The sequence below is a fragment of the Stenotrophomonas sp. Steno-C17 genome (genome assembly GCF_056393165.1).
The window spans coordinates 55,866-111,874 of record NZ_JBWJPD010000015.1; the positions used below are offsets into that span (position 1 = coordinate 55,866).

At 68.1% G+C, this 56,009-nt stretch carries 49 protein-coding genes (1 of these 49 only partly in view); 26 read left to right on the forward strand and 23 right to left on the reverse strand.

Annotated elements, in window-relative coordinates; all coding sequences use genetic code 11:
• The 3 genes in view from AC06FA_RS14205 to AC06FA_RS14215 are tightly spaced (each overlapping or abutting the next) and all read left to right on the forward strand, a layout consistent with a single transcriptional unit that may run on beyond the window.
• A protein-coding gene (locus AC06FA_RS14205; protein ID WP_478068867.1) for a superoxide dismutase crosses the window boundary here: on the forward strand, positions 1–555 show its 3' portion. 75 nt of this gene lie to the left of the window's left edge; the window shows 555 of its 630 coding nt (coding positions 76–630); its start codon lies off the left edge, out of view; it ends in the stop codon at positions 553–555.
• A complete protein-coding gene (locus AC06FA_RS14210) occupies positions 552–1,130 on the forward strand; it encodes a flavin reductase family protein (protein WP_478068868.1) in 579 nt (192 codons plus the stop codon). Before AC06FA_RS14205 ends, AC06FA_RS14210 begins: the two co-directional genes overlap by 4 nt.
• Positions 1,127–1,465: a tetratricopeptide repeat protein gene (locus AC06FA_RS14215; RefSeq protein ID WP_478068869.1), complete on the forward strand. Its 339-nt coding sequence runs from the start codon at positions 1,127–1,129 to the stop codon at positions 1,463–1,465. The genes AC06FA_RS14210 and AC06FA_RS14215 overlap by 4 nt, the downstream gene beginning before the upstream one ends.
• 4 nt (positions 1,466–1,469) lie before the next feature.
• Here the strand turns inward: AC06FA_RS14215 and AC06FA_RS14220 are convergent, their stop codons facing one another.
• Both AC06FA_RS14220 and AC06FA_RS14225 read right to left on the reverse strand, forming a co-directional pair.
• Positions 1,470–2,624, reverse strand: a complete 1,155-nt coding sequence (locus AC06FA_RS14220) for a fatty acid desaturase family protein (protein ID WP_478068870.1) — start codon at positions 2,622–2,624, stop codon at positions 1,470–1,472.
• 12 nt (positions 2,625–2,636) lie between these two features.
• Positions 2,637–3,707 carry a ferredoxin reductase gene (locus AC06FA_RS14225; protein ID WP_478068871.1) on the reverse strand — a complete coding sequence of 357 codons (1,071 nt, stop codon included), beginning with the start codon at positions 3,705–3,707 and terminating at the stop codon, positions 2,637–2,639.
• A gap of 92 nt (positions 3,708–3,799) precedes the next feature.
• Between AC06FA_RS14225 and fabR the strand changes: the two genes are divergently transcribed.
• Entirely contained in the window at positions 3,800–4,459 is a 660-nt protein-coding gene (fabR, locus tag AC06FA_RS14230; RefSeq protein WP_478068872.1) for an HTH-type transcriptional repressor FabR, read from the forward strand.
• Positions 4,460–4,568: 109 nt separating this feature from the next.
• Here fabR and mntR read toward each other — a convergent pair whose 3' ends face one another.
• On the reverse strand, positions 4,569–5,063 hold the full coding sequence (gene mntR / locus AC06FA_RS14235) for a manganese-binding transcriptional regulator MntR (protein WP_478068873.1): 495 nt from the start codon (positions 5,061–5,063) through the stop codon (positions 4,569–4,571).
• A 92-nt stretch (positions 5,064–5,155) separates the two neighbouring features.
• Between mntR and AC06FA_RS14240 the strand changes: the two genes are divergently transcribed.
• Complete coding sequence (locus tag AC06FA_RS14240) at positions 5,156–6,487, forward strand: Nramp family divalent metal transporter (protein ID WP_478068874.1); 1,332 nt, start codon at positions 5,156–5,158, stop codon at positions 6,485–6,487.
• Between the two features lie 225 nt (positions 6,488–6,712).
• On the opposite strand, the gene AC06FA_RS14245 is transcribed toward AC06FA_RS14240, so the two are convergent.
• The 4 genes from AC06FA_RS14245 to AC06FA_RS14260 all read right to left on the reverse strand — a co-directional run bounded on the left by AC06FA_RS14245 (position 6,713) and on the right by AC06FA_RS14260 (position 11,016).
• Positions 6,713–7,039 carry a thioredoxin family protein gene (locus AC06FA_RS14245; protein WP_478068875.1) on the reverse strand — a complete coding sequence of 109 codons (327 nt, stop codon included), beginning with the start codon at positions 7,037–7,039 and terminating at the stop codon, positions 6,713–6,715.
• Entirely contained in the window at positions 7,011–7,490 is a 480-nt protein-coding gene (locus AC06FA_RS14250; protein WP_478068910.1) for a flavodoxin, read from the reverse strand. The genes AC06FA_RS14245 and AC06FA_RS14250 overlap by 29 nt, the downstream gene beginning before the upstream one ends.
• Positions 7,491–7,503: 13 nt before the next feature.
• Positions 7,504–8,544 carry a ribonucleotide-diphosphate reductase subunit beta gene (locus tag AC06FA_RS14255; RefSeq protein ID WP_312709022.1) on the reverse strand — a complete coding sequence of 347 codons (1,041 nt, stop codon included), beginning with the start codon at positions 8,542–8,544 and terminating at the stop codon, positions 7,504–7,506.
• A gap of 108 nt (positions 8,545–8,652) precedes the next feature.
• The gene (locus AC06FA_RS14260; protein ID WP_478068876.1) at positions 8,653–11,016 is read right to left on the reverse strand and encodes a ribonucleoside-diphosphate reductase subunit alpha; all 2,364 of its coding nucleotides are present in this window, start codon (positions 11,014–11,016) and stop codon (positions 8,653–8,655) included.
• 428 nt (positions 11,017–11,444) lie between these two features.
• On the opposite strand from AC06FA_RS14260, the gene AC06FA_RS14265 reads away from it, so the two are divergent.
• Both AC06FA_RS14265 and AC06FA_RS14270 read left to right on the forward strand, forming a co-directional pair.
• Positions 11,445–12,422 (forward strand): zinc-binding dehydrogenase, encoded by a 978-nt coding sequence (locus AC06FA_RS14265; protein ID WP_478068877.1) that lies wholly within the window; start codon positions 11,445–11,447, stop codon positions 12,420–12,422.
• An 84-nt stretch (positions 12,423–12,506) separates the two neighbouring features.
• On the forward strand, positions 12,507–12,797 hold the full coding sequence (locus AC06FA_RS14270; protein WP_478068878.1) for a hypothetical protein: 291 nt from the start codon (positions 12,507–12,509) through the stop codon (positions 12,795–12,797).
• A 181-nt stretch (positions 12,798–12,978) separates the two neighbouring features.
• Here the strand turns inward: AC06FA_RS14270 and betT are convergent, their stop codons facing one another.
• The gene (gene betT / locus AC06FA_RS14275; protein WP_478068879.1) at positions 12,979–14,958 is read right to left on the reverse strand and encodes a choline BCCT transporter BetT; all 1,980 of its coding nucleotides are present in this window, start codon (positions 14,956–14,958) and stop codon (positions 12,979–12,981) included.
• A 180-nt stretch (positions 14,959–15,138) separates the two neighbouring features.
• Positions 15,139–16,059 (reverse strand): M14 family metallopeptidase, encoded by a 921-nt coding sequence (locus AC06FA_RS14280; protein ID WP_478068880.1) that lies wholly within the window; start codon positions 16,057–16,059, stop codon positions 15,139–15,141.
• Between the two features lie 131 nt (positions 16,060–16,190).
• Between AC06FA_RS14280 and AC06FA_RS14285 the strand changes: the two genes are divergently transcribed.
• Complete coding sequence (locus AC06FA_RS14285) at positions 16,191–18,269, forward strand: TonB-dependent receptor family protein (protein WP_478068881.1); 2,079 nt, start codon at positions 16,191–16,193, stop codon at positions 18,267–18,269.
• A gap of 62 nt (positions 18,270–18,331) precedes the next feature.
• Positions 18,332–20,104: a chloride channel protein gene (locus AC06FA_RS14290; RefSeq protein WP_478068882.1), complete on the forward strand. Its 1,773-nt coding sequence runs from the start codon at positions 18,332–18,334 to the stop codon at positions 20,102–20,104.
• A 19-nt stretch (positions 20,105–20,123) separates the two neighbouring features.
• On the opposite strand, the gene AC06FA_RS14295 is transcribed toward AC06FA_RS14290, so the two are convergent.
• The 4 genes from AC06FA_RS14295 to AC06FA_RS14310 all read right to left on the reverse strand — a co-directional run bounded on the left by AC06FA_RS14295 (position 20,124) and on the right by AC06FA_RS14310 (position 27,170).
• Positions 20,124–20,414, reverse strand: a complete 291-nt coding sequence (locus tag AC06FA_RS14295) for a DUF6959 family protein (RefSeq protein WP_478068883.1) — start codon at positions 20,412–20,414, stop codon at positions 20,124–20,126.
• A gap of 120 nt (positions 20,415–20,534) precedes the next feature.
• On the reverse strand, positions 20,535–21,368 hold the full coding sequence (locus AC06FA_RS14300) for an OmpA family protein (RefSeq protein ID WP_478068884.1): 834 nt from the start codon (positions 21,366–21,368) through the stop codon (positions 20,535–20,537).
• A gap of 61 nt (positions 21,369–21,429) precedes the next feature.
• Positions 21,430–25,989 carry a YadA-like family protein gene (locus tag AC06FA_RS14305; RefSeq protein ID WP_478068885.1) on the reverse strand — a complete coding sequence of 1,520 codons (4,560 nt, stop codon included), beginning with the start codon at positions 25,987–25,989 and terminating at the stop codon, positions 21,430–21,432.
• Between the two features lie 200 nt (positions 25,990–26,189).
• Positions 26,190–27,170, reverse strand: coding sequence for an AraC family transcriptional regulator (locus AC06FA_RS14310; protein WP_478068886.1), 981 nt, complete (start codon positions 27,168–27,170; stop codon positions 26,190–26,192).
• A gap of 694 nt (positions 27,171–27,864) precedes the next feature.
• On the opposite strand from AC06FA_RS14310, the gene AC06FA_RS14315 reads away from it, so the two are divergent.
• The 13 genes from AC06FA_RS14315 (at position 27,865) to AC06FA_RS14375 (ending at position 40,418) form a co-directional block, all read left to right on the forward strand.
• Complete coding sequence (locus AC06FA_RS14315; RefSeq protein ID WP_478068887.1) at positions 27,865–28,077, forward strand: Flp family type IVb pilin; 213 nt, start codon at positions 27,865–27,867, stop codon at positions 28,075–28,077.
• 102 nt (positions 28,078–28,179) lie between these two features.
• Entirely contained in the window at positions 28,180–28,707 is a 528-nt protein-coding gene (locus tag AC06FA_RS14320; RefSeq protein WP_478068888.1) for an A24 family peptidase, read from the forward strand.
• A complete protein-coding gene (locus tag AC06FA_RS14325) occupies positions 28,704–29,177 on the forward strand; it encodes a TadE/TadG family type IV pilus assembly protein (protein ID WP_478068889.1) in 474 nt (157 codons plus the stop codon). The genes AC06FA_RS14320 and AC06FA_RS14325 overlap by 4 nt, the downstream gene beginning before the upstream one ends.
• 24 nt (positions 29,178–29,201) lie before the next feature.
• The gene (gene cpaB / locus AC06FA_RS14330; RefSeq protein WP_478068890.1) at positions 29,202–30,242 is read left to right on the forward strand and encodes a Flp pilus assembly protein CpaB; all 1,041 of its coding nucleotides are present in this window, start codon (positions 29,202–29,204) and stop codon (positions 30,240–30,242) included.
• A gap of 18 nt (positions 30,243–30,260) precedes the next feature.
• Positions 30,261–31,619, forward strand: a complete 1,359-nt coding sequence (locus AC06FA_RS14335) for a type II and III secretion system protein family protein (RefSeq protein ID WP_478068891.1) — start codon at positions 30,261–30,263, stop codon at positions 31,617–31,619.
• 23 nt (positions 31,620–31,642) lie between these two features.
• Complete coding sequence (locus tag AC06FA_RS14340) at positions 31,643–32,899, forward strand: CpaE/TadZ family protein (RefSeq protein WP_478068892.1); 1,257 nt, start codon at positions 31,643–31,645, stop codon at positions 32,897–32,899.
• A complete protein-coding gene (locus tag AC06FA_RS14345) occupies positions 32,884–34,233 on the forward strand; it encodes a CpaF family protein (RefSeq protein ID WP_478068893.1) in 1,350 nt (449 codons plus the stop codon). The genes AC06FA_RS14340 and AC06FA_RS14345 overlap by 16 nt, the downstream gene beginning before the upstream one ends.
• Before the next feature lie 2 nt (positions 34,234–34,235).
• On the forward strand, positions 34,236–35,177 hold the full coding sequence (locus tag AC06FA_RS14350; protein ID WP_478068894.1) for a type II secretion system F family protein: 942 nt from the start codon (positions 34,236–34,238) through the stop codon (positions 35,175–35,177).
• A 28-nt stretch (positions 35,178–35,205) separates the two neighbouring features.
• A complete protein-coding gene (locus AC06FA_RS14355) occupies positions 35,206–36,129 on the forward strand; it encodes a type II secretion system F family protein (protein ID WP_478068895.1) in 924 nt (307 codons plus the stop codon).
• 5 nt (positions 36,130–36,134) lie between these two features.
• Entirely contained in the window at positions 36,135–37,001 is an 867-nt protein-coding gene (locus tag AC06FA_RS14360; RefSeq protein WP_478068896.1) for a tetratricopeptide repeat protein, read from the forward strand.
• Positions 36,998–37,453, forward strand: a complete 456-nt coding sequence (locus AC06FA_RS14365; RefSeq protein ID WP_478068897.1) for a DUF3613 domain-containing protein — start codon at positions 36,998–37,000, stop codon at positions 37,451–37,453. Before AC06FA_RS14360 ends, AC06FA_RS14365 begins: the two co-directional genes overlap by 4 nt.
• Before the next feature lie 8 nt (positions 37,454–37,461).
• Positions 37,462–39,615: a TadG family pilus assembly protein gene (locus AC06FA_RS14370; RefSeq protein WP_478068898.1), complete on the forward strand. Its 2,154-nt coding sequence runs from the start codon at positions 37,462–37,464 to the stop codon at positions 39,613–39,615.
• A gap of 98 nt (positions 39,616–39,713) precedes the next feature.
• On the forward strand, positions 39,714–40,418 hold the full coding sequence (locus AC06FA_RS14375; RefSeq protein ID WP_478068899.1) for a DUF2968 domain-containing protein: 705 nt from the start codon (positions 39,714–39,716) through the stop codon (positions 40,416–40,418).
• 64 nt (positions 40,419–40,482) lie between these two features.
• On the opposite strand, the gene AC06FA_RS14380 is transcribed toward AC06FA_RS14375, so the two are convergent.
• Positions 40,483–40,851: a hypothetical protein gene (locus AC06FA_RS14380; protein WP_478068900.1), complete on the reverse strand. Its 369-nt coding sequence runs from the start codon at positions 40,849–40,851 to the stop codon at positions 40,483–40,485.
• Between the two features lie 165 nt (positions 40,852–41,016).
• On the opposite strand from AC06FA_RS14380, the gene AC06FA_RS14385 reads away from it, so the two are divergent.
• A complete protein-coding gene (locus tag AC06FA_RS14385) occupies positions 41,017–41,841 on the forward strand; it encodes an alpha/beta fold hydrolase (protein WP_108749844.1) in 825 nt (274 codons plus the stop codon).
• 70 nt (positions 41,842–41,911) lie between these two features.
• Here AC06FA_RS14385 and AC06FA_RS14390 read toward each other — a convergent pair whose 3' ends face one another.
• The 7 genes from AC06FA_RS14390 to AC06FA_RS14420 form a co-directional block, all read right to left on the reverse strand.
• Positions 41,912–43,561 (reverse strand): MFS transporter, encoded by a 1,650-nt coding sequence (locus AC06FA_RS14390; RefSeq protein ID WP_478068901.1) that lies wholly within the window; start codon positions 43,559–43,561, stop codon positions 41,912–41,914.
• Positions 43,555–44,838 carry an alginate export family protein gene (locus AC06FA_RS14395; protein ID WP_478068902.1) on the reverse strand — a complete coding sequence of 428 codons (1,284 nt, stop codon included), beginning with the start codon at positions 44,836–44,838 and terminating at the stop codon, positions 43,555–43,557. Before AC06FA_RS14395 ends, AC06FA_RS14390 begins: the two co-directional genes overlap by 7 nt.
• Positions 44,817–46,664, reverse strand: coding sequence for an amidohydrolase (locus AC06FA_RS14400; RefSeq protein ID WP_478068911.1), 1,848 nt, complete (start codon positions 46,662–46,664; stop codon positions 44,817–44,819). The genes AC06FA_RS14395 and AC06FA_RS14400 overlap by 22 nt, the downstream gene beginning before the upstream one ends.
• A gap of 119 nt (positions 46,665–46,783) precedes the next feature.
• Complete coding sequence (locus AC06FA_RS14405) at positions 46,784–47,209, reverse strand: DoxX family protein (RefSeq protein ID WP_478068903.1); 426 nt, start codon at positions 47,207–47,209, stop codon at positions 46,784–46,786.
• Between the two features lie 2 nt (positions 47,210–47,211).
• Positions 47,212–47,868: a hydrolase gene (locus tag AC06FA_RS14410; RefSeq protein WP_108771800.1), complete on the reverse strand. Its 657-nt coding sequence runs from the start codon at positions 47,866–47,868 to the stop codon at positions 47,212–47,214.
• A 2-nt stretch (positions 47,869–47,870) separates the two neighbouring features.
• Entirely contained in the window at positions 47,871–48,311 is a 441-nt protein-coding gene (locus AC06FA_RS14415; protein ID WP_312708984.1) for a helix-turn-helix transcriptional regulator, read from the reverse strand.
• A 78-nt stretch (positions 48,312–48,389) separates the two neighbouring features.
• Entirely contained in the window at positions 48,390–48,722 is a 333-nt protein-coding gene (locus tag AC06FA_RS14420; RefSeq protein ID WP_478068904.1) for a hypothetical protein, read from the reverse strand.
• A 105-nt stretch (positions 48,723–48,827) separates the two neighbouring features.
• Between AC06FA_RS14420 and AC06FA_RS14425 the strand changes: the two genes are divergently transcribed.
• Together AC06FA_RS14425 and AC06FA_RS14430 are read left to right on the forward strand one after the other, a co-directional pair.
• The gene (locus tag AC06FA_RS14425; protein WP_478068905.1) at positions 48,828–51,845 is read left to right on the forward strand and encodes a sensor histidine kinase; all 3,018 of its coding nucleotides are present in this window, start codon (positions 48,828–48,830) and stop codon (positions 51,843–51,845) included.
• Positions 51,838–52,488, forward strand: coding sequence for a response regulator (locus AC06FA_RS14430; protein ID WP_478068906.1), 651 nt, complete (start codon positions 51,838–51,840; stop codon positions 52,486–52,488). The genes AC06FA_RS14425 and AC06FA_RS14430 overlap by 8 nt, the downstream gene beginning before the upstream one ends.
• 195 nt (positions 52,489–52,683) lie before the next feature.
• On the opposite strand, the gene AC06FA_RS14435 is transcribed toward AC06FA_RS14430, so the two are convergent.
• Positions 52,684–54,132 (reverse strand): amidohydrolase family protein, encoded by a 1,449-nt coding sequence (locus AC06FA_RS14435; protein WP_478068907.1) that lies wholly within the window; start codon positions 54,130–54,132, stop codon positions 52,684–52,686.
• A 46-nt stretch (positions 54,133–54,178) separates the two neighbouring features.
• On the reverse strand, positions 54,179–54,877 hold the full coding sequence (locus AC06FA_RS14440; protein WP_478068908.1) for an ankyrin repeat domain-containing protein: 699 nt from the start codon (positions 54,875–54,877) through the stop codon (positions 54,179–54,181).
• Between the two features lie 105 nt (positions 54,878–54,982).
• Here AC06FA_RS14440 and AC06FA_RS14445 point away from each other — a divergent pair, with 105 nt between their 5' ends.
• The gene (locus AC06FA_RS14445; RefSeq protein ID WP_478068909.1) at positions 54,983–55,864 is read left to right on the forward strand and encodes a LysR substrate-binding domain-containing protein; all 882 of its coding nucleotides are present in this window, start codon (positions 54,983–54,985) and stop codon (positions 55,862–55,864) included.
• Positions 55,865–56,009 lie beyond the last annotated feature (145 nt).

The following is a 56,009-nucleotide window of genomic DNA, read 5'->3' on the forward strand; positions in this document are numbered from 1 at the left end:
ATCCACCATGGCAAGCACCACCAGACCTACATCAACAACCTCAATGCCGCCCTGGAACAGGCCGGGCTGCCGGCCACGCCGGTGGAAGACCTGATTGCCGACCTGGAGGCCCTGCCCGAAGCGCTGCGCACACCGGTACGCAACAACGGCGGCGGCCATGCCAACCACAGCCTGTTCTGGTCGGTGCTGAGCCCGGCCGGCGGTGCCCCCGGCGCCGCGTTGGCCGCAGCGATCGAACGCGACCTGGGCGGAATGGATGCGTTCAAGGACGCCTTCAGCAAGGCCGCGCAGACCCGCTTCGGCAGCGGCTGGGCGTGGCTGACCAGCGATGGCAGCGGGCGGTTGCAGATCGAAAGCAGCGCCAACCAGGACAACCCGCTGATGGGCGCGGCCGTGGGCCTGTCCGGCAGCACGCCGATCCTGGCACTGGATGTCTGGGAGCACGCCTATTACCTGCACTACCAGAACCGCCGTCCGGACTACATCGGCGCGTTCTTCCAGATCATCCACTGGGCCGAGGTGGAGCGTCGCTACGCACAGGCGATGCACGCATGAGCGCCGACGGCATGCCCTATGCCGGGCCGTGGGCGGGGGTCTACCCCGCCCCGGCCGTGCAGCCATCGGTCGCGCTGGCACCGCGGGCCCTGCGGCGACTATTGGGCCACTACCCCACCGGGGTGGCCATTGCCACCACCCGCGACGCGCGCGGCAAGCTGCACGGCCTGACCATCAACTCGTTCGTGCCGGTTTCGCTGCAGCCGCCGCTGGTGTCGTGGACCCTGGCACTGCACGCGCACAGCCTGAAGGCGTTCCAGCGTGCACCGCAGTTTGCGATCAGCGTGCTGAGCGCCCAGCAGGTTGCGCTGGCACGCCAGTTCGCCGACCCGCTGGTGCGCGATCGCTTCGAAGGCGTGCCATTGCTGGACGACGAGGACGGCCTGCCGCCGCGCATTGCCGGCGCAGTGGCGCACCTGGTGTGCAGCCGCCACGCGCACTGGCCGGTGGGCGACCACCTGCTGCTGGTGGGTCGCGTGCTGCAGGCCAGCGACGCTGACCAGGCCCCGCTGCTGTTCCACCGCGGGCGTTTTCAATCGGGAACGATGCAGCCTGTGTTCGAGGTCATTCCATGAACGTGCAGGCACTGGAAGCGCTGTTGGCCGCAGGCAAGGACAGCGCGCTGCTGCGCTTCGGCCTGGGCAAAGGCTGGCTGGATGCGGGCGACACCCTGCGGGCGGCCATGCACCTGGGCCGCTGCGTGGCGCTGGACCCGCAGTATTCAGCCGCGTGGAAGCTGCTGGGCAAGGCATGGCTGGCCGGTGGCCAGCCGGGCGCTGCGCGCGCCGCTTGGGAACGTGGGCTGTGCGCGGCCGGCAGCAAGGGCGACCAGCAGGCACAGCGGGAAATGCAGGTGTTCCTGCGCCGCCTGGACCGCGCCGACGGCGCCGCCCAGGTGCAGGCGGGCTGAGCGATCAGCCCGCGTTGGCCGGTGCCGGGCTGGGCGGCGACAGGATGTCGGCCAGCGGCAGGCGCCGCGGCTTGCTGGGGAACGCGTGGCGCAGGATGCGCCAGACCACCTGGCCGAACTGGCGCGGCAGCGAGCCGTTGTTGTAGTGCTGGCCGTAGCGGCGGCAGATGTCCTTCACTTCCTTGGCGATGGTCGCGTAGCGGTTGGCCGGCAGGTCGGGATAGAAATGGTGCTCGATCTGGTGGCTCAGGTTGCCCGACAGCACGTTGATGATGAAACCACCGCTGATGTTGGACGAACCGCGCAGCTGGCGCAGGTACCAGTGGCCGCGCGATTCATTGCGCAGGCATTCCTTGGGGAAGGTTTCCGATTCGGCGGTGAAATGGCCGCAGAAGATGATGACGTAGGTCCAGATGTTGCGCAGGCCGTTGGCCACCAGGTTGCCCAGCATCACCGGCAGGAAGAACGGACCGGCCAGCAGCGGGAAGAACACGTAATCCTTCAGCACCTGGCGCAGCATCTTGCGCGCCACCGGGCGGGTCTGCAGCCACATGGCACGGCTGCTGATGCGGCCCTTGAACCAGCGGCCGAGGCGCAGGTCCTGCGCGGCCACGCCCCACTGGAACAGCAGCGCGAAGATCGGCGCGATGATCGGCTGCAGCAGGTAGAACGGCTTCCAGCGCTGTTCCGGGAAGATGCGCAGCAGGCCGTAGCCGATGTCATCGTCCATGCCACGCACATTGGTGTAGGTGTGGTGGCGGAAATTGTGGGTCTTGCGCCAGTTGTCACCGGTGGCGACGATGTCCCACTCGTAGGTGTTGCCGTTGAGCTTGGGGTCGCCGGTCCAGTCGTACTGGCCGTGCATCACGTTGTGGCCCAGCTCCATGTTTTCCAGGATCTTGGCCAGCGCCAGCAGCAGCGTGCCGGCAATGCAGGCCGGCCACAGCAGCGGCGCCCAGAACAGCGGCGAGAACGCGCCCAGGAACAGCAGGCCACGGCCCAGCACGCCGGACCAGCGCACGGCGGCGGCCACGCGGCGGATGTAGCGGGTGTCGGACGCGCCCAGGCTGCCGATCACACGGTCGCGGATCGCGTCGAGTTCCACACCGAAGGCATCCATCTCGGCGGGACTCAGGGCACGGTCAGTAGCGCGGGTCATGGCAACGGTTCCTCAGAGATCCAAAGTCAGGTCGGTGGTCGGCGCGCTCACGCAGATCCGTACCGGCGCGGCCGGTCCAGACTGGGTGTCGCCGGTGCGCAGGTGGCGGGTACTGCCACTGACGCCTTCGCAGGTACAGGTATTGCAGATGCCCATGCGGCAGCCGTGCTTGGGCTTGATGCCCTGCGCTTCCAGGCTTTCCAGCAGCGAACGGTTACGCGGCACCCTCAACTGGCGGCCACTGCGGGCCAGGGTCAGGGCCACTTCGCCCTCGCTGTCGGCACCGGTGATGGGCGCCGGCGGGGTGAAGGCTTCGGCCTGGAAGCCGGCCACCTGGTGGGCCAGGCGCGCACGCGCGGCGGCGACGAACCCATCCGGGCCACAGGCCAGTACATGGCGCTGGGCCAGCGGGGTGTCATCGCCGGGCACCATCAAGGTATGGCGATCGATGCGCGCAGCCGGGGCATCGCCGTCGCGGGTGGTGAGCAGGTGCACGCGCAGGTTCGGGGTGGCTGCGGCCAGCGCCAGCAGTTCGTCACGGAACTGCTGGGCTGCAGCGGTACGTTCCCAGTAGAACAGGTCCACCGGGGCCGCCAGCGGGCGCTGGCAGGCCTCGCGCAGCAGGCTGCGCATGGGGGTGATGCCGCTGCCGGCGGCCAGCAGCAGGACCGGCGCCGCCGACGGCATGTGGAAGTCGCCGAACGCGGCATCCAGGCGGAACAGATCGCCCGGCCGCGCGTGCTGCAGCAGATGCTGGCTGACCACGCCGCCTTCCACGCCCTTGACCGTGATGGCCAGCTCGCGGCGCCCGATCATGGTCGGGCTGTAGCTGCGGCGCAGGATGCGGCCGCCCAGCTCCACGCCCAGAGTGACGTGCTGGCCGGCGCGCATGCCCTTCCAGTGCCGGTTGCAGCGCAGCACCAGAGTGCTGGCGCCCTCGCCGGCCGGTTCACGCCGGACCAGGCGGGCCAGCGGCTCGCGCAGGGTCCACAGCGGATTCAGCTGGCCGGCCCAGAAATCGAACAGCGACGGCGACAGCCAGCGGTACGGGGAGAACAGGGACGGACGGATGACAGCGCTCATGGGGCCACTATACGGGCGCACATACACCTGTGTATACATGTGTATATTGAACCGGATTGGGTATGATTCAGCCTTGTCCCCCCGGAAGTCCCATGGCCGCTGCCACCGCCCTGACGCCGCCCGAAGATGCCAACAGCCCGGCCCGCCGCACGGTGAGCCGCGAGGACCTGCTGGCCGCCGCGCTGAAACTGATCGGCCCGCACCGCAGCCTGTCCACGCTCAGCCTGCGCGAAGTGGCGCGCGAAGCCGGCATCGCGCCCAACAGCTTCTACCGCCAGTTCCGCGACATGGACGAACTGGCCGTGGCGCTGATCGATGTGGCCGGGCGCTCGCTGCGCACCATCATCGGTGAGGCCCGCCAGCGCGCCACCTCCACCGCCACCAGTGTGGTGCGGGTGTCGGTGGAAACGTTCATGGAGCAGCTGCGCGCCGACGACAAGCTGCTGCACGTGCTGCTGCGCGAAGGCGCGGTGGGGTCGGACGATTTCAAGCACGCGGTGGAACGCGAGCTGCACTACTTCGAAGAAGAGCTGCAGCACGACCTGGTGCGCCTGGCCGCGCTGGACGGCGCCAAGCTGTACAAGCCGGAACTGGTAGCCACCGCCATCACCCGGCTGGTGTTCGCCATGGGCGCCACTGCCATGGACCTGCCGCCGGAAAAAGACCCGGAACTGATCGAACAGATTTCCACGATGATCCGCATGATCATCGTCGGCGCCCGCAGCCCAGCCGCATTCCGTCGCGGCCGGTAAGTGCCGGGGTCGGATCCGTTTCCGCAGGAAACGGCTCTGACCCCTTGCGGTGCATACCGGGGTCAGAGCCCGTTGCGGGGCAACGGGATCCGACCCCGCTAGATCGCTGTCAGGCGGCCCCGCCTTCGGCCTTGCGCACGAAGGCTTCGAACAGCGCCAGGGTCTGTTCGCTCACATGGTGTTCGATGCCCTCGGCATCACGCCGCGCCGTATCCGGGTCGACACCCAGCGCCAGCAGGAAGCGCTCCACGGTCTGGTGCCGCTGGCGACTGGCATGGGCCAGCGCCTCGCCCTCCGGGGTCAGGAACACGCCACGGTAGGGCCGCTGTACCACCCAGCCATCACGGGCAAGCCGGCGCAGCATCTTGGCCACGGTGGGCTGGGCCACGCCCAGGCGTGTGGCAATGTCGACCTGGCGGGCTTCACCGCCGTCGGCCAGCAGGTCGGAGATCAGCTCGACATAGTCTTCCACCAGCTCCATCCGGTGCGCCTCGCGCACCTGGCGGAAGCTCTCGACCTGGCGCTCGGCCTCGATCAAGGGGGTGGCTTTTGCCGTTGTCGGATCGTCCTTCCTGCGCACGCGTCTGCCCACCCTTCCAGTCATGCCTGTATTCGAAGCTGAATTCTGGACCAGTGACACGGTAAAGACGATTGTTTCACATTGCTAATCGATATAGCAGTGGCTATATTGCACCCATGAGCACTGTCGCGCAAACCGACTCCCCGGCCGCCCCTGCGGCCAGCCTGGGCGCGCTCAACGCGTCAGTGGCCGTCCCCGACAAGGGCCATTGGTGGTTCCGCCTGCTGGCCTTCATCGGCCCCGGCTACATGGTGTCGGTCGGCTACATGGACCCAGGCAACTGGGCCACCGACCTGGCTGGCGGCTCGCGCTTCGGCTACCTGCTGCTGTCGGTCATCCTGATCTCGAACCTGATGGCGGTGATCCTGCAGGCGCTGTCGGCGCGGTTGGGCATCGCCACCGGCATGGACCTGGCCCAGGCCTGCCGCGCGCGCTATCCCAAGCCGGTGAACCTGGCGCTGTGGGCGCTGTGCGAGGCGGCGATCATCGCCTGCGACCTGGCCGAAGTGATCGGCACCGCCATCGCCCTGAAGCTGCTGTTCGATCTGCCGCTGCTGTGGGGTGCGGTGATCACCGCGCTGGACACGCTGCTGGTGCTGCTGCTGATGAACCGGGGCTTCCGTGCACTGGAAGCGTTCGTGATCGCCCTGCTGATGATCATCTTCGGCTGCTTCCTGGTGCAGATCGCACTGGCCGCGCCACCGGTGATGGAAGTGCTGGGCGGCTTCATTCCGCGCGCCCAGGTAGTGACCGATCCGCACGCGCTGTACATCGCCATCGGCATCATCGGCGCCACCGTGATGCCGCACAACCTGTACCTGCACTCGTCCATCGTGCAGACCCGTGCCTACCCGCGCACCGATGAAGGACGCCGCAGCGCGCTGCGCTGGGCGGTGACCGACAGCACCATCGCGCTGACCCTGGCGCTGTTCATCAACGCCAGCATCCTGATCCTGGCCGCAGCGGTGTTCCACGCCAATGGCCGCCTGGATGTGGAAGACATCGAACAGGCGCACCAGTTGCTGGCACCGATGCTGGGCGTGGGCCTGGCATCGACCCTGTTTGCCGTGGCCCTGCTCGCCTCGGGGCTGAATTCCACGGTGACCGCCACCTTGGCCGGGCAGATCGTGATGGAAGGCTTCCTGCGCCTGCGCCTGCCGCCCTGGCTGCGGCGGCTGATCACCCGACTGCTGGCGATCATTCCGGTGGTGGTGGTGATCGTGCTGTTTGGCGACCAGGGCGCGGTGAAACTGCTGGTGCTGAGCCAGGTGGTGCTGTCGATGCAGCTGCCGTTCGCCATCATCCCGCTGGTGCGGCTGGTGACCGACAAGGCCACGATGGGCGCGCTGGTGGCGCCGCGCTGGCTGGGCAGCACCGCGTGGGTGATTGCGCTGCTGATCGTGGGTTTGAACGTGAAGCTGCTGCTGGACACCTTCGCCGGCGGGTGATGCACCTGTAGAGTCGAGCCATGCTCGACTCATCGGGCATCGCGCGAAAGGCAGTCGAGCATGGCTCGACTCTACAGAAAGCGGGTGCGCCCGTTGCGACCCCGGTAGATCCACGCCATGCGTGGATGCCCCTGTAGAGTCGAGCCATGCTCGACTCATCGGCCATCGCGCGAAAGGCAGTCGAGCATGGCTCGACTCTACAAAAGCGGGGCGCCCATTTCGGGGTTACAGATGCTGTGCGATCGCCGCTTCAATCTGCTGCGGTGACTGGAAACCGGGCAGCCGCACGCGCTCGTCACCATCACGGAACAACGAAAGCGTGGGCGTCTGCCGCAGCCCCAACTGCCGGAAGAACGCCTCACCCACCGCTTCCAGCTGCACCCGCAACAGGGTGGTGCCCTGCCCGGCCGCGCTGGTGGCCACCCGATGCAGCGACATGTCCAGCATGCGGCAGCCAGGGCAGTCGTCCTTGTGGAAATCCACCAGCACGCGCGGATGCTCGGCCAGCAACTGCTGGAACTGCTCAGGCGTGGTGGCGTTGATGATCTGCATCGTTCGTACTCCAGTAATGCGCCAGGACCGCAGCGGTCCATTCGGCGATGGCAGCGGCATGGCGTTGGCCATGCGGCATCTGTTCAATCCGCAGTGGCGGATAGGTGCTGTGGAAGTAGCGGATCAAGCGCTGCACGGCGCCGCAGTAGTACTCCTGCCCCCACTGCGTCTCACCGGTGCCGAACACCGCCACCTGCGGCGGCCGTTGCCCGCGCTCAGCGGTAGCGGCGATCCACGCCTTCATCTCCGAGGGCGTACGCCCGGCGTTGTCGGTCCAGCTGCCCAGCAGCACCAGATCGGCCTGGTCTGCAGCCAGTGCTTCCGACGGGTCCGCGGCATCGGCCTCCTGCCAATACACCACGTGCCCAGCGGCGCGGCAGTGGCCGGCAATCATCCGCCCCAGTTCACGCGTGTTGCCGCTGAGCGAGGCCACCACGATCAGGATGCGCAGCGTGCCGCGCGGCTCACAGATCGTCGAAGCCGTTGTCGACGTTGGTCTTCTTGTAACTTGCATTGCGCATCTCGAAGAAGTCGGTCTTGGTTTCGGTGAAGTTGTCCGCGTAGGCCTTGATCCAGGGCATCACGTTGTCGGTGGTATCGCTGTACAGCCGTTCGATGCCCAGCATGCCGGCCATCTTGTTGGCCCGGTACTTCACGTAGCGCACCATTTCGTCCACGTCGATGCCGTCGATGCCATCAAGCACCTCGCTGGACCATTGGGTTTCCAGCTCGATGGCGTGCTGGAACGCCCCGTGCACGTAGTCGCTCAGCTGCTGGGTCTGCAGTTCCGGGTTCTCGCCGATGATGGCGCGGATCAGTTCGCTGATGAATTTGGTGTGGGCCAGTTCGTCGCGGTTGATGAAACTGATGATCTTACCGGTGCCGTTCATCCGGTTCTGCCGCACCATGTTGTAGAAGTACGCGAACCCGGAATAGAAGTTGATGCCCTCCAGGATCGACGACTGGATGAGGGATTTCAGCAGGGTCTCGGCGGTCTTCTCGCGCATGAAATCGTCATACGCGCCCATGATCGGTGCGTTGCGCTTGATGATGGTCGGGTGGGTACGGGCGATCTCGAAGATGCGGTTCTGGTTGGGCAGGTCGGTGATCGAGGCCAGCACATAGCTGTAGCTCTCGTTGTGGATCACTTCCTGCTGGCCGATGATGGCCGCATTGGCATGCGCGGCCGGGTCGGTGATGTACTCGGCCACGTTGTAGATGAAGCGCGTCTGCGGGGAATCCAGCGTGGCCAGCAGGCCGATGATCGAGTCGTAGGCGTTCTTCTCGCGCCCGGACAGTTCGCCGTACTGGCGCGCGTCCAGCTTCATGTCCACCTCGTCGGGAATCCAGAAGTTGGTGGAGAGCTCCTTGTAGGCGCGATAGAACGACGGGTACGGAATGTCGTTCCAGTTCAGGATGCCGCTGGTTCGCCCGTTGATGATGCCGGTGCTGCGGTTGGGGTGGCGGGGTTCGAGGATCTTGATGCGGTCGAGCGGGGTTGCCATGGTCGTTCCTGCAAAGGTAGCGCCGGGCCATGCCCGGCGGAATGTGCGATGGCCGCGCGATGCGCTGGCCGGGCATGGCCCGGCGCTACCGCGGCTGAAGCCCGCCGGTCAGCTGGAGCACCACTCGCATTCGCTGACATCGATATCGTTGGAGCGCACGTAGTAGGTGGTCTTCAGGCCCTGGCGCCACGCGCTCAGATGCAGTTCCAGCAGGGTGCTGGCGCGGATGCTGCTGGGCACGTACAGGTTGAAGCTGATGGCCTGGTCCACGTGACGCTGGCGGCGCGCGTTCTGCCGCACGCTGGCGAACTGGTCTACCTTGTAGGCGCCCTTTTCGTAGTACGGCCAGGTGTCCAGTGACAGCCCCGGCGCGGCCACCGGCCGGCGGTAGTCCTTCTTCTCTTCGTAGTAGAACGCGCTGTAGATCGGGTCGATCGACGCGGTGGAGCCGGCAATCTGCGCGGTGCTCATGTTCGGCGCAACGGCCAGCAGCCAGCCGTTGCGCAGGCCCTGCGTGGCCACGGTCTGCGCCAGCGCTTCCCAGCCTTCGCCGGCGTACTGGCGGTCACGGAAGTAGCGACCGGTCTGCCAGTCGCTGCCGGCGAACATCGGGTAGCTGCCCTTCTCCTGCGCCAGCGCGGCGCTGGCCTGGATGGTGAGGAAGTTGATGCGCTCGAACAGGCTGTCCGACAGCGCCTCGGCCTGCGGCGATTCCCAGTGCACGCCCTGCTGCGCCAGCAGGTGGTGCCAGCCGAAGGTACCCAGGCCGATCGCCCGGTACTTGCGGTTGGTGATGGTGGCCTGCGGCACCGGCAGGGCATTCAGGTCGATCACGTTGTCCAGCATGCGCACCTGGATCGGAATCAATCGCTCCAGCACGTCACTGGCCAACAGATCGTCCGGCGCAGTGATCGCCCGGCCCAGGTTGATGGAGGACAGGTTGCAGACCACGAAATCCCCTGCCCTGCGCGTGGTCACGATCTGGTCACCGCTGACGATCTCCTGGATCATCCGCGTCGGGCTCATGTTCTGCAGGATCTCGGTGCACAGGTTGCTGGAATAGACCATGCCCGCATGCTTGTTGGGATTCTTCCGGTTCACCTCATCGCGGTAGAACAGGAACGGATTGCCGGTCTCCAGCTGGCTGAGCATGATGCGCTTGAACAGATCGATGGCCTTCACGGTGCGCCGGCTGATGCGTTCGTCGGCCACCAGCTCGGCATAGCGGTCGCGGAAACTGCCCTGCCCGCGCTGCTCGTCGTAGAAATCCTGCAGGTACCAGCCCTTGGCGCTCTTCACCTCATGCGGGTCGAACAGGTACCAGTCGGCGCGGCGCTCCACCGCTTCCATGAACAGATCCGGCACACACACGGCGGTGAACACATCATGCGCGCGCAGGCGCTGGTCGCCATTGTTCAGGCGCAGGTCCAGGAAGGCTTCGATATCGCGATGCCAGATATCCAGGTAGACCGCCACCGCGCCCTTGCGCTGGCCCAGCTGGTCCACCGACACGGCCGTGTTGTTGAGCTGTTTGATCCACGGCACCACGCCACCGGATGAATTGGGCACGCCACGGATCGGCGCGCCGCTGCTGCGCACGTAGCCCAGGTATGCACCCACACCGCCGCCATGCTTGGAAACACGCGCGATATCGGTATTGGAGTCATAGATGCCCTGCAGGCTGTCATCCACCGTATCGATGAAGCAGCTGGAGAGCTGGCCACCGACCTTGCCGGCGTTGGCCAGGGTGGGCGTGGCCACGGTCATGTACAGGTTGGACAGCGCCCAGTAGGCCTCGCCCACCAGCTGCATGCGCCGTTCGCGGGGCTTTTCGTCCTGCATCAGGTACAGCGCAATGGTCAGCCAGCGCTCCTGCGGCAGTTCGTACACCTCGCGCGTGCGATCGCTGGCCAGGTAGCGCGTGGCCAGCAGATACAGGCCGTTGTAAGCGAACAGGCGATCGCGCTCCGGATCGATCATCTGCCCGGCCTGCTGCAGTTCTTCCTTCGAATAGCAGCGCAGCACATCGTTGCTGTACACACCGCGGTCGGCCAGGCTTTCCTGCAGGCCGACGAAGGACCCGTACTTCAGCGCTACATCGTAGAAGCGGTTGCGGCTGGCGCGCTTGTACAGGCGGCGCAGGTACAGGCGGGCGGCGAACTGCTCCCATTCCGGTGCGGTCAGGTCCACGCGCGATTCCGCCTCGCGGATCAGCAGATCGACCAGGTCGTCTGCGCTGATGCTGGGCTTGCGCTCGACCATGGCCTGTACCACGCGACGATAATCGGCCACGTCCAGATGCGGGAACTCGGCGTGGATGCTGTCGATGCTGCGCTGCAGGCGCTCGGCGTCGAACGGCAGGCGACGGTTACCGGCTTCCTTGCTGATCCAGGTCGGTACGCGCTCGCCGCCTGCAAACAAGGCTTCGCCGGCGCCGGCCAGATCGGCCGTGCGGTAGGTTGTGTCGTTCATGGTGGTGCGTCTCCAGGCCGGCACGCTTGCAACGTGCAGCGCCGTGGCGGCCCAGCACGCGATACCGGCGTACGGGGCTGTCGGTTGGGGATGCCAGGGCGCGGGAACACCAGATCGTCGGCATGTGCCTGCGCCTGCGGCCGGTATCCGGACCGTGGGGGCGACCTGGGTCCGCACGAAGGCGGCCGCGTCGACACGGCAAGCCTTCAGGGGCGGGCCGCGGGACGTCTGTTGCATCGTCCGGCGGCGGCGGCTGACCGGGAGTGACGGCCACAACATAGTGGGGATATGGAAGATCGTCAACACAAGATGCGGTAATCACATCGTGTCGCGACGAATGGTCGCAGGATACGGTGTTGCACCCATCAACGCTTGTTGCACGAGGCGTTGACCCCACATCAGATTCCTCTTTCCACAGGACCTTCCCCATGCGCGCAGCCCTGCATTCTTCCTTCGGCGATCCGGCCACCGTCCTGGCCGCCGGTGACGCCGACCTGCCGGTTCCCGGCCCTGGTGAGGTGCGCATCCGCACCGTGCTGGCGCCGATCCACAACCACGATCTGTGGACGGTGCGCGGCCAGTACGGCTACAAGCCGACGCTGCCGGCCGTTGGTGGCAGCGAAGGGCTGGGCACCATCGACGCGCTGGGTGACGGCGTGCAAGGGCTGCAGATCGGCCAGCGCGTGGCCGCCGCGTCGGTGCACGGCACCTGGGCCGAAGCGTTCATCGCCCCGGCGCGCATGGTCATTCCGATGCCCGAGGCCATCGCCGATGAAACCGCCGCGCAGTTGATCGCCATGCCGTTGAGTGCGCTGATGCTGCTGGAGTACCTGCAGGTGGAGCCTGGCCAGTGGATCGTGCAGAACACTGCCAATGGCGCGGTGGGCAAGACCCTGGCGATGCTGGCGGCGGCGCGCGGCGTGCCTGTCGTCAATCTGGTGCGGCGCGATGCCGGCGTGCAGGAGATGGCCGCGCTGGGCATCGCCCATGTGTTTTCCACCGCCAGCGATGGCTGGAAGGACGCCGCGCGCGCGGTGCTGGGCGACGCCGGCGCGACCGCGGCGGTGGATTCGGTGGGTGGCACAGCGGCCGGCGATCTGGTCGGCCTGCTCGGTGGCGGCGGCACCCTGGTGTCGTTCGGCTCGATGACGGGCGAGCCGATGCAGATCTCCTCCGGCGATGTGATCTTCAAGCAGGCCACGGTGAAGGGCTTCTGGGGCAGCAAGGTCAGCCAGGCGATGGCGGTGGAAGACAAGCGCCGGCTGGTGGGCGAGCTGCTGCAGCGCGCGGCCAGCGGCGAACTGAAGCTGCCGGTGGAAGGTGTCTTCGCGCTGGACGACGTGGCCGCCGCGGTGGACGCCAGCGGCAAGCCCGGGCGCGTGGGCAAGGTGTTGCTGCGGCCTTGAGCCCTTCGCAGAGTGGCGGCGCTATGTACCGGCGCCGCCTGCGTGGATAATGGCGCCCGTGCATGTATTGATGGAGGGCGTGCATTGAGCCTTTTGATCGGCCGGGGCGTAATGCTGGATACATTTCTCGGGCTCAAGCAGCCTGACGACAGCGTTCGGGCCTCCGAGAACTATTGGGCACTGATCGGCACTGTGGGCACCGTCATCCAGGATGAGACCCACTCGTCCATGCCTCCGCATCCGCGCGGTGAGCGTGTGCTGGTCAGGTATCCGGTAAGCATCAGCAAGATGGGGCTGGCGTGTCACAACGAAGCCCCGGACAGTCTGTGGCTGTTTGTGTCTGACCTCGTGGTTGTTTCCGGCGCAGCCCCGTAGAGTCGAGCTTGCTCGACTGCCGTTGGGAAAAGCAGTCGAGCAAGCTCGACTCTACCCAGCATCATGCACCGCGCTAGCGCCGAGCCATGCCCAGCATTCATGCATCACCGGTCCCGGTGTGCCGTGCCCGGCGTTCGCCTCCATCATCGGTAGCGCCGGGCCATGCCCGGCGCGCCCTCCATCACCGGCTCAAGTGCAGGAACTGCAGGTGCCGTTCGTACTGGCTGATGATGTCGTTGATGATCTGCTTGCGGCTGTATCCCACCAGGTCGTAATCCTGGCTGCCTTCAAACAGATGCACTTCGGCCCGGTAATAGCGCTGGTTGCGCAGCTGCTGGGCGGCGAACGATGGCGTCAGGTAGCCGCTGAGAATCACCCGGTACAGGAAATCCTGCTGCTCGCCGTGGTTCACCGACAACTCCATGTCGCCGGCCTCGAAGCGCGTGCTGACCTCCCAGCCCTGCCCGCTCAACTGTTCGGCCACCGCTTCCATCGCCGGCTTCACCGTGTCGTCCATGAAGCGGTACACCTGGTCGCGCACCGGGAAGTGCATGGCCTGGCTCAGGCGCTGCCGCCAGCCCTGGTGATGGCGGTCATCGCCGATCAGCGGCGATGGACGGAACTGCTGCGCACGCTCGCGGTGTGATTCGTCACTGAAGGCGCGGGTCAGCCCCCACATCATCAACAGCAGCACGGCCGAGAACGGCAACGAGGCCAGCACCACCGCAGACTTCAATGCATCGATGCTGCCAGCCAGCAGCAGGCCGGCGGTCAGCACGGCGATCACCGTGCCCCAGAACACGCGCAACCAGCGCGGGCCGTCGTCTTCCGGCGCGCCGCCATGCGAAGACAGCGTGGACAACACCACCGCCCCGGAATCAGCCGAGGTCACGAAGAAGATGAAGCTGACCAGCACGGTCACCGCGATCACCACGCGGCTCCACGGGTAGCCGTCCAGCAGTGCGTACAGCACCGTGGGCGGATCATCCACCGCCAACTGCGCCAGTTGCTGCTGGCCGTGGTGCAGCACCTGGTCCAGCGCACTGTTGCCGAAGATCGACAGCCACGCCAAGGTGAACCCCAGCGGGATCAACAGCACACCGAACACGAACTCACGGATGGTGCGCCCGCGCGAGATGCGCGCGATGAACAGGCCCACGAACGGCGCCCAGCCGATCCACCACGCCCAGTAGAACACCGTCCAGCCGCTCAGCCACTGCGGCCGCCCACCGTAGGCGTAGACGTCGAAACTCTTGCCGACCACGCTGCCCAGGTAGTCGCCCAGGTTCTGCATCAGCGTGCTCAGCAGATACTGCGTGGGTCCGGCGCACAGCATGAACAGCACCAGCGCGATGGCCAGCAGCATGTTGATGTTGGCCATCCAGCGCACGCCCTTTTCCACCCCGGACACGGCCACCACCACCGCCGCGCCCATCATCGCCACCACCAGCAGGATCTGCACCAGGTTGGAATGCGGCACGTTGAACAGATGGGTCAGGCCGGCGTTGAGGTGCAGCACGCCGAAGCCCATGTCGGCACCGATGCCGAACACGGTCGCCACGATCCCCAGCGCATCCACGGTATAGCCGATGGGGCCGTTGATACGCTTGCCGATCAGCGGGTACAGCGCCGAGCGCAGCGCCAGCGGCAGGTTGTGGCGATAGGCGAAATAGGCCATCGCCATGGCCGCCAGTGCGAATACGCCCCAGCCGTGCAGGCCCCAATGCAGGAACAGCAGCTGCATGGCCTGGCGCGCACCGGCCTCGCCGGCGGCGGCATCGCCCTGCGGCGGCTGCAGGTAGTGGGTCAGCGGTTCGGAAACGCAGAAGAAGAACAGGGTGATGCTGATGCCGGCGGCAAACAGCATGCCGGCCCAGGACAGATAACTGAACTCGGGTTCGTCATGGTCGGCGCCCAGCTTGATGCCGCCATAGCGGGACAGCGCCACCCCGACCACGAACACCAGGTACAGGGTCATGGCCAGCAGGTAGTACCAGCCCACATTGAGCGCGGCCCAGTCCTGGGCCTTTACCAGCAGACGGCCGGCGCCCAGCGGGAACAGGCTGACGAACAGCGCGAACGCCACGACAACGATCGCCGCGAAGGCGAACACAGGCCGTAGGGTGCGCACCGGGGAAGGTTGCGGCTCCAGTGCTTCCATGGGGCGGCGGTCTCCGGTCGATCAAAGAATGAGCCGGCCGAGTCTGGCTGAACCGCAGTGGACGCCACATGAAGTGCCCCCGCGCGATGACAGCGGGGGGACAGGCCGGCCGTGCTATCGCGCGCGCGGCTCAGCCCAGCTACCAGTAGATCCACGCCACGCGTGGATGACCACCCCGCATCAACGATGCGCCAGGGCGTACTCCAGCGCCGAACACACCGCCGCCACCTGCGCATCGTTGCACTGCTGCGGCGTAGCGCGCGGGCTGTCGGGGTAGACCTCGGTGGTGGTGGTGTACTTCGCGCCGGTGATGCCCGCGCACAGGCCCAGCTTCACCAGCGGGTATTCGATCACCCCGTGCGCCACCACCGGCGAACCGATGATCTCGCCCTTGTCGTCGGCCGGGGCGATGTGGGTCACCTGCTCCACCGCGGCGATCACCGCCTGCTGGAACGCCGGCTGCGGGTTCTCGCTGTCATCCACCAGGTAGAAACCATCGGGAATCAGGCCCGGTTCGAACGGCTTGCCATCGCGCGCGGCCAGCGCCGGACGGAACTCGCTCTCATCGCTGTCGGTGGTTTCGTGCAGGTCGATGTGCAGCGCGAACTGGCCCTTGTACGGGGCGATCAGCTCGATCAGCGCGGTCGATTCCCGCGCCGGGCCATCGCTGCGGAAGTTGCGGTTCGGATCGATCGCATCATGGTTCCAGCGGTTGATGCGCTCGTAGCCCCACGGGTTCACGCACGGCGCCACCAGCACGTTGGCCTGCCCCGCGTAACGCGCCGCGTGGTCTTCCACGAACTGCAGCGCCCCCATCACCCCGCTGGTCTCGTAGCCGTGCACGCCGCCGGTAACCAGCACGGCCGGCAGCGCCGGGTTCCAGTCGCGGCTGCGCAGGGCGAACAGCGTGTAGGTCTCGCCTGCGTAGTCGAGCTGACCATAGGCCACCGTGTCGAAGCGACCGGCCAGCGCCTCGATGCGCGGCAGCACGTCCTGGTCGTAGCGGCGCAGACGCTGCTGGCGGCCCCGCCACTGTTCACGCTCGGCCTCACCCCACGGCTGGCCAGGGGTTCCGACGGGGTAGAAGGCGGCGTTGGACATGGAATTCTCGCGGTATCAGGAAGCAGCCCAGCACTTTAGCACCGGGGGCCGGGCCCTGAGTGGGCGGCCGATTCCCTTCCTGCAACCAATCAGCAATAATTCTCATTTACCACCCTTCCCGACCTGCCCCGATGCCTACCCGTACCCTGCGCCCCGGCGCGCGCCTGCCGCTGGCCGCCGCCCTTGCCCTGTGCCTGTCCGCCACCGCCCAGGCGCAGGACACTGCCACCACGCTGGACAGCATCCAGATCTCGGGCAGCTGGCTGGGCACCGGCCTGCACGACAGCGTCAAGAGCTTCGCCGGCGCCCGCACCGTGGTCGACCGCCAGAGCATCGACGCCAGCGGCGCGGCCAGCATCGGCGATGCCATGCGCCGCATCCCCGGCGTGCAGGTGACCGACAACTCGGGCACCGCCGGCAGCTCGATCTCGCTGAACATCGGTGTGCGCGGCCTGACCGGTCGCTACTCGCCGCGCTCCACCGTGCTGCTGGACGGTGTACCGCTGGCGGTGGCGCCCTACGGCCAGCCGCAGCTCTCCTTTGCCCCCACCAGCCTGTCCAACATCGAATCGATCGACGTGGTGCGTGGCGGCGGCGCGGTGCGCTACGGGCCGCAGAACGTGGGCGGCATCATCAACTTCAGCACCCGCGCCATTCCCACCGAGGCCGGCCTGCACGGCGAGGCCGGCGTGCGCTACAGCGCCAACGACCACGGCGGTGGCGACAGCACGCAGTACAACGCCTTCCTGGGTGGTACGGCGGACAACGGCCTGGGCATGGCCCTGCTGTATTCCGGCCAGGATGGCCGTGGCTGGCGCCAGGGCAGCGACGACCGTTTCGACGATCTGGCGCTGAAGTTCGCCTATGCGCTGGACGCGCGCCAGGAGCTGCGCGCGAAGCTGTCGTATTACAACGTGCGCTCGCTCACCCCCGGTGGCCTGACCCGCGCCCAGTACGAATCGGACCCGTTCCAGAACACCCGCCCGACCGATTTCTGGAAGGGCCACCGCGCCGGCATCGACCTGGGCTACACCAATACGCTGTCCGACAGCAGCGAATTCGAAGTGCTGGCGTATTACAACGAAAGCAACCGCGCCAGCGCGCTCATCAACGCGGCCAACACGCAGATCACCGTGCAGCCGCGCGATTACCGCGTGCTGGGCATCGAACCGCGCTACACCCAGCGCCTGCACTGGGGCAGCACCGTGCATGACGTCACCGCCGGCTACCGCTTCCTGCGCGAGCGTGGCAACGACCGCAGCTACACCATCACCCGCCGCACCGGCGCGGAAAGTGCCACCACCCGCTTCAACAACGCCACCGACGCGCATTCGTTCTACATCGACGACCGCATCGCCGTGGGCCAGTGGCGCATCACCCCGGGCGTGCGCATGGAGTGGATCGACATGGACCGCCGCCAGGCCGGTGGCACCGCCACGTTCAGCAGCCGCAACGACAAGGCGCTGCCGTCGCTGAACATCGCCTACCTGCTGACCCCGCAGCTGACCGTGTTCGGCAACTACACCACCTCCTTCGGGCCGGTGCAGAACATCCAGCTCAATTCGCAGACCGCCAGCAACCCGCTGAACCCGGAAGTGGCCAAGACCACCGAACTGGGTGCGCGCTGGCAGGATGGCGCGCTGCGCGCGGAAGTGACCGTGTTCAAGATGCGCTTCGACAACCAGATCCTGCAGGTGCCGGGCATCACCCCGGCCACCTTCCAGAACATCGGCGCCACCGACCACAAGGGCGTGGAAAGCGCGCTGGCCTACCAGTTCGCCGAGGACAGCGCACTGGCCGGCCTGGAGCTGTACGCGAACTACACCTGGACCAAGGCAATCCAGCAGTCCGGTGACAACCGCGGCCTGGACGTGCCGTTCTATTCGCGCGACACCGACAGCGTGGGCGCCCGCTATGCGCTGGCCGCCTGGACCTTCAACCTGTCCAGCACCCACCAGAGCGGCCAGTTCTCTGACGCCGCCAACACCTGGGCCGAGAGCGCCGATGCGCGCGTGGGCCGCGTGCCCGGCGTGCGCCTGTGGAACGCGCAGGTGGCCTGGCAGGTGCCGGGGCTGGGCGACAGCGAGATCGCCGTGGGCGTGAACAACCTGGCCGACAAGCGCTGGTACACCCGCAACGTGGACGGCAATGCCGGGCGCATGGTCGCCGCGCCGCGTACGTTCTACGTGCAGGGCCGCTACCGCTTCTGAGCGCGTAGCCGCCTGATGCGGTGAGGGTGGCGATCACGGCGGCGGCGTATCATGCCGCCACCATGTCGCCCCCCGTGTCGCCACCGCGCCTGCATCTGGCCTTCCAGGGTCTGCGCCTGCGCCTGCGTGGCAGCGACCTGTGGTTCATTGCACTGGCGCTGGTGGTCGGCTTGATCGCCGGCAGCCTGACCCTGCTGCAGGCCGGGCTGGCGCGCAGCCTGCAGGCGTCCCTGTACGGACTGGACGAGGGCATGCGACTGAGCTCGCTGCCCTCGCTGGCGTGGACCGCGCTGCTGGTGCTGCCGCTGGGCGGCCTGCTGGTGGGCCTGGTCAGCCTGGCCGCCAGCCGCCTGAAACGACCGCTGCTGGATGCCGTGGAAGCCAATGCCCTGCACGGCGGCCGCATGTCGATGCGTGACAACCTGATCGTGCTGGTGCAGACCCTGCTGTCCAACGGCTGCGGTGCCTCGGTCGGGCTGGAGGCCTCGTACACGCAGATGGGCGCCGGCAGCGGTTCGCAGCTGGGCCGGGTGATGCGCCTGCGCCGCAACGATGTGCGCACCCTGGTGGGGGCCGGTGCGGCCGGTGCCATTGCCGCAGCCTTCGGCGCGCCCCTGGCCGGCGCGTTCTACGCGTTCGAGATCGTGATCGGCGCTTACACGCCCTCGGCGCTGGCGCCGGTGGCGGTGGCCGCGCTGGCCGGTGCCTTCGTGGCCGACCAGGCCGGCATGGATGCCTACCTGCTGCCGGCCGCAGCGACCATCGACGTGCGCGCGGCCGACTATGCGATCTACGGCCTGTTGGGCTGCTGCTGCGCGATGGTGGGCATCGTCATCATGCGCCTGATCGCCTCGATCGAAGGCGGGGTCAAGCGCAGCCCCCTGCCCGCCTGGGGCCGCCCGGTGGTCGGTGGTCTGCTGCTGATTCCGCTGGCGCTGGCCAGCCCGCAGGTGCTGTCATCCGGGCACGGCGCCCTGCACCTGGACCTGACCACCCACCTGCCGCTGATCTGGATCGGCGGCCTGCTGACGCTCAAATGCCTGGCCTCGGGCATCTCCCTCGGCTTCGGCTTCCGCGGCGGATTGTTCTTCGCCTCGCTGTTCATGGGCACGCTGGTGGGCGCGCTGTTCGCCGGCCTGCTGGCGCTGGCCACGGGGGTGGCGGTGATCGACGCCACCTCGGCCGCCCTGGCCGGCATGGCTGCGCTGGCCGCGGCGGTGGTGGGCGCGCCGATGACCATGGCCATGCTGGTGCTGGAAGGCACCCACGACTTCCTGCTGACCAGTGTGGTGATGAGTGCCGTGCTGGTGTCGAGCACGCTGGTGCGGCAGTGGTTCGGTTACTCGTTCTCCACCTGGCGCATGCACCTGCGCGGTGAAAACATCCGCAGCGCGCGTGACGTGGGCTGGGTGCACAACCTCAGCGCCGGGCGGATGATGCGCAAGGGCGTGGCCACGGCCCCCGACAGTCTGGACGCAGCGGACTTCCGCCAGCGCTTTCCGCTGGGCTCGGGCACCCGGGTGATCCTGATCGATGGCGAAGGCCACTATGCCGGCATCGTGCAGATCGCCCGCCTGTTCGGCGACGGAGTGAAAGCCGATGCCCCGCTGGCTGACTTTGCCGAGAACCGGGACGTGGCCCTGTCAGCCAGCGCCGACGTGGTGAGCGTGATGCAGCGCTTCGACCAGACCCAGGCCGATGAACTGGCGGTAGTCGCCAGCGACGGCCAAGTGCTGGGGGTCGTCTCCGAAGCATTCGTGCGCAAGCGCTACGCCGAAGAACTGGACAAGCGCCAGCGCGAGCTGATGGGCGAACGCGTGGACGACGGCGAGTAACCCCGGCGCGGACGCGAGGCTACAACGCTTCACCCGCGTCGGCCAGGCGCGATTCGATCAGCGCGTGCCACTGCTGCAGCAGATCCACCAGCATGTCCAGCTCGGCATCGGCGCGCTGCGCCCGGCCGCTGCGCAGGCTGGCCTGCGCTTCCTGCAACTGCGCCAGGAAGCCCAGCACGGTATCGGCCTGCACGATCAGTCCGGGCAGCCGCCGCCCGGGGATACGCACCACCGCATGGTTGCCCAGCGGGCCATACACGGTCAGCGTCTCATCGGTCTTCATGCGCAGGGGCAGGAATTGGGCGTTCATCGTGGGCACCGGATGAATCCTGGACCACCGGCAGGCAGGGTGACGGGGGAGACGTACCCTGCCCGCCGGTAGACCAGGGGGGAAACACGGGGTGCCAGCCGAGGGCTGGCGGTGAGGCGGTCAATGCGGCCGGGCCACGCCGGCAATCTGCACGCGCCGGTTCGGCGCCAGGCACTCGATCAGCTGCCGGCGATCACGCTGCGCGCACTGCACCAGCGGGTCGGCAGCGCCGCGTCCTTCCGCACGGATGCTGGTACCAGGGACCCCTCCCTGGACCAGCGCACTGCGCACGGCCTCGGCGCGCCGTTGCGACAGGTGCTGGTTGTACGCGGCGCTGCCGATTCGGTCGGTGTAACCCACCACCTGGATGGACTGCACCTGGCTGGCTTCCCGCACCTGCCCCAGCACGCCCTGCACCACCTGCTGCCCGTTGGCGCTGAGCGCGGCGCTGTCGAAGGCAAACAGAGCATCGGCCGACAGCTGCAGCGGTTGTTCCGGCAGCGCAGCGGCCTGCGGCGGCGGCGGCGGACGGGGCGGGTCGAGCACGGCGGCGCAGGATTCGGGCTTCCAGTAGCCGCCCTGGGCGATGCCCTTGTCATCGAAGCGCACCTGGAACTGGCAGGTGAAGTACTCGGCCCCCTGCGCGGTGCGGAAGTTGAACAGGTAGTTCCACTGGCGCACGCCCCACATGCCTTCGTTGAAGTGCGGCGTGCCCAGCAGGGTGTAAAGCTGGCGCTTGCTCATGCCCGGCGCGAACCGGCGCAGGTCGGCGATGTCCGGGTAGATGCCTTCCTTCAGCGAGGCCTTGCCGGCGTCCGGGAAGACCACGGTGCTGGCGCCGGGACTCTCCCCTGCCGGTGCGTGGCTGCGGCATGCGGCCAGCAGACCGAGCACGAGCAGCAGCACCAGCCAGGCGACGATGCGGCGGGAACGCAGGATGCGATGCGGTTTCATGGACTTCCCCCTGTTGTGCTGGAAACGCGGCCCGGGCACGGCTGCACCCGGACCGCGCGCGTCACCACTGGATGCCGGCACCGACGGCCACGCCGGCTTCGCCACGGCTGTTGGTGGAACCGCTGAACTTGTAGATCCAGCGCCCGCCCTCGGAGACACCGGAAATACCCACGGCCACGCCGGATTCGCCGTTGTAGCTGCCTGCCGCGAACGAGGCCATGTTGCGGCCGGCCTCGCTGGGCTGCGGCAGCGAGGCGGTGGCCATGGCCGAGGCCACGCCTGCCGAGGCGCGGTTGTCGGTCTTGCGCAGGTTGCGCTCGAAGCCGCCCATGCGCTCGTCGGTGTAGGCCTTGGACCAATCCAGGGTCTGCGCCATGCCGGATTTCAGCTGGTCCACGTTCACCGCATCGGTGCCGGCGGTACCGGCGGCCACGTTGCGCACGGTGGTCGGGCCGCTGCTGGTGGTGCCCAGGGTCACGCTGTTGTAGTTGGTGGCGCCGTTGGTGGTGGTGTCGTAGCGGATGTTGCCCTGCTGCGAGGCCTGCAACTGGCGCACGTTCACCGCATCGGTGGCGGCGCTGCCATCGGCCACGTTGACCACCTGGCGTTCTGCGCCGGCGGCACCGACGGACACCGTGTTGGCACGGTCGGCCACCGAGCCGGCGCCCAGCGCCACCGCATTGTCGGCCTGCGCCTGGGCACCGTTGCCCAGCGCGGTGGAATTGGCACCGGCCGCCACCGAACCGGCACCGCCGGCGGCGGAATTGGCGCCGGTCGCGGCCGGGTCTGCCAGATTGTTGCTGTTGTTGGCGCGGAAGCTGCCCGCCACGTTGGTGATGTTCTGGATCTTCTGGTCGGTGTAGGCCTTGGACTGGTCGATGGCGTAGTTCACGCCGTTGTTCAACTGGCCCACGTTCACCGCATCGTAGGTGTCCGAACCATCGGCCACGTGGGTGACCTTGCGCTCGCTGCCGGTGCTGCCCACCGACACTTCGCCGGCCGAGTTGCTGGCACCGGCCTGGCCGTACGCGCCGGTGTAGCCGGTCTGCGCGCCGACGCTGGCGACGGCGCCGCTGCCCAGGGCCACGCTGTTGTCGGCGCTGGCACTGGCACCGTTGCCCACGGCCACGCTGCCGGCGCCGGCCGCGCTGGCCTGCGGCCCCAGCGCCAGTGCTTCGGCGCCGCCTGCGGTAGCGGCTGCGGCGGTGGAATTGACCGCCAGGTACGGGCTGCTGCCGCCGCTGCTGATGCGCTGGTTCAGTACCTGCAGCGAGCCGTCCACCGCCGAGAAGGCGGCGGTGACGTTGCTGTAATCGTTCTGGATGAGCGTGCCGTCGGTGGCGATGGAGGAGATGCGGAAGCTGGGCGCCACCCACAGGCCGGTGTTGCCGTCATAGGTGGTGCTGCCGCCGAAGTAGCTGGCCACCGTGGTGTGGGTGGCAAACAGCTGGTCGCCGGTGATGGCATCGCTGCTGCCGGCCAGGATGCTGCCCGCGGCGACGTTGGTCACTTTCACCGGTGCGCCGCCGGTACCGCTCAGGGTGATCGAATCGACCACGTTGCCGCTGCCATCCACGTCGTACTTCACGGCCCGCGCGTCCAGCTCGTCGCTCTGCTCGGCCACGTTGGCCAGCGACACGCTCACCGCATCGAACGCGGTGCCGACGTCGTTGTAACTGCCCTGGCTGAGCGAGCCGTCGGCGGCCACGTTGTTCAAGGTGTAAGTAGGCGCCAGCACCACACCGCTGGCATCGACCGTGGCGCCCCCACCCAGATGGGTGGCCAGAGTCTGGTTGGCCGCGAACAGTTGTGCGCCATTGATCGCTTCGGTGCTGGCCGCGCTGACCTGCCCCGGCCCCAGGTTGCGCAGCGTGGTGGCGGTGCCGGCCTGGCCCAGGGTGGCGCTGGCATAGTTCACGCTGCCATCGCCATTGAGGTCATAGCGCAGCGCGCCCTCTTCCGACGCCTGCAGCTGCGACAGATTCACCGCATCGGTGGCCGCGGTGGCCGCCGCCACGTTGGTGATTTGCCGCTCCGCTCCGGCCGCGCCTACCGAGACGGTGTTGTCACGGTCGGCCAGGCTGCCCGCACCGACGGCGATGCTGTTGGCTGCACTGGCCTGTGCGTTGGTGCCGACCGCAATCGAATCGGCGCCCGCGGCCAGCGCTTCTACGCCGGTGGAATTCACCCGCAGGTACTTGGTGCCGCCGTTGCGGATGTCGGTGATCTGCGTGTTGAGATTGACCAGCGAGCCATCCACCGCCGCGAAAGCGTCGGTGGCATTGTCATAGGCACCCTGCACGATCGCGCCATCGCTGCCGATGGTGCTGATCTGGAACAGCGGCGCAGTGAACACACTGGTGGCCGGATCGAAGGCGGCCTGGCCACCGAAGAAGCGCGCGATGGCATCGTTGCTGGCGTAGAGCTGCGCGCCGTTGACCGCCTCGGTGCTGCCTGCATTGACCGCGCCGGCGGCCAGGTTGGCCACCGTGGTGGCGCCGGTGCCGTTGCCCAGGGTGACGCGGGTGTAGATCGGCTCACCCGCGCCGTCCAGATCGTAGGTCACCGCCGCATCGCCCACCGCCTGGATCTGCGAGATGGCGCCCTGCAGCTGGGCCACGTTCACCGCATCGGTGGTGGCGCTACCGGCGGCCAGGTTGGTGATCTGGCGTTCGCCGCCGTTGGCGCTGCCCACCGACACTTCACCGGCCGACACCTGCGCGCCGGTCAGGCCATAGGCGCTGTAGCTGGCCTGCGCCCCGCGCAGCGCCGCCGAACGGAAGCCCAGTGCCACCGAATTGGCCTGGTTGGAGGTGGCTTCGGCACCGAGCAGGGTCTGCCCGTTGGCGGTACCGACAGCGCTGTCACCGACGATGACCGAATGGCCCATGCGTGCGGCGTAGTCGGCCGTGGGCACGCCGGTGGGGTTGGTCGGGTCATTGGTGCCGTTGCCGGGGAAGGCCACGTTGGCATCCACCTGCGGCAGCTCGTGGCGTGCGTTGGCACCGATCACCACTTCGCGCGAGCCATTGGCGTAGGCGCCGTCGCCCATCAGCACCTGGTAGTCCTGTGCTGCGTTCACCGCCCAGCACGAAATGTCGGCCAGGCCGATGTCCAGGCACTTGCCGGCCCATTCCGGCGAATCGGAGGGCAGCAGCAGACCCAGCAGGCCACCGGGATTGCCGTTGTTGATGTTGTAGATGTAGCTGTCGGAGGTCACGCCGCCGATCAGGGTCAGGTGCGAGTTGCCGCCGGTGACCGCGCCGCCCAGGCCGTTCAGCGTGCTGCCCACCGGCGAGGCATTGACCAGCGGAATGCCCAGCGCGTTGACCGCCGAATAGGTCTGCATGACGTTGGCGGTGCTGACCCGCAGGTTGCCGTTGCTCAGGTAGCCGTCGCCACCGAACAGGCCACTGGTGGTCGGGCCGATCAGTGCGCCCAGGCCGCCGACCACGCCGCCGTTGCCGATGATCAGGCCGGCATTGGGATCGCCAGCGACCGGTGCCTTGCCGGTGTTGGCCGCAATGGGCGACGGCGAAGACAGTCCCAGTCCACCGACCACCCCGCCGACCAGGCCACCCACCGCACCGCCCAGATTGCCGACCGTGCCGTTCAGATCGCCATTGAGCAGGCTGCCCACGGCATCGCCTACCCCACCCAGCGCCGAACCGACGCCGTTCAACAAGCCGCCCAGCCCCAGCGCCGAGGTCTGCGCCGTGGCGGTCGCGCCAGCGGCCAGCTTCAGGTTGCGGTCGGCCACGACGGTCTGGCCATCCAGGCCCTGCACGCGCACATTGCCGGCCACGCCGGTATCGAACGCGGCAGTGATCGCACGATCGTCCGTATCCCCCGGGGTTTCTTCCTTGGCCGGCAGGCTGACCGTGGTGGTCGCCGCCACGTTGGCATCGCCTTCGATGCGTTGGCCGATGACGGCCAGCTTGGCGTCGACATTGCCGTCCACCGCCGCCTTCAGCGCAGTTGGATCAACGCTGCCGCCCACAGTGACGCGGGGCGCGGCGTCGACCGCGGCTACCGTGTGACCACCCACGCCGACGTTCGCCTTCGCGTTGGCCTGCACCGTCGCCGCCAGCGGCGCCTGCGCCGAGGTCGGCAGTGCCGCCACCACGCCGGTATCCAGCGCAACCGCTTCGCTTCCCCCCAGCGCGACCGCGGCGTTGAGCTGTGCGCCCAGCGCAGGTGCCGACTGCCCCGGCGTTGCCGCGCCCAGGCTGACATTTACTTTTACCGGCAGCACGTCGCGCACGATCGGCAGCGCGCCGGTGTTCAACTGCAGCGCTACACGCGCATCGGCATTGGTCGCCGTGCTGGTCGGCAGCGCACGCGCCGCCAGTGCGGCTTCGGCATCCATTTTTACCGGCATCGCCTGCGTGTACTTGGCCGCCAGTGCCTGCAGGTCACGCAGCGACTGGTTGCTTTCGCTGGCGTGTGCGGTTCCGCTGGCCAATGCACACAGCAGGGCCAGCGCCAGCAGGCTCGGCGTCGGCATTGCGCTGCGCGCGTCGTGCAGCGTCGCGCCGCTGTTATCACCGGTGGCCAGTTCCGAGGCGACCACCAGGGCATTGAGCTGGCGGTTCCAGACGCGTCGGTAGATGCGGTTCATGAGCAATTCCCCCGTAGGCGTACAGCTTGAAAGTCAGTGGAGTGCCGCAAGGCAGGTGACTGACATTCCGCGCCTTTCCGTGCGCAGCGCGCACTTCATTCCGGCAGGGCAATCGCGCATTCCGGCAAAACGACGGCCAGATTCGGCAGCCGGATATGCAAAACCGGCAGAACCGGGTATTCAGCAACGCAACGGGGGTTTCAGGCCGGCTGGCCCATCTGCGCCGGCGCGCGCATCAGCGTGTCGCGCGGCAGTTCGCCGAACACCTTGCGGTAATTATCGGCAAACCGGGAAAGATCCCACAGCCCGCAGCTGAGGGCGATGGCCTTGACCGAGCGCCGGCTGGAATCGGCCATCGACAGGCTGCGGCAGGCCGCGCACAGCCGCAGCATCGACAGGTATCTGTTGGGCGAGGTGCCAAACAGATCCTCAAATGCATAGCGCAGGCCGCGCTCGCTGACCCCGGCGGCGTCGCAGATTTCATTCATATATATATTGCGACGCAGGTTGAGCCGCATGAAGTTCTCGGCACGCTGGGCGATCAGGTAATGGGTGCGGCGCGCGCGGGTGCAGCCCGGGCGATCACCGGGGCCGGTGGCCAGCAGCGCCTGCACGTGCTCGTGCAGCAGGCGCTCGGTTTCCTCGGCCTGCAATACCCCGCCCTGGCCCAGCTGCTGGTGCAGCTGGTGATAATGCCGGGCCAGCGGCAGCTCGTCGGCGCCCAGGGTAAACAGTGACAATGCCTGCCCGGCCGGCGGCGTGCTGCGCAGGCTCAGCTCGGCCAGTTTGCGCTGCACGCGTTCTACCGGCACCAGCATCAGGGTCATCTGCGTGCCGGGGCTCAGGGTGAATTCGCTGATGCCCTCGGGAAGAATGGTCAATGCCATGCCCGGCGCCAGCGGAACGCCGTGGCACCAGCTGAGCGTGTCGTCGGTGGTATGCAGATACCCCAGCATGGCCCAGTCCGGCGGCAGCATGAACCGGCCACGGCAATGGAACCCGCAGTGCAGACTGCAGAACAAGGCTTCTTCGTGCACCCGCGAAGCGAATGCCGCACGCGGACCGTTGCCATCCAGCAGCAGCAGTTCCACGTCGCACACCCGCAGCACACCGCTGAGTGTGGCCAGGTCGATCGACCTGAGTCCGCTGTCGGCGCTGTCCGCCACCCCACCATCGACCATGACAGTGTTTTCCCCTGTTGGTTTGCCGCGCAGGACCGCCCCCACTGCCTGACAGGGCGTGTACTGCTTCCACGAACCGCCTGGTGCATGCCGATGGCGGCCGTGCCACTTACCACCCATCGGAAACCGTATAACCTTGAATGGGAGTATGCCCGATAATCGGTGTCCGTAAACAGATCACACTTTCGTTGCCGCCAACGCGTTCATTCCTGAATATAAACAGGGTAATGGCACAGTTTTCGCATGCAGCCATCACATAATCACGATTCCTGCACTTTCGTGAATCGTTATGCCCGGCAACGGATATCGATCACAGAACCGGCCTGAAATCTTCATGATTTTTCCGATTCTGCCGAATTTGCATATAGGTTCCGGTTGCAGCGCACCTTCGTTCAGGCAAAGTCGATAGCACGGTGATCCGGCATTGCTTCAGCCGCCGCACCCAGGGGGAACGAGATGCAGATGCGCAGCGCCACCGCAGGCACAGGCAACGGCCATGACCGGTCGGCAGCGTGTGCGCCTGCGCCGATGCCCGCCCCTGGCAGCCGGATCCTCGCAGATGCGCCTGGCGGAACCATCCGCCGGGCCTGCTCCGCCAGGAAGGCGGAGGCCCAGGGACGACCCCGGCGGAGCCGGGCCATCGCCTTCGCAGTGACCTGCAACACCATCTGACTGGTAGAGGGAGATCACCGTCATGAATGCTTCCATCAAAAAGTTCCTGAAAGAAGAAGACGGCGTTACCGCGCTGGAATACGGCCTGCTCGCCGCCGTTATCGCCGGCATCCTGGTAGCGGTCGGCAACGACCAGATCCGCGACTTCTTCGAAACGCTGTTCTCCACGCTGAAGAACGTGGTGACCAATGCGGCCGGCTCGGCCAGCGGCGGCGGCAGCAGCAGCGGCGGCTGAACCCCGCGCGATCGCCGCCCGTCCGGGGCCAGCATCGCGCAGCGATGCGGCACCCGGCCGCAGCGGCGGGAATCGGCGACAAAAGGACGACGAGGGTGCGTAATGACACTGCTGGGACTGCTGGCCATCGGACTGTGCCTGCGGGTTGCGATCAGCGACCTGTATGCGCGCCGGGTGCCCAACGCCTGGTTGCTGGCCGCGTGCGTGCTGGCGCTGGCCGTGTTGCTGGGCAGCCGCCTGACCGACGCTCCGCAGCCGCTGGCCGTGCATCTACTGGGTGCAGTGATCGGCCTGGTCGCCCTGCTGCCGTTCCACCTGCTGCGCATGATGGGCGCGGGCGATGTGAAGTTCTTCGCGGCGCTCGGCCTGCTGCTGGGTTGGCAGGCCCTGCTGCCGATCTGGATCACCGCCAGTCTGGCGGCCGGTGTGCATGCGGCTGTGGTCATCGCGGCCCGCGTGCTGGCACCGCGGCTGCCGACGCCGCTGCAGGCGCAGCACTGGCAGGCACACCCTGCCCTGCGCGGCATGCAGCAGGCCCGGCAGGGCCGCGTGGGCGCGCCTTACGCCACCTATCTGGCACTGGCCGCCATCGCTTGGCTGCTGCTCGCGACCTACGGGGGCACCGCATGAAGCCGCGCACCCCACGCCGCCAGCGCGGCGCCGCCACCATCGAATTTGCCTTGATGCTGATGCTTGGCCTGATCCCGCTGCTGATGTTCACCTTTTCCGGGGTGATGATCATGGCCGCGCAGCAGACCCTGGCAACCGCATCGGCCGAAGGCGCACGTGCATCGCTGCGCTATGCCAGCGCGAACGAGCGACGTGTGGCCGCCTGCACCGCTGCGCGCCGCTCGATGCAGTGGCTGCTGCAGTTCTCTGGCCAGCAGCCGGACTGCAGCGCAGGCGGCAGCGGCGCGATCGTGGTTTCGCCGCTGGCCGCATGCAGCGGCCTGGCCAGTGCGCAGTGCGTGACCGTCACCGTCAGTTACGACTATGCCGCCCACCCCTTCCTGCCCGGCACCGGCACGCTGTACGGCTGGGTGCTGGGCGATCCCATCCGCAGCCGCGCCGTGGCCCAGCTTGATCTGGGCAGCAACTGACCCACGCACCAGGAGACGCGCACCATGTTGAAGCTGACCCGCATTGCTGCCATCGCGCTGATCGCACTGGCCGTGCTGCTGGCATTGGCCGCGTTCATTGTCGGCCGCTCCCCTGCGGCCGCACCGGCGGCGGCACCACTGGCCAGCCAGCCCGGCGCGGCCACCATCACCGTGGTGGAAGCCATTGCGCGGCTGCCTGCCGGTGAGCCGATCACCGCCGCCGGGGTGCGGCTGGCCCAGCGCACCCAACCGGTCCCCGGCGCGCCCACCGAACTGGCCGCCGTGATCGGCAAGGTGCCGGTACAGGACATCGCCGAAGGCAGCACCCTCAGCCAGAGTCTGCTGGCGCAGGGTTTCTCGCTGCAACTGCGGCCCGGTGAACGCGCCCTGGCAGTGCCGGTGGACGAGCTGGTCGGCGCAGGCAACCGCATCCTGCCCGGCGACTTCGTTGATGTCTTTCTGAACCTGCGCAGCAACAGCAACGCCATCAACGGCGTGCAGGATGCCGCGCAGACCCGCCTGCTGCTGTCGCGGCTGCGCGTGCTCAGCTACGGCCAGCAGGACATCACCCCGGTAGCCGTTGAACCGGCAACCACCACGGAAAACACCAGCGACCCGCGTGCGGCCGACATCACCGGTTCTGCCAACAGCCACAGCACCAGCAAGGGCAGCGCCGAAACCAACCAGCCTGCGCGCAGCGCGGTGCTGGCGGTGCCGGTGGCCGAGGCCAACCGCCTGCTGCTGGGCGCGCAGCAGGGCAAGTTGTTCCTGGCCCTGCGCAACCCCGCCGACACCGGCCTGCCGGACGTCGCCCTGTTTGCACCCGCGCCGGGCGTGCTCGACCCCGTGCGCGGCCTGGATGCCGAACAGCAGGCCGCGCTGCAGCGCCCCGAAAACAATGCGTTTGCAGGGCTGGATGGCGACGCCCTAGCCGGCAAGGGCGTGGCCCAGCGCGCGCCCGCCACACCGACCGCCCGCACCCCCGCGCCGCGCCGCAGTGCACCGCGCCCGGCCGGTATCGAAATCATCCGCGGCGATGCTGCTGCGCCCCGTGGTTCTCTTTGACTGGATGCCGGAGCCTTCATGACACAACGCCGCCACCGCACCGCCCGATCACTGCGCCAGCGCTGGCTTGCCCTGTTGCTGGTGGTGCTGGCGCCTGCCACCAGTCTGGCCGCCGACGATCTGGTGCTGCAGGCGCGTGAGCAGCGCCCGTGGACCCTGCCCGCGGATCTGGAACGGGTGGCCATTGCCGATCCCGGCGTGGCCGATATCGTGATGCTGCGCGGGCAGCGCCAGGCGCTGCTGGTGGGCAAGGCGCCCGGCACCACCACCCTGCTGCTGTGGCACCGCACCCGCACCGAACCGCAGCGCGTGCAGGTGCGCGTGCAGAGCGCCGTACAGGGCGCCGCCGATGTCGCCAGCACCGGCCTGTCGTTCACCCAGCAGGACCAGCAGGGCCTGCTGCAGGGAAGTACGGACAGCGTGCTGTCGCACATGCAGGCACAGAAGACGGCCGCCATGGCGCTGGGCAAGGACGGTCTGCTGGCCGATGCCTCCACCATAGCCAGTGGTGGCGTGGTGCAGGTGGAAGTGAAGGTGGTCGAGTTCAACAAGACGGCGCTGAAACAGATCGGCATCAATTTCCAGAACAAGAACGGTTCGTTCGCCTATGGCATTGCCCGCCCCGGCGGCCGCCTGGCCGGCGACACCGGGCTGCTGCCGGGCATGGAAGAAGGCGGCAGCGCCAACGAAGACGATTCGCCGTTGTCATCGGCCTTCCGTCTGGTGTTCGGTTCCACCAAGCACCGCTGGAATGCCGACGTCGACCTGCTGCAGGCCAACGGCATGGCCCGCGTGCTGGCCGAACCGACCCTGGTGGCGCTTTCCGGACAGAGCGCCAGCTTCCTGGCCGGCGGTGAGCTGCCGATCCTGGAGCCGCAGGGCCTGGGCACCACCACCATCACCTACAAGCCGTTCGGCATCGGCCTGACCGTCACCCCGACGGTGCTGGCGCCCAACCGCATTGCGCTGAAGGTGGCACCGGAGGCCAGCGATCTGGATTACAGCAACGCCATCGCGCTGGACGGCGTGCAGATTCCCTCCATCACCACCCGCCGCGCCGACACCACGGTGGAACTGGGTGATGGCGAGAGCTTCGTGATCGGCGGCCTGGTCAGTTCCAGCGTGGCCTCGACGGTGAACAAGATTCCGCTGCTGGGGGATCTGCCGATCATCGGCTCGTTCTTCCGCAACTTCGACTACAAGCGCCAGGACAAGGAGCTGGTGATCATCGTCACCCCACGACTGGTGCAGCCGCTGGCACGCAATACCGAACTGCCGCTGCCCGGCGAACAGGAAGCACGCCCGAACCTGCCCGAATGGGGGGCCTGGCTGCTGGGCCCGATCAGCCGCGACCCGGTGCCGGGCTTCTCGCGCTGACTGGCCACTGCAAGGACACCCCCATGCCCTATGCCACCGCACAGCCCCTGCATCCCGCCGGACCACCGATGAACCTGGTCCTGTACGGCATGGACCGCGAGCTGCTGCCACGCCTGGCAGCCAAGCTGCCGCCCGGCGCCGCACTGCATTGGCAGGACAGCACCCAGCCGACCTCGGCGCAGGACCTGCAGCGCGGGCCCCACACCCTGGTGCTGCTGGACTTCCGGCCCGAGCATGCCTCGGCGTCCACGGTGCTGGCGCAGCAGCTGCAGCAGACCCTGCCCGACCTGGTGCTGGTTGCAGTAGGCGCCACCAGCGCCGGACAAGTGGAAGGCGTGGTGCTGGCCCTGCGCGCCGGCCTGCGCGATGTGCTGGATCTGGACAGCGACAACAGTGGCATCGAGGCCGCCCTGCGCCGTGCCCTGTCGCCGCGCACCGCGGTGGTGGCACAGCAGGCGCACAAGGCCCGCCTGATCGTGCTGCTGGGCGTGCGCGCCGGCGTGGGGACCAGCACGCTGGCCGCGCATCTTTCGGTACTGGCACAGCAGACCCATCTGCTGGCGCAGGGCGAAAGCAACCCGCAGGACGGCCTGCTGCTGGAACTGGCGCAACCTGCCGGCGACCTTGCGCTGTACCTGAACCTGGACAGCCGCTTCCACTACGAAGATGCCCTGCGCAACGCCAGCCGCATCGACGCCACCCTGGCGCGCACCGCCATGGCCCGCCACAACAGTGGCCTGGTGCTGCTTGACCGTGCCAGCGGCAGCGATGCGGTGCCACCGTCCGATCCGGGCGCGCTGCTGCAGCGCCTGCGCGGCGTGTTTGCCAGCGTGCTGTGCGATGCCGGCGGCTGCCCGCTGCGGCAGTTGCCGCCCCTGCTGCTGGAACAGGCCGACGAGATCTGGCTGGTGGCCGATGCGTCCATTGCCACCCTGGTCTCGCTGGACCACGCGCTGAAGCACCTTGCCGGACAGCGCGACCGCGAAAAGCGCCTGCAACTGGTGATCAATCGCCACGATGACAGTGCCGGCATGAGCCCAGAGCAGATCGCGCGCCGCTTTGAACTGCCGCTGCTGGCCACGCTGCCCGAGCGCTCGCGCGTTCGCACCGCCGCCAGCCACGGTCATCTGCTGCTGCAGGACGCGCCGCGCGACCCGTACCTGCGTGCCCTCGCCCCGCTGGTCCAACGCCTGGACCCTGCCGCCTGCCCGGTGCAGCCCAATGGCCTGCGGGAAAGACTTGCCCTTGCCCTGGGTGGATCGCAATGGAAGACAAAGTGACCCTGTTCCCGAACGCCCTCGCCCGTGCCAGCGCCCCCGACGCGGCGCCGGGCGTCCTGCCGTTCGCGCAGACCGAGCAGTACCAGAAGGTGCTCTCGGCCGCGCACGAACACCTGCTCAACAGCATCGAAGACGAGCGCATCGACATCGATTCGTGGGCACCGGACACCATCGCGCGCTGGGTGCAGGTGCAGACGGTCAGCTTCATCCAGGAATGGCGCATCCCCATCAACGAAGAAGAGATGCAGGTGGTGGCCGACGGCCTGGTGAAGGAACTGACCGGGTTCGGGCCGCTGGACGACCTGCTGCATGACCCGACCATCGAAGACATCCTGATCAACGGCTTCAAGGACGTGCACGTTTCGCAGGGCGGACAGCTCAAGCGTGCCACCCAGCGCTTCACCGACGATACCCACCTGCTGCGCATCCTGCGCCGCATCCTGGCCCCGCTTGGCCGCCGCCTGGACGATTCCAACCCGATGGTGGACGCGCGCCTGCCCAACGGCGGCCGTCTCAACGCCATCATCGCGCCACTGGCAGTGGATGGCCCGATGGTCTCCATCCGCAAGTTCCGCAAGGACCCATTCACCCCGGACGAACTGCTGGCCAAGGGCACCTTCGACGCCCCGATGCAGGCGCTGCTGAAGGCGATGGTGCTGGGGCGCTGCAACATCCTGGTCTCCGGCGGTACCAGCTCGGGCAAGACCTCGCTGCTGAACGCGCTGGCCAGCTACATCCCGGCCAATGAGCGGGTGATCACCGTGGAAGACACCGCCGAGCTGTCGTTGAACCACCCGCACGTGGTGCGCCTGGAAAGCCGCATCGGCGGCGCCGACGGCCACGGTGCGATCAGCATCCGCGACCTGGTGCGCAACAGCCTGCGCATGCGCCCGGACCGCATCGTGGTGGGCGAAGTGCGTGGCGCCGAAGTGCTGGAGATGCTGCAGGCGATGAACACCGGCCACGATGGCTCGATGGCGACCATCCACGCCAACACGCCGCGCGACTGCCTCTACCGCATCGAAATGCTGGCCGGTTTTGCCGGCTTCCAGGGCAGCGAGGACAGCCTGCGCCGGCAGATCGCCAGCGCCATCGACTTCATCGTGCAGATCTCGCGGCTGGGCAGCGGCCGCCGCGTGCTGGTCTCGATCACCGAGATCACCGGGGTGAGCGACAACCTGATCACCACCCAGGAAATGTTCCGCCACGAGGTGCAGATCGACGGCAGCGGGCGCGAAATCGACCGCTGGATCGGGCTGGGCTTCCACCCGCATTCGCACAAGCTGGAACCGTTCCGCCAGCAGCTGCGCGACTCGCTGTACGGAGACCTGTAGGCATGGGCGCCGGCGTGCTGCTGATGGTGTTGAGCCTGGTCTCGGTCCTGCTGGGCGTGGCCGCCTGGCTGTGGAGCAGCGCGCACAGTCGCGAGCAGCGGCAGGCGTCGCTGCAGCATGCCGAACAGCAGCTGGCCCGCGGCGCCAGCAACGCGGTGGCCGATGGCCAGCGCGCGCCGCCGGCGCCTGCCACGAGCAGCAGCCGGCGCACCCTGCCATGGGATCCGCTGCTGCAGCGCGCGGGCCTGCAACCGGGCTGGAAGCTGCCGCTGCTGCTGCTGGCGCCAGGCCTGGTGCTGGCGGCCGTGGCCGTGGCGCGGCTGGATACCACCTGGATGTTCCCGCTCACCCTGGGCCTGTACCTGATCGGTTGCTGGCTGTGGCTGCTGCGCCGGATCGGCAAGCTGCAGGCCAAGCTGCTGCACCAGTTACCGGACTTCCTGGACAACCTGGTGCGGCTGACCGCGCTGGGCAACAGCCTGCAGGCCGCCTTCCAGGTCGCCAGCACGCAGACCAGCGCGCCACTGCGCGAACTGCTGGACACCACGGTGCGCTACGCGCGCGGCGGCATGGAACTGGACCGCGCGCTGTCACTGGCCGCCCAGCCCTACTGCATGGACGTGCTGAAGGTACTGGCGGTGGTGATCGGGGTCAGCGTGCGCATCGGCGGACGTTCCGACCAGATCCTGCAGCGGCTGGGCGACTTCATGCGCGACCTGGAACAGGCCCAGCAGGAACTGGCCGCCACCACCTCGGAAACGCGCATGTCGGCGTGGGTGCTGGGCCTGCTGCCGCCGGCCAGCGCCGTGCTGATGGCCATTTCCAGTCCGGACTTCTTCCAGCCGATCCTGCACCACCCGCTGGGCCACAAGATCCTGGCGCTGGCGATAGGCCTGGAACTGTTCGGTGCATTCCTGCTGTACCGACTGGCCAAGTCGCTATGACCGCCCTGGCCGCCCGCGGAGGTGAACGATGAGCGCCAACACGTGGTGGATGCTTGCCCTGCTGTTGCTGGCCGCCGGCGTGGCGCTGCTCGGCGTGGGCGGCTGGGTGCGCGGGCAGCGCGAGGCACGCAGCGCGGCCGCCCTGAAGACGGCCCTGCAGCCGCAGGAGGCGGACACCGAAGCCAACCGCCGCGATTCGCTGGGCTGGCTGGAACGGCTGGGCCGGCAACTGAGTGGCGGCCGCCTGGAGGCTGCGCTGCTGGCCAGCGAAGACCGCCTGCTGCTGGATCTGGCCGGCTGGAACACCCGCCGCGGCACCGCCATCTATCTGGGCCTGCGGCTGCTGCTGGCCGCCGTGGTGGTCGCACTGGCCATCGCCCTCAGCGATGCGCAGGGACTGGCCAAAGTGATGGTGGTGATCGGCGCGCTGGCCGCCGGCCTGCTGCTGCCCAAGTTCGTTCTGGGCGCATGGGTGAAGCGCCGCCGCTGCGCCGTGCACAACGAACTTCCCTTGTTGATCGACCTGCTGCGCCTGCTGCAGGGCGTGGGCTTCAGCATGGACCAGAGCCTGCAGACACTGGGCGACAAGCTGCGCGAAGCGCTGCCGGTGCTGGGCGGCGAACTGCAGGAAGCCAACGTGGCCTACACCCACGGCCGCAGCCGCGCGCAGTCGCTGCGCCGCTTGAACGAAGTCTACGGCGATGACGACCTGTCCAGCCTGGTGCAGCTGATCCTGCAGGTGCACGCGCATGGCGGTGCGGTGCAGGAACCGTTGAAGCAGTTCAGCGCGCGCCTGCGCGAGCAGCGCCGCAACACCCTGAAAGAGAAGGTCGGCAAGCTGTCGGTGAAGATGACCGTGGTGATGATGCTGACCCTGCTGCCAGCACTGATGCTGGTGCTTTCCGGCCCGGCGCTGGTTGCGCTGGCCACCACCATGTCGAAGATGGGATGACCTGCATGCCTGCCGCACGCCCCGCCCTGCTGCTGTTTGCCCTTGCAACGCTGGCCACCGGCTGTGCCTCCAGCACCGCCAAGTACCTGCACACGCCGACGCTGGCCGAGCCCACGCCGGCACCACAGGACAGCCGCAACACCTACCTGGAACTGATTGCGCGCATGCAGCAGCAGGGCGCGTGGTACGCCTCGCTGGCGCACGTGGATGCGTTCCGCCAACGCTATGGCGATCTGCCCGCGCTGCGCCTGCTGCAGGCCGATGCACTGCGCGAGACCGGGCAGACCGCGGCGGCCAGCGCGCTGTACCAGCAGCTGGGCAACGGCCCGCAGGCGGCCGCCGCCGCCCATGGGCTGGGCCTGATCGCCGCCCACGCCGGCGATGATGCCGCGGCCGAACAGGCGCTGGCCCGGGCCAGCCAGCTGCAACCGTTGAACACCGACTACCTGGGCGACCTGGGCTATGCGCGCCTGCGCGCCGGGCAGTTCGAACAGGCACGTGAGCCATTGGCCAAGGCCTTGGAACTGACCCCGGGCAATGCCAAGGCCACCGCCAACCTGTCACTGTGGGCAGTGCTGCGCGGTGACACGGCCACCGCCGAGCAGCTGGCGCGGCAGGCGAATCTGAATGATGAGACGCGGCGCAGCATCCAGCAGCAGGCACAGCAGATCCGCAGCCGCCTGCAGCAACGCCAGACCGCCGCCGTGGCACCCACCGCAGCGCCGCCCGCCGAACCCGCCCCTGCCCGCGGCGTGCGGCTGGCGGCCGAAGCCCGGCGCCAACCGGCCGCCGATCGCGCGCCGGCGCAGCTGGCGCCGTCCATGCTGGAGCGCTTCAGCTCCGCCCGCCCTGCCAACGAGGGAACGCCATGACCCTGCCTGCTCTGCTGCGTACCGTGTTTCCACTGGCCGCCCTCGCCGCGGCGCTGGCGGCCCCGCTGGCGTCTGCGCAATCCACGCAGGCCCCGTTGACCGGGCAGATGCTGGGCGATCGTGCGGCGCCGGCAGCCACCGTGCAGTCCGCGCCGCCGCTGGCAACGGTGGATGTGGCCGCTGCACCACCGGCGCCGCCAGCGCCAGCGCCCGCCTACCCGCCGGCCGCCGCAGCCGCAGAGGCCGCCGCACGCCCGCAGCACGGTGACAGCGTGCGCAATCTGCTGCGACTGCAGGCCTCCGGGCAACAGGCGGGCCCGCGCCTGCCGATCCTGGGCGACCAGGCCACCGCCAGCTACGCGCGCTACCTGAAAAGTTTCGAGCACGAAATCCCCGACTTCTTCGATCCGGATGTCGGCCGTTCCAGCAACCGTTCCAGCTCATCACGCTGAGGTTGGCCATGCACCGGTCACGCCGCATCACCTTCAACCGCCAGCGCGGCGGCATGTCGGTCACCCTGATGCTGGTGATGATCGCGCTGGTGGCCATGCTTGGCCTGATCGAGGTGGGGTATCTGTACTGGGCCAAGCGCGATGCGCAGAAGGTGGCCGACCTTGCAGCGCTGGCCGGTGCGCAGCGCCTGGACCTGTGCAGCGCCGACAACAGTGACAACAGTGCCGCCCGGCAGAACGCGGTCGAACAGAACCGCTTCCCCGGCCCGGTGCAGGTGCAGTGTGGCAACTGGAACGCCGCACACAGCGCCGAAGGCCATTTCATTGCGGCCGTGGATGTGGCCAACCCGCGCAATGCGGTGCGCGTGATCACCGAGCGCAGCGTGCTGCCGTTCTTCGGGCAGAACACGTCGCTGCCCACGGTACGCACCCAGGCGGTCGCGCGCCGCGCCGAACCCACCGCCGTGTTCAGCGTGGGCTCGCAGCTGCTGCGCAGCAATGGCAATTCACCGTTGATGGCCACCCTGCGCCTGGTCGGGCTGGATGTGAGCAACGCCACCGTCCTGTCCTACGACGGCCTGGCCCAGGTCAGCGTGACCCCTTCGGGCCTGCTGCAGGCGCTGGGCATCCCCGTGACCGCCGACCTGAGCGTGGCTGATTTCAACCGCGTGCTGGCACTGAACCGGGTTTCGCTGGCGCAGCTGGTCAATGCCACCGCCGAAGTGGTGGGCCGCAACAGCACCGCCGGTGTGCAGCTGCAGGCACTGTCCAGCCTGGTGTCCACCGGCCTGGACATCAACCAGCTGAACATCGCACTGGGCAGCCAGAATGGTGGCGGCGGTCTGTTTGCCGAAGTCGTCTCGCCCGATGGCACCATCGGTAGCGCGCTGGAATCGCAGGTCAACGTGATGGACCTGTTGAACACCGCCATTTCCATTGCCAACGACAACAACGGCGTACAGATCAGCGGCCTGAACCTGGTCGGCATCGAGGTCAAGGCCGGGGTGATCGAGCCACCGTCCATTGCCATCGGTGGCGTCGGCGCACGCGCCTACAACGCGCAGGTACGGCTGATGGTGGACGTGGACAGCAACCGTGTGCCCGCCGTGGGCGCACTGCTGAACCTGCTCGGCACGCGCCTGAAACTGCCCCTGCATGTGGACGTGACCAATGCCATGGGCACGCTGACCGCACTGCAATGCGGTGCGTCGCCGCCAACAGCCACCATCCGCGTCGATTCGTCCGTGCTGCGTGCCTGCGTGGGCAAGGTGGCCGACGCCGATCGCTTCTCCAGGCAGAACGTCTGCGACGCCACGCTGCAGAACGAGCAGTTGCTGACCCTGCTGGGGCAGCCGCTGATCAATGACCGCATCACCCTGCCCGCGCTGACCGCACAGCAGGACCTCACCCTGGCCGCCGGTCAGACCGGGTCCACACAGATCAACCCGTTGGCGGTGGGCACCGCGGTATCCGATCTGGTGAACGAGCTGTTGCGGGTGCTGTCGGGCATGCTGCAGAGCCCGCAGCAGGGCATGAGTTCCAGCGATACCGCCAAGGCACTGGCCGACCGCTATCTGGCCGCCGCGCACCCCACCGGTGGCCGCTACGACGTGGACAAGGTGATTCCGCTGCTGCGCGACGGCGATGCCAGCCGCCAGTTGAATCCCTTGGGCACCTGGACCGTCACCCAGGGCGTGCCCTACGCCTGCCCGCCGCTGTACCTGACCACCTGCCGCAAGGACGGGCCGGTGTGGGATGGCTACCGCACCACGGTGACCGGACAAGGCCTGGGGGTGCTCGATGGTGTGCTGGGCTCGCTGCTGGGCGGCTTGCTGATCAACCGCTGCGACAGCCTGATCAGCAACCTGGTGAACTACAACGGCTGCGTGCGCAACAACCTGGCCGCCTATATCCAGACCGCACCGGCCGGCTTCCTGGACCAGTATGCCGGCGGCGGCGTGACCACCCCCGGCAACGCGGTCAGCTGCAGTGGCCTGCTGTGCGCCGTACTGACCCCGGTGCTGGCCACGCTGAAGCCGGTGTTGAACAGTGTCGGCGCGCTGCTCAGCGGCACGCTGGCCAGCCTGCTGGGGCTGGAACTGGGCCGCACCGACGTGCAGGTGCAATCGATCCAGTGCACGCCCGCACAGCTGGTCTACTGAGCCCTGCCACCCGGCTTGGCGCCGCGCCCGCCCATGCTAGACTCCGGGCGGGGAATCACATTCATCTCAACCACACTACGTTCGTGGATGGTCCAGACATGCGAGAAATTTCAGGGGGCACTGTCTTCGCCCGGTACCCGCGCGCGGTAGCGCTGCTGGCCACGGCCATGATCCTGGCCGCGCCGTCGGCCATGGCCGCCCGTGGCGACCGCCAGGCCGCTGCCGAACCGGCACGCCCGGCCCCGGTGGTGCGCAACACGGTGGACGAACTGAAGCAGTTGATGGATGCCCAGCAGCTGACCGAACTGCGCACCACCTACAACGGCAACTACGGCGCCAGCCTGCTGTTCAATGCGAACACGCTCACCTACTACGTGGCGCTGTTCCAGGAAAAGAATTTCTGGCGCGTGATCAAGACCGACGCGGTGGACAACGCCGAGCGCGTGTACCGCACCTTCGTGCAGCAGACCGAGCAGCTGGCCCAGGTGTACATCGACACCACGCGCCTGGAAGCCGGCAAGCGCTACACCGAACGCCTGGTGGCCTACAACGAAGAGCGCCTGCGCACCCTGCAGCAGGAAATGGAACAGCAGCAGGCACAGTCGGCGCAGGTCAGCGCGGCCCTGCAGCAGGCGCAGCAGCAGGCGGTCAGCCTGAGCACCGACGTGCAGAGCACCAACAGCCAGCTGGACGCCCTGCAGCGCCGCATCCAGGTCCTGCAGGCCGAACAGGGCAATCCGGAACTGAGCCTGCCCAAGGCCGATGCCGCCACCGGCGCAGGTGCGGGCGGCGACGGCCACTGAGCCCTCGCGCCTTCCGGCCTCGCATGTCGCAAACGGCACCTTCGGGTGCCGTTTTCATTTCCGCTCAACGACAGGCCGCGCGCACGGCGTCCTGCAGTCGCCGCTGCTGCAGATAGTCCGGCCGCAGCGCATCGGCCTGCCGCTGCCGTGCCCTGCTGCAGCCGACCGGATCGCGCTCGAGCGGAATATGCACCGCCTGCGCCGTCCCGGTGCGCCGCTTGTGCGGGCGTTCCGTCGTTGGCGCTGCCGACCTGGGCGGCCTGGCCGACGGCGTTTCCGCCGGCACGTGCCACTTCCATTCCGCCTGGCCCTGGCACGGGGTCTGCTGATAGACCGCATGCGGGCCATCGATGCATTTGTAGACATTGGTCTGTGCCTGCACCGGCACGGCCAACAGCAGCGCGAGCACCGCACCTGCCATCACTCGGTTCATGACGCCCTCCTTGCCGGGATGGTCCCGCCCCGGCCGGCGCGCCGCCAGAGTCGAACGCGACTTCTGCCACAGCCGTGCAATGCCGGCGGAGCAGGCTGCGCTGTACTGCGCGCACACCGGTCGTTGCGGCCGGTGCCACTCCACCTTCCGCCAAAGGAATCCACGATGAGCAATTTCGTTACCGTCAAAGACGGCGCCCGCATCTTCTACAAGGACTGGGGCACCGGCCAGCCCGTCGTGTTCGCCCACGGCTGGCCGCTGTCCTCCGATGCCTGGGACCCGCAGATGCTGTTCATGGGCCAGAACGGCTACCGCGTCATCGCCCACGACCGCCGCAGTCACGGTCGTTCCAGCCAGACCTGGGACGGCAACAACATGGACACCTACGCCGATGATCTGGCCGCAGTGATCGAAGCCCTGGACCTGCACGACGCAATCCTGGTGGGCCATTCCACCGGTGGTGGCGAAGTGGCCCACTACGTCGGTCGCCACGGCAGCAAGCGCGTGGCCAAGGTGGTGCTGGTCGGCGCCGTGCCGCCGCTGATGCTGAAGACCGCCAGCAACCCGGCCGGCACCCCGCTGGAGGTGTTCGACGGCATCCGCAAGGGCACCGCCGGTGACCGTTCGCAGTTCTTCAAGGACCTGACCACGCCATTCTTCGGGGCCAACCGCGACGGCAACGCCGTCACCCAGGGCATGCGCGATTCGTTCTGGCAGCAGGGCATGCTGGGCGGCGTGAAGGGCCAGTACGACTGCATCCACGAATTCTCGGAAGTGGATTACACCGCCGATCTGCAGAAGATCGATGTACCGGCGCTGGTGGTGCACGGCGATGACGACCAGATCGTGCCGTTCGATGCCTCGGCCAAGCTGTCCTCGCAGATCATCAAGGATGCTGAGCTGAAGGTGTACGCGGGCGCGCCGCACGGCCTGACCGTGACCCACGCCGACCAGTTCAACGCCGACCTGCTGGCGTTCGCACGCAAGTGATCCATCGCGGCGGCGCCCCGCGCGCCGCCGCCCCTGCACGGTAGCGCCGGGCCATGCCCGGCGGCTCCTTTCAGATATCGCTGTGATGGTGCGGCACGTTGGCCGGCAACGGGTCCTGCCCACCCACGAAGTGCCGCACGATCGGCGCACGCTCGCCCCGGTGCAGGCCGCGCAGTGTTTCCTGGATCGCCTTGTCGTCGGCGGTGATCCGTTCGTGCTGGCGCAGATGCTCCAGCCACGACGGGGTCACGAAATACTCCAGGTGCACGCCCGGCGTGGCCACGTCTTCCACCACGCCCCAGACCACCGCACCATCGCGGCGGCGGATCGTGCCCAGCGCGCGCATCTGTGCCTGGAACAGCGCGCGGTCGCCGGCTTCGATGCGGTATTCCACCGTCACCAGCACCGGGCCGCGGTCATGCGACACCGGCACGGCCAGTTCCGGCGCCGGCCAATGTCCGGCCGGACGCAGGTTCAGTTCCTCGGTGCCGGCAATGCGCACGCGCCAGACCAGCAGGCCGCCCACCACCGCGCCCACGGCCGCCACCAGCAGGGCCAGTTCCGGCGAAGTGCGCTGGGCCAGCGCGCCCCAGCTCAGGCCACCGGCGGCCATGCCGGCCGAGAACACCATGATGTACAGCGCCAGCGCGCGCGCACGGACCCATGCCGGCACCGCCGTCTGCGCCGCAATCTGCAGCGAGGACAGCACGGTGATCCAGGCAAAACCATTGACCAGCATCACCAGCGGCAGCACGTACCAGCTGCGGGTCAGCGCCAGCCCCACCAGGCTGCAGGCCAGGGCAAGCGTCGCCAGCAGCACCAGCAGGTCGCGGTCCAGTTTCGCGCGCAGTTTCGGCAGCAGCAACGCGCCGCCCACCGCACCGATACCAATGCAGCCCAGCAGGATGCCGTACTGCCCGGCCCCGCCATGCATCTGCCCGCGCACCACCACCGGCAGCAGGGCGTTCATCGCCGCGGCGAAGAAGAAGAACCCCACCGATTTGATCAGCACCGCCTGCAGGCGCCCGGCGCGGCTGGCATAGCGCAGGCCGGCCTTCAGGCCCGCGCCGAAGCCTTCCGGCGGCAGGCTCGAGGCCTTCGGGTCGCGTTTCCAGCCCCAGACCACGAACAGCATGGCGGCGAAGGTAACGGCATTGAAGCTGAAGGCCCACACCGCACCCAGCTGCGCCACGATCACGCCACCGATGGCCGGGCCGATCGAACGGGCAATGTTGATGCCGATCGAGTTCAGCGCCACCGCCGAGGCCAGCATCGGCTGCGGCACCAGCTCGGACACGATCGCCGCCTGCGCCGGCATGGCCATGGCCGCACCACAGCCCATGCAGAAGGTCAGCAGCACCAGCAGGTTCGGGGTCAGCAGGTCGAACGCGGTCAGCGTGGCCATCACCGCTGCCACCAGCAGCATCCAGCCCTGGGTGAACAACAGGTATTTCCGGCGGTCGACGATGTCGGCCAGGGTACCGGCGGCCAGCGCCAGCAGCACGATCGGTACCGTGGTGGCCGACTGCACCAGGGCCACCATCAACGGCGAGCCGGTGCGCTCGGCCATCACCCAGGCCGCGGCGACGTCGTTCACCCAGGTGCCGATGTTGCTGGCCAGGATCGCCAGCCACAGGGCCCGGAACATGCTGATCTTCAGCGGGGACCAGGCACCTGCGGCCTGGGGGGGGGAAGGTTGTGACGCGGTTGCGTTCACCATTGCCATGCTCCAACGATCGAGGCGAACAGCGTGTCCTGGCCGCCGGCCTGCTTCAGTGCAGGACCCGCATCGACCCAGGCCAGCTGCAGCTGCCATTGCCAGTGTTCGCTGGCTTGCCAGCGGGTTTCGGATTTGTATTGGGTACCGATGCGGCGTGCGCCACCGGCACTGCCGGGCAGTGCCGACAGCGGCGCGGGGGTGGTGTAGACCGCATCGGCGCGGCGGTGCTTCCAGGCCATCTGCACGCCCAGTTCGGTGGTGACCTTCGGGTCCAGCCGCAGCGCCAGGGTCGGCTGCACGTCCATCAGGTTGGCCGGCGCCAACAGGCTGGCCTCGCTGAAGTACGCCGATTTGGGGAACAGCGCGTTGAACGTGCCCAGCCGACCGTCATGCAGGTTGCCATCGCCACTGGCGATGTCGGCCTTCAGGCCCAGCCGTGGTTGCAGCGGCAGCGCGGCCCAGCGCCAGCCGGTATCGGTGGCGAGGGTCCACGCGCGGATGTCCAGATCGGCACCGGCCGTGCGCAGCTCACCGCCCTGGGCCACCAGTTCGGTGTTCCAGTCCAACGCGCCCGCCTGGCCGAACCAGCGGGTGCCCACGGTCTGTCGCCGCTCCATGCCGCTGCCGGCGGCGAAGCGTGCACCGTCGCGGCGGTAATCCAGCAGGTAGATGTCCCATTGCCCTGCGCCGTGCCCGCGCGCGGTGGTGGCATAGGCGCCCCACAGGTGCGCACCGTGTTCGCCACGGTCGTCGAACGCACCGGGGCGGTTCTCCACCGGCCGCAACGCCAGCAGGTCCAGTCGGCCCAGCCGCCCGCTCCAGCCGACGCGCGCACCATCGAAGGCCAGGCGGATGTTCGGCCCATCGCGCACGGACAGCAGGCGCGAACTGCCATAGCCGGCTTCCTGCCGGCCCAACTGCACATGCCAGCCTTCGCCCTGCCAGCGCCAGTAGGCCTGCTGCACATCCAGTGCGCTGCGATCGGTGCGGCCGGGGCCACCGGCCTTGCCCTGCTCGCCGTGCACGCCCAGCTGCAGCTTGGCTTCCCAGTCATCGTGGCGGTAGGTAGCCGCGGCCAGCGCGCGCAGCAGGCCATAGCCATCCTCGCCGCCGCCCACGCCGAAGCGCGTGGGGTCGTAATACAGCCCGCGCAGGCGCACCGAGGCATCCCACTGCAGCTGGCCATCGCCCACTGTGGTGCAGGCACCGCCGTCGCAGGCCAGCGCCAGCGACGGCGCGGCCAGCGCAGCCAGGGTCAGAACGCGAAGCACGAACACCCCATGGCGCCCCAGAACGCGGTCAGATCATCGGTCGGCGCGGCGTGATGGGCGGCATGGCCGTGCGCACCGTGGGTGCCGCAGGCGGCGCCATGATGATGGTGGTGGGCCGCGGCCAGTCCGGTGGCCGCGCCACCCACGTGGTAGCCGCCGAACTTGTTCACCGGCGACCAGTCCGGCATGGCCGGCGGCAACTGCGGGGCCAGCCCGGCGTAGTCGCCGTCGGCATGCACGATGCGGCCGCCGACCACGGTCAGCAGGCTGCTGATATCGGCGATCTGCGCATCATCCACGCGGAAGAAGTCGGCCGACAGCACGATGAAATCGGCCAGCTGGCCTTCCTTCAGCGTGCCCTTCACCGCTTCGTCGCCAGAGAACCACGCACTGCCCTGGGTCCACAGGCGCAGCGCCTGTTCGCGTTCCAGCAGGTTCTCGTCGCCATACAGCGCCAGCCCACCCACGGTGCGCCCGGTCACCAGCCACGACAGCGCCACCCACGGGTTGTAGCTGGCCACACGCGTGGCATCGGTGCCGGCGCCCACCGGCACGCCCTCGGCCAGCATGCGCTTGACCGGTGGGGTGTGGCGCGCGGCCTGCACGCCGTAGCGCTGCACGAACGCTTCACCCTGGTAGGCCATGCGGTGCTGCACGGCAATGCCGCCGCCCAGCGCGCGGATACGTTCGATGTTGCGCGGGGTGATGGTTTCGGCGTGGTCGATGAACCAGTGCAGGCCATCGAACGGCACTTCGCGGTTCACCTGTTCGTACACGTCCAGGATGCGGGTGATGCTTTCATCGTAGGTGGCGTGGATGCGGAACGGCCAACGCTTTTCCACCAGCAGCTTGACCACGTCGTGCAGTTCCGGCTCCAGCTCCGGCGGCAGTTCCGGGCGCGGCTCGTTGAACAGCTCGAAATCGGCGGCGGAAAACACCAGCATCTCGCCGGCACCGTTGTGGCGCAGCAGGTCGTCGCCCTGGCGCGGCTGCAGGATCTCGCTCCAGCCGCGGAAGTCGTTGACCTCGTTGCCCTTGTTCTGGGTGAACAGGTTGTAGGCGATGCGTACCGTCAGCTGGTCATCGCGGTGCAGCTGTTCGATGACCTGGTAATCCTCGGGGTAATTCTGGAAACCGCCACCGGCATCGATCACCGAGGTGATGCCCAGGCGGTTCAGTTCGCGCATGAAGTGGCGGGTGGAATTGGCCTGGTACTCCACCGGCAGGCGCGGGCCTTTGGCCAGCGTGGCATACAGGATCAGCGCGTTGGGCTTGGCCAGCAGCAGGCCGGTCGGGTTGCCCAGCGAATCGCGCACGATCTGCCCGCCCGGCGGGTCCGGCGTGTCCTTGGTGTAGCCGCAGGCACGCAGCGCCGCGCGGTTCAGCAGTGCGCGGTCGTACAGGTGCAGCAGGAACACCGGCGTATCCGGCGCGATGTCATTGAGTTCCTGCAGGGTCGGCAACCGCTTTTCGGTGAATTGGCTGGCGGTGAAGCCACCGACCACACGCACCCATTGCGGCGCCGGCGTGCGGTCCACCTGCGCCTTCAGCATGGCCATGGCATCGGCCAACGAACGCAGGCCGTCCCAGCGCAGTTCCAGGTTGTAGTTCAGGCCACCGCGGATCAGGTGGGTGTGGCTGTCATTCAGACCGGGAACCAGTCGACGGCCCTGCGCGTCCAGGATGGTGGCCTCGTTGCCCCAGCCGCGCATGATCTCTTCATCGCTGCCCACGGCGACGATGCGGCCTTCCTGTACGGCCAGTGCCTGCGCGTGCGGGCGTTGCGGGTCCAGCGTGGTGATACGGGCATTGCGGATGACCAGCGTGCTCATGCGGCGCTCCTTGGAGGGGGATTGGATGGCGCCGGCGGCAGTGCCGGCCAGGCCCAGCGCCAGCGCGGCGCCGGCACCCAGCACGACGTTGCGGCGGCCGGGGTGGTGGGGGTCGGAACTCATGCAAGGTCTCCCTGCAGCAGCGGGCCGTCCAGCGCCCAGGCACCGGGCCCGGCGCAGGCGATGGCCAGCAGGATGAAGGTCCACATCAGCGGGTATTCAACGCCGCCGCGCATCCAGAACCAGCCCTTGGGCAGGGCCAGCAGCGCGGTGAAGCCGATGAACGCGGCCGCCGCCAGGGCGGCCACGCGGGTCTGCCAGCCCAGCAGCACGGCCAGGCCGGACAGCACCTGCAACAGCGCCAGCAGCAACGGCAGCGGCGCGGCCGACGGCAGCCCGAAGCCGCGCAGTTCGCCGGCAAAGCCGCGCAGGCCGGGGCCGCCGAACCAGCCCAGCAGCTTGCCCAGTGCGTGGGGCAGCAGGAATCCACCTGCCGCCACCCGCAGCATCAGCAAGGCCAGGTCCAGGCCGTGACTGCCGGTCATGCTCAGTGACCGCCTTCCTGTGCGCCGAACATGGTCTTGGCGTACTGGATGCCGATGCCGTAGCCGCCGGCGTGGTCGCGGGCGATGCCGGTGGTCAGGCCATAGGTTTCGCCGCGCGCCCAGTCACGCTGCAGTTCCAGCAGGTACTGCACGCTGGTGATCGGCACGGCACCGGCCTGCACCATGCGGGTGATGGCGCGCTCGTGCGCTTCCTCGCTCACGTCGCCACAGGCGTCGGTGATCACATAGACCTCGAAGCCCTGCTCCAGCGCCGACAGGGTCGGGCCGACGATGCAGACGCTGGTCCACAGACCGCCCAGCACCAGGCGGCGCTTGCCGATGCGGTTGATCTCATCGATCACCGGCTGGTCTTCCCAGGTGTTCATCGAGGTGCGGTCGAACACGGTCTGGCCGGGGAAGATCTCCGGCAGTTCCGGGAACATCGGGCCGGAGAACGACTTCTCGGCCACGGTGGTCAGCACCACCGGCACGTTGAAGCCCTTGGCGCCCTTGCTGATCAGCGAGACGTTGTTGCGCAGCGCCGAGATGTCGATGGTGTGCGTTGCGAAGGCCATCTGCGATTGGTAGTCGATCAGCACCAGGGCGTGGTCGGTGGGCGACAGCAGGGCCTTGGCGGGGGTGGCGGTTGCGGTGGTCATGGTCAGACTCCAGGGGTGGTTGAAGGCGGGGATGGCTGGCGGCCGCAGGCGCGCTCGGCAGGCAGCCGCAGTGCGGCGTCACCGGCCAGGTACTGGCCGGGGCTGCAGCCGGTCTCGGCGCGGAAACTGCGCACGAAATGGCTCTGGTCGAAAAAGCCCAGGTGCTGGGCCAGGTGGGACATCGAGCCGGTGCTGTCGGGCAGCAGTTGCCGGGCCCGTTCGATGCGCCGGCGGCGCACATAGCGCAATGGGCTGGCACCGGTGCCGGTGCGGAACAGGCGCACCAGATGAAAGCGGCTGACGCAGGCCACTTCGGCCAGCTCGGTCACCCGCAGCGGCTGCGACAGGTGTTCGTCGATGTAACGCAGGGCGCGCTGCAGCGCGGCCGACTGGTTCGGCGCAAGCGCGTCTGCGGCGAACGCTGGCGGGGTGGGCAGGGCCATGCGAATGCACCGCGACGGGGGCCTTCATGGTGCGCTGCGGTCGCGCCGCGCCCTACCCCCGACGGTCCAGCGCACCACTCACCCTTTTGGGGGAGGCCCGCGCTCCAGCACCCGCCGCCCGAACTGGCGCGCATCCAGTGAATAGGCGCCCGGCCCCAGCAGGAACAGCGCCACCGGCACGGCCAGCAGCGGCCACGGTGCGCCCTGCAGCCACAACCCGAGCAGGGCCAGCGGCACCGCCAGCGGTGTCAGCCAGCCCAGCAGCAACAGCGCCTGTGCCGCCACGCAGACCAGCCAGATACCGCCAACCGGCGGCTGCGCCGGCCACAGCGCGGCCAACAGGCACAGGCGCAACCACAGCAAGCCGATGCCCGGCGCGCGGTCGGGGAACATCACAAACAAGCGCTGCATTGGTGGCCTCCCTGCTCCATGCCACGTTGATACCGCATGCCGCGCCCGCCGCGCCTGCCCCGTTCGGGTCACCCCGGCCTGCCCCGCACCTGCCAGAATGGCGGCATGCGCGCCCTCCCCCGCTCTTTCCTGCAGTACCTGCAGGGGCTGATCTGCTGCCTGTCGCTGGCCATTGCGCTGCCGGCCCTGGCCGTGCAGCAGCCGCCGGTCAGCACCGGCATGCCCGGCTACCAGCACACGGCCTGGCGGGTCGGCCAAGGGGCGCCAGGCGATATCTGGGACATTGCCCAGGACCGCGACGGCATGTTGTGGCTGGCCACCGGCTCGGGCCTGTACCGTTTCGACGGGCGCCGCTTTGAACGCCAGGCCGCGCCGCCCGGGCAGCGCTTCCCGTCCACCAACATGGTCACCCTGGCCGTGGACAACGCGCAGGGGCTGTGGATCGGTTACTTCCAGGCCGGCATCAGCCACAGCCAACCCGGCCGACTGGACAACTACGGCCGCGCGCAGGGCATCCCCGTGGGCGTGGTTCCCCATTTCGAACACGATCAGCAGGGGCGGCTGTGGGCCGCCGTGAACGGTGGGCTGCGCTGGTTCGACGGGGAGCGCTGGCAGGCCGATGCCCGTACCGGGCTGCCCGACCGCCGCGTGCAGTGGGTGTTCCAGGACAGCCATGGCACGCTGTGGGTGCTGGCCGATCTACAGATCTGGTCACGCCCGTCCGGCGCGTCGCGGTTCACCTCGACGGGCATCGCCGTCTCGCAGATGTCCACGCTGGCCGAGAGCCCGCGCGGCGAAGTGTGGCTGGCCGACCGCAACCGCGGCACGCTGCCACTGGCCAATGGCAAGGGGCTGCTGCCCGCCAGCGAACGCGAAGCGCGGCGCCTGCCCGGCCTGCTGGCGTCGCGCATGCAGTTCAGCCCCGATGGCGACCTGTGGGCGACCTTCAGTCCGCACGGTGGCGTGGCGCGGGTCAGCTTCGATGGCAACACGGCCACCGGCATCGAGCGCTTCGACACTGCCGAAGGGCTGACCGCCACCTCGGCGGTGCCGGTGCTGCTCGATCGCGAAGGCAACATCTGGGTGGGCACCAACCTGGGGTTGAACCGCTTCCGCGCGCGCAGCGTACAGACGCTGGCCGTGGGCCCGACCGACCCGTATCGCTCGCTGGTGCGTACCGGCGACGGGCGCGTCTACGGCTACGGCGAAGACCTGCGACCGTACGATCTTCGCCGCGACCTGCTGCGCGGCAGCGCGCAGGACCTGCAGGCGGCCGCCCGCCGCGACGCACAGCCGATGTGGCAGTTCGACTGGGTGAACCTGGCCCGCACCGAGGCCGGACACACCACCCGCATTCCGCTGCCTGCGCCATACACCGGCCAGGCGAGCCACGCCCTGCTGTTCACTGGCAACGACAATGCATGGGTCTGTGCGGGCGAACAGGCAGTGCTGCATTACCAGGCCGGGCACTGGCAACGCGACCCGCGCCTGCCCGAGCGCGCCTGTTCCAGCCTGGCGCAGAGCGCCGACGGTGGCCTGCTGCTGGGCTATGCCGATGGGCGCGTGCGCCGCCTGGACGATACCGGCGTTGCGACCTACGGTCCCGCGCAGGGCCTGGATGTGGGGCCGATCACCGCGCTGCTGCAGCACCGCGACCTGCTGCTGGTTGCCGGCGAATCGGGTCTGTCGGTGCGCATCGGCACTGCGCCGTTCACCACCGTGCGCACCGATCTGGCCGGCGTGCTGGAAGGCATCACCGGCATCGTGGTCGATGGCCGTGGCCGCCTCTGGTTGAACGGCAGCCGCGGACTGGTGCGGCTGCAGGAATCCACCCTGCGCAGCGCGCTGCAGCAGGGCACCCCGCTGAGTCCGCGCCTGTTCGACGCCGTCGATGGGATGCCCGGCATCGCCCTGCAGAGTGGCCCCATTCCCACCGCCGTGTTGGCCGCCGACGGCCTGCTGTGGCTGGCGACCAACCAGGGGCTGGCGTGGCTGGATACCACCCAGAACCACATCGACACCCAGGCTCCGGGCGTTCGCATTGGCGACGTGCTGTATGGCGATACCCACCAGCCGCTGACCGAAGGCCTGAACCTGCCGGCCGGCACCACCCAGCTGCAGATCGATTTCGTGGCCCTGTCGCTGGCCCGGCCCGAACGCAACCGCTACCGCTACCGCCTGTCCGGCGTGGACGACAGCTGGCAGGACGCCGGCAGCAGCACCCGCGCCTACTACACCAACCTGACCGCAGGCAGCTATCGCTTCGACGTGGAAGCGGCCAACGAAGACGGCGTGTGGAGCCAGGTGCCCGCCAGCCGCAGTTTCCGCATCGCGCCCACCTTCGTGCAGACCGTCTGGTTCAAGCTGCTGTGCGCGCTGGTGGTGCTGGTGGTACTGGGCATGGCCGTGCGCATCCGCAGTGGCCAGTTGGCCGCGCTGTTCCGCGCGCGCCTGCAGGAACGCCATGGCGAGCGCGAACGCATCGCCCGTGACCTGCATGACACGCTGCTGCAGGGCAGCCAGGGGCTGATCCTGCGGCTGCATGCCATCAGCCAGTCGGAACGCACGCCGGAGCCGGTGCGGGCCCAGCTGGAATCGGCCATGCAGTTGGCCGAACGCAACCTGGCCGAGGGCCGCGAACGGGTGAATGCACTGCGCGATGGTCCGTTCAGTGGCCGCGACCTGGCCACCGCATTGGCCGACGTGCATGCCGAATATGCCGGCGACGGCACCAACCCCCTGCGCCTGACCGTGGAAGGCAGCCCGCCCGTGCTGCAGGCCGATGCGGCCGAGGAAGTGTTCCTGATCGGCCGCGAAGCGATCCGCAACGCCTTGCGGCATGCCCAGCCCAGTGCCATCGAAGTGGAACTCTCGTACGGGCCGCGCAGTTTCCTGCTGCACGTGCGCGATGATGGCATCGGCATCGCCGACCCCAGTGCCAGCAACGGCCACTGGGGCCTGCAGGGCATGCGCGAGCGAGCGCAGCGACTGGGTGCGCAACTGCAGTTGTGGACGCGGCCCGGCCTGGGCACCGAAGTAGCGCTGGCCGTTCCCGGCCGCCGCCTGTACCAACGACGTGCGCCGCGCTGGCGCTGGCCCTGGAGCCGAACCTCCCATGACTGAGTCCCCTTCCCCCATCAGCGTACTGGTGGTCGATGACCACCCCCTGCTGCGCGATGGCCTGGCCGCCCTGCTGGGCGCGCACGCCGATCTGCGCCTGCTCGGTGAGGCATCCGATGGTGAAGAAGCAATCGCCCGCTATCAGCAGTTGCAGCCCGACGTGGTGCTGATGGACCTGCAGATGCCGCGCCTGGACGGCGTGGAGGCCATCGTGCGCATCCGCGCGTTGAATCCACGCGCGCGCATCATCGTGCTGACCACCTACCGCGGCGACGTGCGCGCCGTGCGCGCCCTGCAGGCCGGGGCCAGCGCTTACCTGCTGAAGGACATGCTGCGCCACGAGCTGGTGGATACCATCCGCACCGTGGCCGATGGGCGCCGCGCGCCGATTCCGGCCGAAGTGGCCGCCAGCATCGCCGCCCACGTGGTGGAAGACCGGCTGTCGCCGCGCGAAACCGAGGTGCTTCGCCATGTGGCCAGCGGCCTGTCCAACAAGCGCATCGGCGAGCGCATGCAGATCTCCGAACAGACCGTGAAGGCGCACATGAAGAGCCTGATGGACAAGCTTGGCGTGGGCGACCGCACCCACGCCGTCACCCAGGCGCTGCGCCGCGGCATCATCAGCCTGGACGACAGCAACCCGTAGCGTCGAGCGTGCTCGACGGCTTCTGCTTCTCCGTAGCGTCGAGCGTGCTCGACGGCTTCTGCTTCTCCGTAGCGTCGAGCTTGCTCGACGGCTTCTGCTTCTCCGTAGCGTCGAGCTTGCTCGACGGCTCTGCGCTCAGTCGAGCAAGCTCGACTCTACGCTCATCGGTCTGCGCTCAGTCGAGCAAGCTCGACCCTACCGTGCTGCGGCATTCCATTCGGCCACCTTCGCACGCGTATCGGCCAGCATCTTGTCCAGCGCGGCGCGGTCGTACACATCCCCGCGCAGGATCACGCTGTCGATCTTCTGCGTGGCGGCAATGTCCTGCAACGGGTTGGCGGTCAACAGCACCAGATCCGCGGCCTTGCCCACTGCCACGCCACCATAGCGGTCCATCTGGCCAAACCATGCCGGACCGGAACGGGTCGCCGCCGACAATGCCTGCGGCGCACTCAAGCCTTCCTTCACGAACAGCTGCAGCTCCTGGTGCAGGGCGATGCCGGGGAAGTTGTACGAGTTGAGGAAGCCCGCATCGGTGCCGGCAATGATCGTCACGCCGGCCTCCTGCAGCAGCGGCAGCACCGCGGCCACCTGGTGGTACTGCGCATGGCGCGCTTCAATCTGGGCCGGGCTGGCCTTGGCCGCACGCTCCACGCGCCACGTATAGGTCGCGCGCAGGCCGGGGCCGATATACGCCAGGTAGGGATCGTTGGCATGGTCATCCTGGTCGAGGAAGTCCAGGATGCGCCCGCCGTTCAGCGTGGGGGTGACAAACACGCCGCGCTTGGCGAAATCGCGGTACGCGCGCAGCGCCGTCTCCCGGTCAAAGCTGGCATCCAGACGACGGTTGGCCTCGGCGCGATCGATGCGGCCCGCACCGAAATCGGCGGCAATGTGTGCCTCATCCTTGCTGCCGGCCTTGAACGCATAATCCAGATGCTCGATCGACGCCAATCCGGCATCCACCGCCTGCTCCACCGTCAGCGCCATCGGAATATGCCCGGAGGCCTTCAGCCCCGCGTTGCGCGCGGCGGTGGCCGAGTACAGGAACAACTCCGGCTTCAGCGTGCTGTCGGTGATCTTCACGAAGTCGACCTTGTCGTGCTGCAGCCGGGTGATCGCCTGATCGACCTGCGCCTTGTCACCGACTTCGATGGTGCCCTTCCACACCGGCTTGATGCCTTCGATCTTCGCCCCCGAGCTGAGCAGGCGCGGTCCGAACAGCGTACCGTCGGCGATCTGCCCGCGCCACTGCAGCACCTGTTCCGGCAGATCACCCGAGCAGTCACGAATGGTCGTGATGCCGTGGGCGATGTACAGCGGCAGCAACGCCTTGTTCTCCTCGATCAGGGCCGGGCCACCACCGAAGTGCACGTGCATGTCCCACAGGCCCGGAATGAGGTACTTGCCCTTGGCATCGATCTGCCGGCCTGCGCTCCACTGGCTGCGCAGCTGCGCGTCGGGGCCCACCGCAACGATGTCATCGCCACGGATCACCACGCTCTGGCCCGGAACACTGCGCGCGTGCTCGACATCGACCACGGTGGCATTGCGGATCAGCAGGTCGGCCCGTTCGGCGGCGGACGCCGACAGCGGCGCCACGGCAAAGAGGATCGCAAGGGACAAGGGGCGGGAACGGAACATGGACGGCATCCTGGTAAGCACGCGGGCGCGCGGTGTGGAAGGGGGTTCAGTGCGTTGCGCCGTGCTGGCGCAACAGGGTTTCGATTGCGGTGTAGCCACGCTGGCGCGCGTGCGCCAGCGGCGTTGTGCCATCGCCGTCGGCCAGGTGCGGATCGGCGCCGGCCTCCAGCAGCAGCTGCACGATCTGCACGTGGCGCGGTCCGCCGTCACCCAGCAGGATCGCTTCCAACAGCGCGGTCCAGTGCAGGCGGTTGACGTGGTCTACCGCCACCCCGGCACGCAGCAGTGTCCGTACCGTGGCCACGTGGCCGCGCTCGGCAGCGGGAATCAGGGCGGTGCCGCCGTAGCGGTTGGTGCTGCGCAGGTCGGCACCGTGGGCCAGGGTCAGGGCGAGGATCTCTTCCAAGCCACGCGCACCGGCGTACAGATAGGCGCTGTCCTGTATCGCATCCTTGGCATTGACGTCCGCGCCGGCCTCGATCAGCGCACGCGCCGCGTCCACATGATTGCCGTGGGTGGCCAGCAACACGGCGGTACGGCCCTGTGCATCGCGCGCTTCCAGATCGGCGCCAGCGTCCAGTGCCTGACGCACGGCGCCGGCATCGCCGCGGTCGGCAGCCTCACGCAGCCGCGCATCGGCGGGGCCGGCCGCTGCAGAACAGGCAGGCAGCAGCAGCGCCAGCAGGCACAGCAGCAACAGGTGGCACGGCCCGGCCGGCCACTCACGGCAACGATGGATGCGCATCTGCATGTCTCCTCTGCGGTGGCCGGTACAGCGCAGCGCCGTGCTTGCCGGGCCTTGTCCTGCATGGTAGAAGTCGAAGCAATCATCCAGAAGTGAAATGTTCAAATGGCTGACAGTGCCAAATCGAATAGATCGCTGTTCGAGCTGGATCTGTTGCGGGCCCTGGTGATGGTGGCGGACTGCGGCAGCTTCACCACCGCCGCCACCCGCCTGCATTCCACCCAGTCGACGGTCAGCCAGAAGGTGCGGCGGCTGGAGGAACTGGCCGGACACCGACTGCTCGAACGCGGCCACCGCGACGTGCATCCCACCGACGCCGGGCACACGCTGCTGGGCTACGCGCGGCGCATGCTCGATCTGAACGACGAACTGGCGCAGGCGCTGGCCGGGGCCACCGTGGAAACGGCGGTGCGCATCGGCGTGCCCGAGGACTTCGTCAATGCACAGACCACCCGCATGCTGGCCACCTTCAGCCGCCGCCACCCGCAGGTGAAGCTGGAGATCAGCAGTGGTCTCAGTCGCGACCTGGCGCACGGCTTCGACCATGGCGAACTGGATCTGGTGCTGGTGAAGCAGCGCCGCAACACGCGCCAGGCGGTGCACTGCCGGCGCGAGCCGATGCACTGGATCGACAGCATGCGCAGCAGCAGCCTGCAGCAGGATCCGCTGCCGCTGGTCACCTTCCCGCCGCGCGGGCTGTACCGCGACGAGATGATCCAGGCCGTGGAGGCGTTGGGGCTGCGCTGGCGCATTGCGTTCACCAGTTCCTCGCTCAGCGGCATCCAGGGCGCGGTGGCCGATGGCATCGGCATCAGCCTGCTGCCGCGCCGGGCGGTGAACCGCGAGCACCGCATCATCGATGGCGAGCGCGCGCTGCCGGTGATCGACAATTACGAGCTGGGGCTGCTGCACCGGCCCGACGCAGACCAGGCCGTACGCGCACTGGCCGCCGAACTCTGGCGCCAGGTGCAGCGCGAGGCGGAGTAGTTCTTTGTTTGCAGGGCTGCGCCCTGCACCTGCCGATACAACGTCAACGTCAACGTCAAACGCTGGGGTCCTGGGGAATGGCGGGGCGGGTCCGGTTGCGGGGGACGCTGCAAGTACGTCCATGTAAGCTCGGTCGCCGCATCCA

Excerpts from the sequence above, each read along its gene's own strand:
- AC06FA_RS14335 (WP_478068891.1), top strand. The coding sequence starts at position 30,261 with ATGACACAACGCCGCCACCGCACCGCCCGATCACTGCGCCAGCGCTGG.
- AC06FA_RS14325 (WP_478068889.1), top strand. The coding sequence starts at position 28,704 with ATGAAGCCGCGCACCCCACGCCGCCAGCGCGGCGCCGCCACCATCGAA.
- AC06FA_RS14225 (WP_478068871.1), bottom strand. The coding sequence starts at position 3,707 with ATGAGCGCTGTCATCCGTCCGTCCCTGTTCTCCCCGTACCGCTGGCTG.
- AC06FA_RS14265 (WP_478068877.1), top strand. The coding sequence starts at position 11,445 with ATGCGCGCAGCCCTGCATTCTTCCTTCGGCGATCCGGCCACCGTCCTG.
- AC06FA_RS14255 (WP_312709022.1), bottom strand. The coding sequence starts at position 8,544 with ATGGCAACCCCGCTCGACCGCATCAAGATCCTCGAACCCCGCCACCCC.
- AC06FA_RS14360 (WP_478068896.1), top strand. The coding sequence starts at position 36,135 with ATGCCTGCCGCACGCCCCGCCCTGCTGCTGTTTGCCCTTGCAACGCTG.
- AC06FA_RS14350 (WP_478068894.1), top strand. The coding sequence starts at position 34,236 with ATGGGCGCCGGCGTGCTGCTGATGGTGTTGAGCCTGGTCTCGGTCCTG.
- AC06FA_RS14260 (WP_478068876.1), bottom strand. The coding sequence starts at position 11,016 with ATGAACGACACAACCTACCGCACGGCCGATCTGGCCGGCGCCGGCGAA.
- AC06FA_RS14215 (WP_478068869.1), top strand. The coding sequence starts at position 1,127 with ATGAACGTGCAGGCACTGGAAGCGCTGTTGGCCGCAGGCAAGGACAGC.
- AC06FA_RS14310 (WP_478068886.1), bottom strand. The coding sequence starts at position 27,170 with ATGGTCGATGGTGGGGTGGCGGACAGCGCCGACAGCGGACTCAGGTCG.
- AC06FA_RS14320 (WP_478068888.1), top strand. The coding sequence starts at position 28,180 with ATGACACTGCTGGGACTGCTGGCCATCGGACTGTGCCTGCGGGTTGCG.
- AC06FA_RS14430 (WP_478068906.1), top strand. The coding sequence starts at position 51,838 with ATGACTGAGTCCCCTTCCCCCATCAGCGTACTGGTGGTCGATGACCAC.
- AC06FA_RS14440 (WP_478068908.1), bottom strand. The coding sequence starts at position 54,877 with ATGCGCATCCATCGTTGCCGTGAGTGGCCGGCCGGGCCGTGCCACCTG.
- AC06FA_RS14315 (WP_478068887.1), top strand. The coding sequence starts at position 27,865 with ATGAATGCTTCCATCAAAAAGTTCCTGAAAGAAGAAGACGGCGTTACC.
- AC06FA_RS14245 (WP_478068875.1), bottom strand. The coding sequence starts at position 7,039 with ATGCAGATCATCAACGCCACCACGCCTGAGCAGTTCCAGCAGTTGCTG.
- AC06FA_RS14370 (WP_478068898.1), top strand. The coding sequence starts at position 37,462 with ATGCACCGGTCACGCCGCATCACCTTCAACCGCCAGCGCGGCGGCATG.
- AC06FA_RS14355 (WP_478068895.1), top strand. The coding sequence starts at position 35,206 with ATGAGCGCCAACACGTGGTGGATGCTTGCCCTGCTGTTGCTGGCCGCC.
- AC06FA_RS14415 (WP_312708984.1), bottom strand. The coding sequence starts at position 48,311 with ATGGCCCTGCCCACCCCGCCAGCGTTCGCCGCAGACGCGCTTGCGCCG.
- AC06FA_RS14305 (WP_478068885.1), bottom strand. The coding sequence starts at position 25,989 with ATGAACCGCATCTACCGACGCGTCTGGAACCGCCAGCTCAATGCCCTG.
- AC06FA_RS14285 (WP_478068881.1), top strand. The coding sequence starts at position 16,191 with ATGCCTACCCGTACCCTGCGCCCCGGCGCGCGCCTGCCGCTGGCCGCC.
- AC06FA_RS14380 (WP_478068900.1), bottom strand. The coding sequence starts at position 40,851 with ATGAACCGAGTGATGGCAGGTGCGGTGCTCGCGCTGCTGTTGGCCGTG.
- mntR (WP_478068873.1), bottom strand. The coding sequence starts at position 5,063 with ATGACTGGAAGGGTGGGCAGACGCGTGCGCAGGAAGGACGATCCGACA.
- AC06FA_RS14375 (WP_478068899.1), top strand. The coding sequence starts at position 39,714 with ATGCGAGAAATTTCAGGGGGCACTGTCTTCGCCCGGTACCCGCGCGCG.
- AC06FA_RS14405 (WP_478068903.1), bottom strand. The coding sequence starts at position 47,209 with ATGACCGGCAGTCACGGCCTGGACCTGGCCTTGCTGATGCTGCGGGTG.
- AC06FA_RS14400 (WP_478068911.1), bottom strand. The coding sequence starts at position 46,664 with ATGAGCACGCTGGTCATCCGCAATGCCCGTATCACCACGCTGGACCCG.
- AC06FA_RS14385 (WP_108749844.1), top strand. The coding sequence starts at position 41,017 with ATGAGCAATTTCGTTACCGTCAAAGACGGCGCCCGCATCTTCTACAAG.
- AC06FA_RS14300 (WP_478068884.1), bottom strand. The coding sequence starts at position 21,368 with ATGAAACCGCATCGCATCCTGCGTTCCCGCCGCATCGTCGCCTGGCTG.
- AC06FA_RS14240 (WP_478068874.1), top strand. The coding sequence starts at position 5,156 with ATGAGCACTGTCGCGCAAACCGACTCCCCGGCCGCCCCTGCGGCCAGC.
- AC06FA_RS14210 (WP_478068868.1), top strand. The coding sequence starts at position 552 with ATGAGCGCCGACGGCATGCCCTATGCCGGGCCGTGGGCGGGGGTCTAC.
- AC06FA_RS14340 (WP_478068892.1), top strand. The coding sequence starts at position 31,643 with ATGCCCTATGCCACCGCACAGCCCCTGCATCCCGCCGGACCACCGATG.
- AC06FA_RS14435 (WP_478068907.1), bottom strand. The coding sequence starts at position 54,132 with ATGTTCCGTTCCCGCCCCTTGTCCCTTGCGATCCTCTTTGCCGTGGCG.
- AC06FA_RS14345 (WP_478068893.1), top strand. The coding sequence starts at position 32,884 with ATGGAAGACAAAGTGACCCTGTTCCCGAACGCCCTCGCCCGTGCCAGC.
- AC06FA_RS14445 (WP_478068909.1), top strand. The coding sequence starts at position 54,983 with ATGGCTGACAGTGCCAAATCGAATAGATCGCTGTTCGAGCTGGATCTG.
- fabR (WP_478068872.1), top strand. The coding sequence starts at position 3,800 with ATGGCCGCTGCCACCGCCCTGACGCCGCCCGAAGATGCCAACAGCCCG.
- cpaB (WP_478068890.1), top strand. The coding sequence starts at position 29,202 with ATGTTGAAGCTGACCCGCATTGCTGCCATCGCGCTGATCGCACTGGCC.
- AC06FA_RS14390 (WP_478068901.1), bottom strand. The coding sequence starts at position 43,561 with ATGGTGAACGCAACCGCGTCACAACCTTCCCCCCCCCAGGCCGCAGGT.
- AC06FA_RS14410 (WP_108771800.1), bottom strand. The coding sequence starts at position 47,868 with ATGACCACCGCAACCGCCACCCCCGCCAAGGCCCTGCTGTCGCCCACC.
- betT (WP_478068879.1), bottom strand. The coding sequence starts at position 14,958 with ATGGAAGCACTGGAGCCGCAACCTTCCCCGGTGCGCACCCTACGGCCT.
- AC06FA_RS14280 (WP_478068880.1), bottom strand. The coding sequence starts at position 16,059 with ATGTCCAACGCCGCCTTCTACCCCGTCGGAACCCCTGGCCAGCCGTGG.
- AC06FA_RS14220 (WP_478068870.1), bottom strand. The coding sequence starts at position 2,624 with ATGACCCGCGCTACTGACCGTGCCCTGAGTCCCGCCGAGATGGATGCC.
- AC06FA_RS14425 (WP_478068905.1), top strand. The coding sequence starts at position 48,828 with ATGCGCGCCCTCCCCCGCTCTTTCCTGCAGTACCTGCAGGGGCTGATC.
- AC06FA_RS14365 (WP_478068897.1), top strand. The coding sequence starts at position 36,998 with ATGACCCTGCCTGCTCTGCTGCGTACCGTGTTTCCACTGGCCGCCCTC.
- AC06FA_RS14290 (WP_478068882.1), top strand. The coding sequence starts at position 18,332 with ATGTCGCCCCCCGTGTCGCCACCGCGCCTGCATCTGGCCTTCCAGGGT.
- AC06FA_RS14420 (WP_478068904.1), bottom strand. The coding sequence starts at position 48,722 with ATGCAGCGCTTGTTTGTGATGTTCCCCGACCGCGCGCCGGGCATCGGC.
- AC06FA_RS14295 (WP_478068883.1), bottom strand. The coding sequence starts at position 20,414 with ATGAACGCCCAATTCCTGCCCCTGCGCATGAAGACCGATGAGACGCTG.